Source organism: Mycobacterium syngnathidarum (genome assembly GCF_001942625.1).
In the GTDB taxonomy this organism is placed as follows: domain Bacteria; phylum Actinomycetota; class Actinomycetes; order Mycobacteriales; family Mycobacteriaceae; genus Mycobacterium; species Mycobacterium syngnathidarum.
In genome coordinates, this window is record NZ_MLCL01000090.1 from 1 (window position 1) to 40,683 (window position 40,683).

41 protein-coding genes and 2 tRNA genes are annotated in these 40,683 nt (G+C 67.2%); 22 read left to right on the top strand and 21 right to left on the bottom strand.

Annotated elements, in window-relative coordinates; all coding sequences use genetic code 11:
• Positions 1 to 139 precede the first annotated feature (139 nt).
• From BKG60_RS28940 to BKG60_RS28970, 7 genes are all read right to left on the bottom strand, one after another.
• A complete protein-coding gene (locus BKG60_RS28940) occupies positions 140 to 1,684 on the bottom strand; it encodes a polyamine aminopropyltransferase (RefSeq protein WP_070188931.1) in 1,545 nt (514 codons plus the stop codon).
• An 89-nt stretch (positions 1,685 to 1,773) separates the two neighbouring features.
• On the bottom strand, positions 1,774 to 2,232 hold the full coding sequence (locus BKG60_RS28945) for a DUF350 domain-containing protein (RefSeq protein WP_070188932.1): 459 nt from the start codon (positions 2,230 to 2,232) through the stop codon (positions 1,774 to 1,776).
• A gap of 36 nt (positions 2,233 to 2,268) precedes the next feature.
• Positions 2,269 to 2,700 carry a DUF4247 domain-containing protein gene (locus BKG60_RS28950; RefSeq protein WP_070188994.1) on the bottom strand — a complete coding sequence of 144 codons (432 nt, stop codon included), beginning with the start codon at positions 2,698 to 2,700 and terminating at the stop codon, positions 2,269 to 2,271.
• Positions 2,697 to 3,197 carry a DUF2617 family protein gene (locus tag BKG60_RS28955; RefSeq protein ID WP_070188933.1) on the bottom strand — a complete coding sequence of 167 codons (501 nt, stop codon included), beginning with the start codon at positions 3,195 to 3,197 and terminating at the stop codon, positions 2,697 to 2,699. Before BKG60_RS28955 ends, BKG60_RS28950 begins: the two co-directional genes overlap by 4 nt.
• 8 nt (positions 3,198 to 3,205) lie before the next feature.
• Positions 3,206 to 3,814, bottom strand: a complete 609-nt coding sequence (locus BKG60_RS28960; RefSeq protein WP_070188934.1) for a DUF4178 domain-containing protein — start codon at positions 3,812 to 3,814, stop codon at positions 3,206 to 3,208.
• Between the two features lie 122 nt (positions 3,815 to 3,936).
• Positions 3,937 to 4,545, bottom strand: a complete 609-nt coding sequence (locus tag BKG60_RS28965; protein WP_070945251.1) for a DUF4178 domain-containing protein — start codon at positions 4,543 to 4,545, stop codon at positions 3,937 to 3,939.
• 84 nt (positions 4,546 to 4,629) lie between these two features.
• Complete coding sequence (locus BKG60_RS28970; RefSeq protein WP_070188995.1) at positions 4,630 to 5,289, bottom strand: ACT domain-containing protein; 660 nt, start codon at positions 5,287 to 5,289, stop codon at positions 4,630 to 4,632.
• Between the two features lie 103 nt (positions 5,290 to 5,392).
• Here BKG60_RS28970 and gatC point away from each other — a divergent pair, with 103 nt between their 5' ends.
• From gatC to gatB, 4 genes are all read left to right on the top strand, one after another.
• Entirely contained in the window at positions 5,393 to 5,692 is a 300-nt protein-coding gene (gene gatC, locus BKG60_RS28975; protein ID WP_036439418.1) for an Asp-tRNA(Asn)/Glu-tRNA(Gln) amidotransferase subunit GatC, read from the top strand.
• A gap of 5 nt (positions 5,693 to 5,697) precedes the next feature.
• Positions 5,698 to 7,179 (top strand): Asp-tRNA(Asn)/Glu-tRNA(Gln) amidotransferase subunit GatA, encoded by a 1,482-nt coding sequence (gene gatA / locus BKG60_RS28980; protein WP_070945291.1) that lies wholly within the window; start codon positions 5,698 to 5,700, stop codon positions 7,177 to 7,179.
• Positions 7,180 to 7,227: 48 nt separating this feature from the next.
• Entirely contained in the window at positions 7,228 to 8,259 is a 1,032-nt protein-coding gene (locus tag BKG60_RS28985; RefSeq protein WP_070188996.1) for an ATP-dependent 6-phosphofructokinase, read from the top strand.
• 103 nt (positions 8,260 to 8,362) lie between these two features.
• Complete coding sequence (gatB, locus tag BKG60_RS28990; RefSeq protein ID WP_070945252.1) at positions 8,363 to 9,874, top strand: Asp-tRNA(Asn)/Glu-tRNA(Gln) amidotransferase subunit GatB; 1,512 nt, start codon at positions 8,363 to 8,365, stop codon at positions 9,872 to 9,874.
• 13 nt (positions 9,875 to 9,887) lie between these two features.
• Here gatB and BKG60_RS28995 read toward each other — a convergent pair whose 3' ends face one another.
• Together BKG60_RS28995 and BKG60_RS29000 are read right to left on the bottom strand one after the other, a co-directional pair.
• Complete coding sequence (locus BKG60_RS28995) at positions 9,888 to 10,541, bottom strand: TetR/AcrR family transcriptional regulator (RefSeq protein ID WP_070188939.1); 654 nt, start codon at positions 10,539 to 10,541, stop codon at positions 9,888 to 9,890.
• Positions 10,542 to 10,642: 101 nt separating this feature from the next.
• A complete protein-coding gene (locus tag BKG60_RS29000; RefSeq protein ID WP_165688728.1) occupies positions 10,643 to 11,764 on the bottom strand; it encodes a PQQ-dependent sugar dehydrogenase in 1,122 nt (373 codons plus the stop codon).
• Between the two features lie 135 nt (positions 11,765 to 11,899).
• Here BKG60_RS29000 and BKG60_RS29005 point away from each other — a divergent pair, with 135 nt between their 5' ends.
• Complete coding sequence (locus tag BKG60_RS29005) at positions 11,900 to 12,742, top strand: DoxX family protein (protein WP_070188940.1); 843 nt, start codon at positions 11,900 to 11,902, stop codon at positions 12,740 to 12,742.
• Positions 12,743 to 12,767: 25 nt separating this feature from the next.
• Here BKG60_RS29005 and BKG60_RS29010 read toward each other — a convergent pair whose 3' ends face one another.
• Entirely contained in the window at positions 12,768 to 13,109 is a 342-nt protein-coding gene (locus BKG60_RS29010; RefSeq protein WP_070945253.1) for a PH domain-containing protein, read from the bottom strand.
• A 369-nt stretch (positions 13,110 to 13,478) separates the two neighbouring features.
• Here BKG60_RS29010 and BKG60_RS29015 point away from each other — a divergent pair, with 369 nt between their 5' ends.
• The 3 genes from BKG60_RS29015 to ilvC all read left to right on the top strand — a co-directional run bounded on the left by BKG60_RS29015 (position 13,479) and on the right by ilvC (position 16,922).
• The gene (locus BKG60_RS29015) at positions 13,479 to 15,341 is read left to right on the top strand and encodes an acetolactate synthase large subunit (RefSeq protein ID WP_070945254.1); all 1,863 of its coding nucleotides are present in this window, start codon (positions 13,479 to 13,481) and stop codon (positions 15,339 to 15,341) included.
• Positions 15,341 to 15,853 (top strand): acetolactate synthase small subunit, encoded by a 513-nt coding sequence (ilvN, locus tag BKG60_RS29020; RefSeq protein WP_019343133.1) that lies wholly within the window; start codon positions 15,341 to 15,343, stop codon positions 15,851 to 15,853. The genes BKG60_RS29015 and ilvN overlap by 1 nt, the downstream gene beginning before the upstream one ends.
• Positions 15,854 to 15,920: 67 nt before the next feature.
• Complete coding sequence (gene ilvC, locus BKG60_RS29025; protein WP_207549575.1) at positions 15,921 to 16,922, top strand: ketol-acid reductoisomerase; 1,002 nt, start codon at positions 15,921 to 15,923, stop codon at positions 16,920 to 16,922.
• Between the two features lie 90 nt (positions 16,923 to 17,012).
• Here ilvC and BKG60_RS29030 read toward each other — a convergent pair whose 3' ends face one another.
• From BKG60_RS29030 to BKG60_RS29040, 3 genes are all read right to left on the bottom strand, one after another.
• On the bottom strand, positions 17,013 to 17,258 hold the full coding sequence (locus tag BKG60_RS29030; protein WP_131823173.1) for a hypothetical protein: 246 nt from the start codon (positions 17,256 to 17,258) through the stop codon (positions 17,013 to 17,015).
• A gap of 125 nt (positions 17,259 to 17,383) precedes the next feature.
• On the bottom strand, positions 17,384 to 17,989 hold the full coding sequence (wrbA, locus tag BKG60_RS29035; protein ID WP_070945256.1) for an NAD(P)H:quinone oxidoreductase: 606 nt from the start codon (positions 17,987 to 17,989) through the stop codon (positions 17,384 to 17,386).
• Positions 17,986 to 19,416 (bottom strand): phytoene desaturase family protein, encoded by a 1,431-nt coding sequence (locus BKG60_RS29040; RefSeq protein WP_120765068.1) that lies wholly within the window; start codon positions 19,414 to 19,416, stop codon positions 17,986 to 17,988. Before BKG60_RS29040 ends, wrbA begins: the two co-directional genes overlap by 4 nt.
• Before the next feature lie 60 nt (positions 19,417 to 19,476).
• Between BKG60_RS29040 and serA the strand changes: the two genes are divergently transcribed.
• The 3 genes from serA (at position 19,477) to BKG60_RS29055 (ending at position 22,811) form a co-directional block, all read left to right on the top strand.
• Positions 19,477 to 21,063 carry a phosphoglycerate dehydrogenase gene (serA, locus tag BKG60_RS29045; RefSeq protein ID WP_070945258.1) on the top strand — a complete coding sequence of 529 codons (1,587 nt, stop codon included), beginning with the start codon at positions 19,477 to 19,479 and terminating at the stop codon, positions 21,061 to 21,063.
• On the top strand, positions 21,060 to 22,070 hold the full coding sequence (locus BKG60_RS29050) for a 3-isopropylmalate dehydrogenase (RefSeq protein ID WP_070188948.1): 1,011 nt from the start codon (positions 21,060 to 21,062) through the stop codon (positions 22,068 to 22,070). The genes serA and BKG60_RS29050 overlap by 4 nt, the downstream gene beginning before the upstream one ends.
• Before the next feature lie 120 nt (positions 22,071 to 22,190).
• Positions 22,191 to 22,811, top strand: a complete 621-nt coding sequence (locus BKG60_RS29055) for a dihydrofolate reductase family protein (RefSeq protein WP_070945259.1) — start codon at positions 22,191 to 22,193, stop codon at positions 22,809 to 22,811.
• Positions 22,812 to 22,822: 11 nt separating this feature from the next.
• Here BKG60_RS29055 and BKG60_RS29060 read toward each other — a convergent pair whose 3' ends face one another.
• Positions 22,823 to 24,001 (bottom strand): MFS transporter, encoded by a 1,179-nt coding sequence (locus BKG60_RS29060; protein WP_070945260.1) that lies wholly within the window; start codon positions 23,999 to 24,001, stop codon positions 22,823 to 22,825.
• Between the two features lie 118 nt (positions 24,002 to 24,119).
• Between BKG60_RS29060 and BKG60_RS29065 the strand changes: the two genes are divergently transcribed.
• The 5 genes from BKG60_RS29065 (at position 24,120) to BKG60_RS29085 (ending at position 27,934) form a co-directional block, all read left to right on the top strand.
• On the top strand, positions 24,120 to 25,265 hold the full coding sequence (locus BKG60_RS29065; protein WP_070945293.1) for an alpha/beta hydrolase family protein: 1,146 nt from the start codon (positions 24,120 to 24,122) through the stop codon (positions 25,263 to 25,265).
• Positions 25,266 to 25,322: 57 nt separating this feature from the next.
• The gene (locus tag BKG60_RS29070; RefSeq protein WP_070945261.1) at positions 25,323 to 26,099 is read left to right on the top strand and encodes a fumarylacetoacetate hydrolase family protein; all 777 of its coding nucleotides are present in this window, start codon (positions 25,323 to 25,325) and stop codon (positions 26,097 to 26,099) included.
• 9 nt (positions 26,100 to 26,108) lie between these two features.
• Positions 26,109 to 27,575: a glutamate--tRNA ligase gene (gene gltX, locus BKG60_RS29075; protein WP_075910314.1), complete on the top strand. Its 1,467-nt coding sequence runs from the start codon at positions 26,109 to 26,111 to the stop codon at positions 27,573 to 27,575.
• A gap of 143 nt (positions 27,576 to 27,718) precedes the next feature.
• Positions 27,719 to 27,793 (top strand) — tRNA-Gln (locus BKG60_RS29080).
• A 68-nt stretch (positions 27,794 to 27,861) separates the two neighbouring features.
• Positions 27,862 to 27,934 (top strand) — tRNA-Glu (locus BKG60_RS29085).
• A 317-nt stretch (positions 27,935 to 28,251) separates the two neighbouring features.
• On the opposite strand, the gene BKG60_RS29090 is transcribed toward BKG60_RS29085, so the two are convergent.
• Positions 28,252 to 28,953, bottom strand: coding sequence for an IclR family transcriptional regulator (locus tag BKG60_RS29090; protein ID WP_070945263.1), 702 nt, complete (start codon positions 28,951 to 28,953; stop codon positions 28,252 to 28,254).
• Between the two features lie 118 nt (positions 28,954 to 29,071).
• On the opposite strand from BKG60_RS29090, the gene leuC reads away from it, so the two are divergent.
• From leuC to BKG60_RS29105, 3 genes are all read left to right on the top strand, one after another.
• Positions 29,072 to 30,526, top strand: coding sequence for a 3-isopropylmalate dehydratase large subunit (leuC, locus tag BKG60_RS29095; protein ID WP_070945264.1), 1,455 nt, complete (start codon positions 29,072 to 29,074; stop codon positions 30,524 to 30,526).
• A 22-nt stretch (positions 30,527 to 30,548) separates the two neighbouring features.
• Positions 30,549 to 31,142, top strand: coding sequence for a 3-isopropylmalate dehydratase small subunit (gene leuD, locus BKG60_RS29100; RefSeq protein WP_019343116.1), 594 nt, complete (start codon positions 30,549 to 30,551; stop codon positions 31,140 to 31,142).
• Between the two features lie 215 nt (positions 31,143 to 31,357).
• On the top strand, positions 31,358 to 32,011 hold the full coding sequence (locus BKG60_RS29105) for an HU family DNA-binding protein (RefSeq protein WP_075910315.1): 654 nt from the start codon (positions 31,358 to 31,360) through the stop codon (positions 32,009 to 32,011).
• A 62-nt stretch (positions 32,012 to 32,073) separates the two neighbouring features.
• Here BKG60_RS29105 and mutT1 read toward each other — a convergent pair whose 3' ends face one another.
• Genes mutT1 through cofC form a run of 3 tightly spaced genes read right to left on the bottom strand, consistent with a single transcriptional unit; the run spans position 32,074 to position 35,943 of the window.
• The gene (gene mutT1 / locus BKG60_RS29110) at positions 32,074 to 33,006 is read right to left on the bottom strand and encodes an 8-oxo-(d)GTP phosphatase MutT1 (protein ID WP_075910316.1); all 933 of its coding nucleotides are present in this window, start codon (positions 33,004 to 33,006) and stop codon (positions 32,074 to 32,076) included.
• Positions 33,007 to 33,048: 42 nt separating this feature from the next.
• On the bottom strand, positions 33,049 to 35,256 hold the full coding sequence (locus BKG60_RS29115; protein ID WP_075910317.1) for an RNA degradosome polyphosphate kinase: 2,208 nt from the start codon (positions 35,254 to 35,256) through the stop codon (positions 33,049 to 33,051).
• 21 nt (positions 35,257 to 35,277) lie between these two features.
• Entirely contained in the window at positions 35,278 to 35,943 is a 666-nt protein-coding gene (gene cofC / locus BKG60_RS29120; RefSeq protein ID WP_070188962.1) for a 2-phospho-L-lactate guanylyltransferase, read from the bottom strand.
• Between the two features lie 82 nt (positions 35,944 to 36,025).
• Between cofC and BKG60_RS29125 the strand changes: the two genes are divergently transcribed.
• From BKG60_RS29125 to BKG60_RS29135, 3 genes are all read left to right on the top strand, one after another.
• Positions 36,026 to 37,006: an NAD(P)H-dependent glycerol-3-phosphate dehydrogenase gene (locus tag BKG60_RS29125; protein WP_070188999.1), complete on the top strand. Its 981-nt coding sequence runs from the start codon at positions 36,026 to 36,028 to the stop codon at positions 37,004 to 37,006.
• A gap of 28 nt (positions 37,007 to 37,034) precedes the next feature.
• Entirely contained in the window at positions 37,035 to 38,141 is a 1,107-nt protein-coding gene (locus BKG60_RS29130) for a cystathionine gamma-lyase (protein ID WP_070945268.1), read from the top strand.
• A 61-nt stretch (positions 38,142 to 38,202) separates the two neighbouring features.
• A complete protein-coding gene (locus BKG60_RS29135) occupies positions 38,203 to 39,336 on the top strand; it encodes a D-alanine--D-alanine ligase family protein (protein WP_070945269.1) in 1,134 nt (377 codons plus the stop codon).
• Positions 39,337 to 39,368: 32 nt separating this feature from the next.
• On the opposite strand, the gene BKG60_RS29140 is transcribed toward BKG60_RS29135, so the two are convergent.
• From BKG60_RS29140 to BKG60_RS29150, 3 genes are all read right to left on the bottom strand, one after another.
• A complete protein-coding gene (locus tag BKG60_RS29140; RefSeq protein ID WP_070945270.1) occupies positions 39,369 to 39,932 on the bottom strand; it encodes a DUF3515 domain-containing protein in 564 nt (187 codons plus the stop codon).
• 10 nt (positions 39,933 to 39,942) lie between these two features.
• A complete protein-coding gene (locus tag BKG60_RS29145) occupies positions 39,943 to 40,185 on the bottom strand; it encodes an Lrp/AsnC ligand binding domain-containing protein (RefSeq protein WP_070188966.1) in 243 nt (80 codons plus the stop codon).
• A gap of 127 nt (positions 40,186 to 40,312) precedes the next feature.
• Positions 40,313 to 40,683 (bottom strand): transposase (locus tag BKG60_RS29150; protein WP_165688729.1); only part of this gene is annotated, 371 nt, incomplete at its 5' end.

Genomic DNA, 40,683 nt, shown 5'->3' on the forward strand with positions numbered 1-40,683 from the left:
AAACGCCTGTGGAGCCTCGGTAAGTCCTCCCAACACACGGGATGCGCGAGGCGATGAAGCAGGAAGCACCCCAACCGCGGCATAGCCGCACGGGAATCCCCGCCATTCATGGCGGGGAGCACGTCAAGGACCGCAACGGTCACCGGTAACCCGATCGCATGTCTTCGACGATGCGGGGGTTCGCCAGCGTCGACGGCTCCATCGGACGGCGGCCGATGTCGTCGGAAAACACCGTCGCGGCGTCGAGCACCCGTTGGTCGAGGAACCGCAGCTGCGGCGTGTCGGGCGGCATGGCCGGTTTCGGCGGGGTCGAGCCGAGGCGGGCCAGGGCGAAACCCCAGTCGCCGAAGGTCGGCACATGAACGTGGTACGGCGTGACGGCGAAGCCGGCGGACTCGATCGTGGAGATGTTGCGCCAGAACGCATTCAACGTGGAGAACGGGCTTCCCGTCTGAACCGTCAGCAGTGCCTGGGGAGCCATCGCCCGACTGACCAACGCATAGAACTCCGTCGAGTACAAGCGGCCCAACGCCGGGGTGTCCGGGTCGGGCAGATCAACGATGACCGCGTCGAATCCGCCTGCGGGCATCGGCTGCGGATTCCGCAGCCATGTCAACGCATCGTCGACGACGACGTGTACACGGCGGTCCTGCAGGGAGCCCTTGTTGATGTCGCGCAGTGTGGTGCGGGCCAGATCGATCACCGCGGGATCCAGCTCGACCTGAACGATCGTGTCGATTCCGGGTTGCCGCAGCAGTTCTCGTGCGGCGAGACCGTCGCCACCACCGAGGATCAGCACCGAACGGGTGTCGGCGCCGAGCGCGGGGTAGACCAGGCTCTCGGTATAGCGGAACTCGTCGCGAGTGGAGAACTGCAGCGCTCCGTCGAGATACAGCCGGGTGTCGTTGTCCCTGCGGGTCACCACGATCTCTTGGTAGGCCGACCGCTGGAACGCCACGATGGGGTCGGCGTAAAGCGTTTGCCGCGTGGTCGTTTCGATGTCGTCGGCGGAGATCAGCAGGGCGGTGAGGACGCCGAGTGAGGTCGCGAGCACACCCAGGGCGGCGATCAGTTCACCGCGGCTGACCACCCGGCGCAACAGAAACACGCTCACCACGGCGGCCGCGGTCAGGTTGATGATGCCGGTGGCTGCCGCACCGCGGATCATGCCCAGCTGGGGCAGCAGAAGAAACGGCCACAGTAGTCCGCCGATCAACGCCCCCAGGTAGTCAGCCGCATTGAGGTTGGCCAGGACCCGACCGGCGTCGGCGGCACCGGCCTTCCGTCCGCGCTGCAGCAGCGTCATCAGTAGCGGCACCTCGGCCCCTACCAGGGCGCCGATGAGCGCTGTTCCCACCGCAAGTACCCACAGCGAGCCGCCGACGAACGCAAACGCCATATACAGCGCAGCCGCGGACAGCCCGCCGAAGATGCCCAGCAATGTCTCGACGGCGATGAAGGTGATCGCCGCCCGGCCCAGCAGCGGTTTGACCAGCAGCGCACCCGCGCCCAACGCGGCGACGTAGCCGGCGACGATCAATGACGTCGCGACGATGCCACCACCGTGGATGCTGGTCGACAGGGTGATCAGGGCAAGTTCATAGACGATCCCGCACGCTGCGCATGCGGTGACGGCCGCCAACAGCAACGCCCGCCAACGCGGGGTAGACCGCGCCAGGTCCACGTGGCTTCTCCTCTGCTCGTCCCCGTTGTTCGTCGATCCTGGCGGGGGCGCCAGCAATTACCCCGTGCGGGTCGGCGCCGCTTTGACAGTCATGACAAGGCCGCGGCGTTGACCGCTCCCACGGCCAGCAGGGCAACCGCCGTGGCGACGGCTGCGGGGTGCAGATGTTCTTCGGTGATCAGGTCACGGAAGCGCCCGGGCACGGCGATCTCGAGCACGATGAGCGCCACCCCCTGCAGGGCGACACCGACGAAGCCGTATACCGCGGCGTCGACCAGGCCTTGAGCGAGTTCGCTGGAACTCGCCGCGATGGCGGTGGCGACCACCAATGCCAGCGCGGCGTACATGCCACAGGCCACGGCGACAGCGTTGGGCCGCCGCTCGACGAACACCAGAGTGCGCAGGTTGCCCGGCGTCAACAGGTTGACCATCAGGAAGCCGGACAGCAGGACCACGACGCCGACGACGAAGTACAGGATCGCGGCGACCACGTTCTGCAGCAGGCTTTCGCCGCTGACCGTTCCGAATTCGACGATGGCCAAATACATGGAACTCTCCTTAATTGGTTGGCCGTGCTGTGGGCACTACTTCGCCCCACCGGGGCCGCCCGAGCTGCCGCCGGCGCCGCCCGCGGGTGAGCCGGGGGTGAATCCTGGGCCCAGATAGATGAAGCCGCCGTGGCGGTATCGGGCGTTGGTGTCCTCGACTCGGATGCTGCATGGGTGGTTGGCGTCGGGGCCGACGGACACGATGTCGTCGTCGTAGCGCAGGTAGGTGGTGCCGCGATCGGTCGCGCGGGCCTCGGGCGCCTTGAAGGCGGCGAGTTCGTCGGCCACGCGTTGGGGTGAGCCGTCGCACACATAGCGCGAACCGCCCGCGTCGCGCGAGTACTCCTGGTATCTGTCCGCCACATGTGAGCGGATGTTGTTGCCCAACAGTGCGATTCCCCACACCAGGAACACGACACCGGCGATTGCCAGTCCGCCGGCCAACCAGAACCCGTTGCTGCGGCTCATGACCGCCACCGGCTGCTGGTGTAAACGACGCTACCGCCGGTGGCGTCGGGATACAGATGCCAGGTCTGCCAGTGCCAGCCGGCCCCGTCGGGTTCGGCGGCCAGCGCGGTGAGCGCGGCCCGGTCACCGGGAAATGTGCCGCCCAGCCACCCGCGATCGTGGGTACATCGGTGGCGCAAGGTGTGGGCAAGCCGGCGAAAGTCGGCCGCGTCGTGGGCGCGGGTGTGCGAGTCGAGACGGTAGCCGGGCGCGACGGCGCGGCCAGGCAGCTTGGCCTCGGCCTGGGCTGTGCACGAAACCTCTTCGGAGAAATGGCAATTCGCGGTCGTGACGGTGATGATGTGCGATGCGCCGAGCACTCCGAGAATCAGGACGCCGCCGTCGGGGTGCACTACCTCGTGGGTCACCAGCGGCGATGCGGCCGGGCCGTTCAACGCGAGCCGCAATTCCGTTCCCGACACGTCGGCCGGGGGTATGGCGAGTCGATGCAAGGGCAAGGGCTGTCCTAGGCGGTGGCCGGCGGCGCCGGGTAGACGGTGAGTTCGCCGGGCCGCACCGGCCTTCCCACCGATACCTCCCACGGCATCTCCGGCGCCCATCGCTCGAACCCGAGGAAGTTCGTCTCGCCCGCGTCGGCGTAGTCGACGAACTCCATCTCGCCCCCGCCGGGTAACCCGGTGGTGCCTTCGGTCGTGTAGGACGCACGGCCCCGTTCGGTTTCCCCGTAGGCGACGCCGTCGACCGCCAGTTCGCCGCCGGGTTGCTGCGTGAGGTTCTTGCGGCGGGTCCACATCACGAGTTCCAGTCGGCCCTCGTCCTCCTCGACGCTGAACCAGATCGGTTCGGCGCCGCCTTCGAGGAGATGTTCCCACCACACGAACGGGCCCTGGCGCAGGGTGACCGTGCCGCGCACCACGTAGTCGACGCCGCCGTGGCTGACGATGGCTCCCGGTCCGAGCTGGCGTGGGCCGAACTCTGGTGCCGTCGCGGCGAATCTGAGCGGGTCCTGGCGTGCGCTTGGTGCAACAGGCTTTTTCCGCCGGCGCGACATGACGACAACAAGTACTACGGCTACCAATAGAACGATGACGAGCGCGATCAGGAGCGTGTCCACGCGAACCTTCCGTACGGCGATGGGAGCGGTGCGGGTAATCGCACCGTAGCAGTCGGGGGTGTGTCGGCCGGGCGCCGACAAGCGGAGTCGCTGTCCCGCGATACCGCGTCGCCCGGGGCGTCCTATCCGGTCGGGGGCGGGGCGGGGTACACGGTGAGTTCGCCGGGCAACACCGTGCGGCCGACGGAAACCTCCCAGGGCATCGTCGGCGCCCACTGCTCGAATCCCAGGAATCTGGTTTCGTCGGCGCTGTTGTAGTCGACGTATGTCACATCGCCGGCCGGTGGCAGACCGGTGGTTCCCTCGGTGGTGTAGGAGGCGCGTCCGCGTTCGGATTCGCGGTACCTGACGTTGTCGATGGTGTGGTCCCCTCGGGGGTGCAGTGCCAGGTCCTGGCGCCGGTACCACATGGTCAGGTCCAGCCGTCCGTCGTCCACTGCGACGCCGAACCAGACGGGTTCCGGTCCACCCTCCAAGAGGTGTTCCCACCATACGAAAGGACCGTCACGCAGCGTTACCGAACCACGCACCACGTAGTCGACTCCGCCGTGGCTGACGATTGCGCCCGGCCCGAGCTGGTGGGGGCCGAAGCCTGCGGTCTCGGCGAACCTCACCGGATCGTGTCTGCCGGGCGGCCGGTCGGCCGTACTCGGTTTGTTCCATGCAGCGATGAACACCACCGCCGCCGCGATGAACAGCAGGACGGCAAGGACAATCAGTAGGCTCCCCACCTGACGCCTCCTGTGGTGGATGCGGTTGTGTAGTGAATTCGGCTAGACGCTAACAGCTTCGACGGGTGCGTCTGGTCGGCCGATTCAGCGCAGGATCGTGGCCACGATCCCGGCCAGGTAACCCAGCCGCGCCACCTCCGACGGCCGGAAGCCCGGACCGCCGGGGCGGCCCAGCACGACCGCGGTGTCGTGGTCGCCCAACGGCGCGGCGGCCAGGGTGGTGTCCATGTCGCGCCAGACCTGCGGCACCCAGTCTTGCGTGCCGTCGAGCGGGGCGGCCTGCGCCAGTGGCAACCAGGGCGCCGACTGCGCCTGCGTCTCGGGCGCGCCGTGGCTCGCGGCGATGCGTTCCACGCCCGTTGCGGTGGAGCGGACCACGACGCACCAGCTGACGCGCAGCACCCGGGGTGCTTCTTCGGCGAGGACGCGCAGCCGGTCTGCCTTGGAGCGGGCGGCGGCGACATGGTCGATCAGCTCGAGCTCACGATGTGCCTCAAGCAACCCGGTGTGTGGACGGATGCTGTCGACGTAGACGCCGGACAGGTTCTCGGCAGCGGTGATCAAGGTGTCCGGCATGGAGCCCTGCGGCAGCTCGACGACCAGATCGTCGATGGCATAGTCGGCTCCGCGCTCGACGACGTCGAGCGAAAGGATGTCGGCGCCGACCGAGCCGAGCGCCACGGCGAGCGAGCCGAGGCTGCCTGGTCGGTCCTCGAGCTGGACCCGCAGCAGATACGAAGGCACGCGCAACACCTTTGCACAGCAGGGGTGCCGCGGCATGCCGGTGGCCGGCCCGGACCACCGCCGGGGCGAGCCTGGTTTGGTGCTTTGACTAGGCTGCTTTGTCGTGTCGAAGATCTCCCGAGACGAGGTTGCCCATCTGGCGCGTCTGGCGCGTCTGGCGCTGACCGACGACGAACTGGACAGTTACGCCGGCCAGCTGGACGCCATCCTCGGCCACGTCAGCCAGATTCAGTCCGTCGACGTCACCGGTGTGGAGCCGACGGACAACCCGCTGAAGGACGTCAACGTCAGCCGGCCTGACGTTGTCGAGCCGTGCCTGACGCAGGAGGAAGCGCTGGCTGCCGCGCCGCGTGCCGAAGACGGGCGCTTCGCCGTGCCGCGGATTCTCGGAGAGGGTGAATGACGAGCATGAGTGATTTGACCCGTCGCGATGCGGCGACCCTAGGGGCCCAGATCGCGGCCAAGGAGGTCTCCTCGACCGAGGTGACCCAGGCCCACCTGGACCAGATCGCCGCGACCGACGACCGTTTCAACGCTTTCCTGCACGTGGCAGCCGAATCCGCGCTGGCCGCCGCGGCCCGGATCGACGCGGCCGTGGCCGCCGGTGAGACGCTGCCGTCGCCGCTGGCCGGGGTGCCGCTGGCGCTCAAGGACGTCTTCACCGCCACCGACATGCCCACCACCGCGGGATCCAAGATCCTGGAAGGCTGGCGTGCGCCGTACGACGCGACGGTGACCGCGCGGCTGCGTGCCGCGGGCATTCCGATCCTCGGCAAGACGAACATGGACGAATTCGCCATGGGGTCGTCGACGGAGAACTCGGCTTACGGCCCGACCCGCAACCCGTGGAACACCGAGCGGGTGCCGGGCGGATCGGGCGGCGGTAGCGCCGCGGCGCTCGCGGCCTACCAGGCCCCACTCGCCATCGGCACCGACACCGGCGGGTCGATCCGTCAGCCGGCCGCGCTCACCGCGACCGTCGGTGTCAAGCCCACGTACGGCACCGTCTCGCGGTACGGCCTGATCGCGTGTGCATCCTCGCTGGACCAGGGCGGCCCCTGCGCGCGCACCGTGCTCGACACCGCGCTGCTGCACCAGCTGATCGCCGGCCACGATCCGCGCGACTCCACCTCCGTGGACGCCCCGGTGCCCGACGTGGTCGGTGCGGCCCGGGCCGGTGCGGCCGGTGATCTCAAGGGCGTGCGCGTCGGCGTGGTCAAGCAGCTGCGTGGTGAGGGATACCAGCCCGGCGTGCTGGACTCGTTCAATGCCGCAGTCGCCCAGCTGACCGCACTCGGCGCCGAAGTCAGTGAGGTCGACTGCCCGCACTTCGACCACGCGATGGACGCCTACTACCTGATCCTGCCGTCGGAGGTGTCCAGCAACCTGGCCCGATTCGACGCGATGCGGTTCGGGCTGCGTGTCGGCGACGACGGCACCCACAGCGCCGAGGAGGTCATGGCGTTGACCAGGGCCGCCGGATTCGGGCCGGAGGTCAAGCGCCGGATCATGATCGGCACATATGCGTTGTCGGCGGGCTACTACGACGCCTACTACAACCAGGCGCAGAAGGTGCGCACCCTGATCGCCCGTGACCTGGAGCAGGCCTACCAAAGCGTGGACGTCCTGGTGTCCCCGGCGACACCGACGACGGCGTTCCGGCTGGGGGAGAAGGTCGACGATCCGCTTGCCATGTACCTGTTCGACCTGTGCACGCTGCCGCTGAACCTGGCCGGGCACTGCGGCATGTCGGTTCCGTCGGGCCTGTCGCCCGACGACGGCCTGCCCGTCGGTCTGCAGATCATGGCGCCGGCCCTGGCCGACGACCGGCTGTACCGCGTCGGCGCGGCGTACGAGGCGGCCCGCGGTCCGTTGCCCAGCGCGCTGTAACCGTTTTATGCCCGGCACGGTCGTGCCGGGCGGGGCAAGATGGTGCCCATGCGCATCGGAGTTCTCACCGGCGGCGGTGACTGTCCTGGCCTGAACGCGGTGATCCGGGCGGTGGTGCGGACCTGCGATCAGCGTTACGGGTCGTCGGTGGTCGGGTTCCTCGACGGCTGGCGCGGTCTGCTGGAGGATCGCCGTATCCAACTGGCCAACGACGACCGCAACGACCGGTTGCTGGCCAAGGGTGGCACCATGCTGGGCACCGCGCGGGTCAATCCGGACAAGCTGCGGGCGGGCCTGGAGCAGATCAAGCAGACACTCGAGGACAACGGGATCGACGTGCTGATCCCGATCGGTGGTGAAGGCACGCTGACCGCCGCCCACTGGCTGTCCGAGGAGAATGTCCCGGTGGTCGGGGTACCCAAGACCATCGACAACGACATCGACTGCACGGACGTGACTTTCGGACACGACACGGCGCTGCAGGTGGCGACCGAGGCGATCGATCGATTGCACAGCACGGCCGAATCGCATCAGCGGGTCATGCTGGTCGAGGTGATGGGCCGGCACTCGGGCTGGATCGCACTGAACGCCGGCATCGCCTCGGGCGCGCACATGACGCTGATCCCCGAGCAGCCGTTCGATGTCGAGGAGGTCTGCCGGCTGGTCAAGAAGCGGTTCCAGCACGGGTCGTCACACTTCATCTGCGTGGTGGCCGAAGGGGCGAAGCCGGCCGAAGGCACCATGCAACTGCGCCAGGGTGGGATGGATGAGTTCGGGCACGAGAAATTCACCGGTGTGGCACAGCAATTGGCGCTCGAGGTGGAAAAGCGCATCAAGAAAGATGTGCGCGTCACGGTGCTGGGCCACGTGCAGCGCGGCGGCACCCCGACCGCGTACGACCGCGTGCTGGCCACCCGGTTCGGCGTGAACGCGGCCGATGCCGCACATGCCGGCGAATTCGGGATGATGGTGTCGTTGCAAGGCCAGGACATCGGCCGGGTATCGCTGGCCGATGCGACCCGCCAGCTGAAACTGGTACCGCAGTCCCGTTATGACGACGCCGCGGAGTTCTTCGGCTGATTTCTTCCCTGCCAGCAGACGCAAATGCACCGTTTCACCAGCGAGAACGGGTACATATGCGTCTGCTCGCCGAGGAGAATTGCGCCCAACTAGGATCGACACCATGTCTGTCGCTACCGCTGAACTCGTCGACTACGACGACGTCATCGCCGCCTACGAGCCGGTCATGGGCATGGAGGTGCACGTCGAGCTGTCCACGGCCACCAAGATGTTCTGCGGCTGCGCCAACCGGTTCGGTGCCGAGCCCAACACGCTGGTCTGCCCGGTATGCCTCGGGCTGCCCGGGTCTTTGCCAGTGCTCAACGAGGCGGCGGTCGAGGCGGCGATCCGCATCGGCCTGGCGCTCAACTGCGACATCGCGCCCTGGGGCCGGTTCGCCCGGAAGAATTACTTCTACCCGGACCAGCCGAAGAACTACCAGATCTCCCAGTACGACGAGCCGATCGCCGTCAACGGATACCTCGACGTGCCGCTCGACGACGGCACCACGTTCCGTGTCGAGATCGAGCGTGCCCACATGGAGGAGGACACCGGCAAGCTGACCCACCTGGGCAGCGACACCGGCCGCATCGCGGGCGCCACCACCTCGCTGGCCGACTTCAACCGGGCCGGCGTTCCGCTGATCGAGATCGTCACCAAGCCCATCGAGGGAACCGGCGCGCGCGCACCGGAAATCGCTCGGGCCTACGTCACGGCCCTGCGAGATCTACTGCGCGGCTTGGGTGTTTCGGATGTGCGGATGGACCAGGGGTCGATGCGGTGCGATTCGAACCTGTCCCTCAAGTCCGTCGGCGCCGCCGAGTTCGGCACCCGCACCGAGACCAAGAACGTGAACTCGCTCAAGAGCGTCGAGGTGGCCGTCCGGTACGAGATGCGCCGCCAGGCCGCGGTGCTCAACTCCGGCGGCACGGTCACCCAGGAGACCCGGCACTTCCATGAAGACGGGTACACCTCTCCGGGGCGCAGCAAGGAAACCGCGCAGGACTACCGCTACTTTCCCGAGCCCGACCTCGAGCCGGTCGCTCCCGACGCCGAATTGGTCGAACGGCTGCGTGAGACCATCCCGGAGCTGCCGTGGTTGGCGCGCAAGCGGATTCAGCAGGACTGGGGCGTCTCCGACGAGGTGATGCGCGATCTCGTCAACGCCGGTGTGGTCGAGTTGGTGGCCGCCACCGTCTCCCACGGCGCCTCCAGCGAGGCCGCGCGCGCCTGGTGGGGCAACTTCTTGGTGCAGAAGGCCAATGAAACCGACGTGGCCGCGTCCGACCTTCCGATCACCCCGGCCCAGGTGGCCGCCGTCGTCAAACTCGTCGACGAGGGCACACTGTCCAACAAGCTGGCCCGCCAGGTCGTCGAGGGCGTGTTGGCCGGCGAGGGCGAGCCCGAGCAGGTAATGGCCGACCGGGGCCTGGCCCTCGTGCGTGACGACTCGGTGATCCAGGCGGCCATTGATAAAGCGCTCGAGGCTCAGCCCGATGTGGTGGAGAAGATTCGCGGCGGAAAGGTCCAGGCCGCCGGGGCGATCGTCGGCGCGGTGATGAAGGCCACCAAGGGCTCGGCCGACGCCGCCCGGGTCCGTGAGTTGGTCTTGTCCGCGTGCGGGCAGGCCGGATAACCGGCCCGTCAGCTCACCGGCCGGCGATCATCGTCATCGCCGCGGCGGCATATTGCTCGAGCCGCTCGCGCGGGTAGTTGTCCGGATCGTGTACGGCCAGCCGGCCGAGCATCTCGGCGAACGAGAGCAACGTGTGGCCGAGCAGCTCCGGATCGAGCGCAGCAAGCCGGGGATCGACCGCTATGCCGGCTTTCGCCATTTGCTCGACCTGCGCGAGGATCTGGTTGCGTGCGTTGCGGACCGCCGCCCGATAGTCCCGCGGGGCACTGTCGGGCACGGTGAGGATGAGCCGCCAGCGCGTCGGATTCTCCAACACGCAACGGAGGAACCCGGTGACGGTCGCGGTGTAGGCGTCGGTGGGGCCGGAGGCAGACAGATTCTTGGGCAGGGCGGTCAGCACCTGGCTCAGCCCGTTCTGGTGCTCGCGGATGAGTAAGGCGGTCACCAGTTCGGTGCGCGTCCGGAACGCGGTGTAGAGCACGGGTTTGCCGACTCCGCCGGCCTCGGCGACCGCCTCCATCCTCAGCTCGTGCAAGGGGCAGTCGTGGAGCACGGTCATCGCCGCATCCAGAAGTTGCTCGCGCCGTTCTTCACGCGGGAGCCGCGGTGCATATCTGCGGCGCTGGCGGTCAGGCACCCGGACAATGGTACGTGATAGCCCAACCATTTCTAAGACCCGGTTGTGAGCCCGGTATGTGTATTCCGCCGGTGTTGTGGCAGTCGCCGGTCAGGCCCGGAGAGTCACCTCACGTCGAAATGTGTTGTGCGTCAGGTGTTGTCAGCGTTGCTGCGCGGGAAGCCGCCACCCTGCGGGAAGAGCGGGAAGACGACGTCGTCGAAACTCTCGGCATCTCCGGTCGTTCGATTCACCGTCGCGCCCCACACATTGCCGTCGGGGGAGAGCTGCAATGCCCACGCGTGCCCGCGCACGTTCTCCCGCACCACCTCGGGGTCACCGGTCACGGCGCCGGTGTCGGGCGCCAGGCGCACCGCAACGGTCTTCTTCGAGTCGACCAGGTTGACCAACACCGTGCCCTCCAGGGCCGCGCACCCGGCAACGCCCGGTCGGTCCGGCCACGTCCACACCGTGGACACCTTGGAATCCTTGGTGATCCGCTGCAGCCGATCGGCACTCGGAGTGCGGTCGGTGACGTAGAGCGAGCCGTCGGCCGAATCCACACACATGGACCCGGCCGCGCCGAGGCCGCTCAGCGCCGTGGTGATCGGCGCCTGGTTGACCGTGGTGGGCTGCTCGATGCGCAGCACCTTGCCGGCCAGTGAATTGGGATCGGCCGCCAGTGCCGGATCGCCGGCATCACCGGTCTGAACCAGCAGTGTGGTTTTGCTCGTGAAGGTCAGCGATCCCATGTTTCCGGTGGCCCCCTTGGGGATGCCGGTGAGAATCGGCTTCGGCACGTCGCCCTCGGCGATGCGGATCACCCGGTTGTCGGTCGGCGTGCTGACGTAGGCGTACATCAGCCCGTCCTGCCCGTACGTCGGCGACAACACGATGTCCATCAGGCCGCCGTCACCAGACGGATCGACCGGGATCGTCACCTTGACCTTCGGCTCGGCCTTCACCGAAACCTGCTTGACCGCGCCGGTGAGCCGCTCGGCGACCAGGGCGGACTGGCTGTCGGGCAGCATGACCAAACCGCTGGTGCTGTCCAGGCAGCCCTGCATGACGCCAGTCGCCTTGCATTCCTTCGGGAACGGCTTGGCCGGCAGTGGAGGTGGAGGCGGCGGGGTCGTGGTGGGCCCCGGCTCCATCTTCGGTTCCGTGGTGAACGGCTCGGACTGGGCCGCGTCGAATCGGGCGCAGCCCGAACCGACCAGCATCGCGGCACACAGAACGGCGGCCACCCCCGTCATCCGCCGGCGCGATTTCATGCCGCCAGATTACGGATGACCCGGCAGTGCGCGCCACGTCGGGACCGTGCGCCGCGTCCCCAGCGGCCCGATACCAGGCAGAAGCGCCGGGGTAAATGCTCGGATCGAACCGAACTTGCACTTACCCTGGCAGCTGTGACCAGTCACTCGCAGGACCCACAAGCCTGGCAACGACCGGGTTACTCGGACGATGCCGCCAGGCCGGCCGGAGCCAGCCTGGTCGACCCAGAAGATGACCTGCCGTCGGCGACGTACGGCGGGGACTTCGAAACCACCGCGATTCCGCGCTACGACTCCAAAACGGGTGATCAGTCGGCGTTCAGCCTGGTCGCCGACCCCGAGCCGCTGCCCTATGCACAGCCCGGCGGCCCCGCCCCGATGGCGCCCTTCTCGGCCGAGCCGGCCGAGATCGAACGCGACGAGTTCGTCGACGATCGCGTCAAGGCCGCCGGCCGCAGAGGCACCCAGGACCTGGGTCTGCTGATCCTGCGGGTGGCCCTGGGCGGGCTGATGATCATCCACGGCCTGCAGAAGGCGTTCGGATGGTGGGGCGGCCCGGGTCTGGACGGGTTCAACACCTCGCTGGGCGAGATGGGCTTCAAGAACGCCGACATCCTGACCTATGCGGCCACCGGCGGCCAGATCGCCGCCGGTGTGTTGCTGGTGCTGGGGCTGTTCACGCCGATCGCTGCGGCCGGCGCCCTGGCCTACCTGATCAACGGGGTGCTCGCCGCGGCGATGGCGGCCCATGAGCAGGCCCGGCTCTCGGAAGTGATCACCGACGGAACCGAATACCGGCTGATCGTTGCAGCCGCCGCGGCCGCGATCATCCTGACCGGCCCGGGTCGTTACGGATTCGACGCCGGTCGAGGCTGGGCCCGGCGGCCCTTCGTCGGATCATTCGTCGCCCTGTTGCTGGGCGTGGCCGGCGGCATCGCCATCTGGGTGCTGCTCAACGGCGGCAACCCACTCGGATGACACAGCGCTGAACGGCGCTGAACGGTCAGGCGTACGGATTCGGCACCCGGCCGCCGCTCACCTCGGTCAGCAACGGCAGTGTTGCGAACGTCACGGCCGGCAGGCGCAGGTCGGTTCCGTCTTTGAGGTCGGCAATCGCCCAGGACGCCCGGTCGAACCGCAGTCCTTTGATCTCGTCCCAGGACACCGTGCGGCTGCGCGTCAGAGCACGTGCGGTCACCGAGTCTGCATCGGCGGTGGTGCGGTACCGGATGATGGCCGCCGACAAGGCAACCGGGATCACCAGCAGCACCGAGAACACGGTCGGATTGCTCAGCACCAGGGTCAACAGGCCCAGCGTCAGGAAGCCGACTGCCAGGTGGGCCATGGGCGATATCCGGATGACGACGGGGGCGGTTGCCGAACGTGCGCTCACAGGCTCATCCTCGCATCAGCCGGCCGGCCGGCCCGCAGGCGCGGCCCGGATTGCCGAGAGCCAGGGCGGGCAATTTGACCTTTAACCTGTACGGCAGCTACCGTCAAGTGCTATGCAGACCCCCGGATTGCTCGTAGTAATTGGTTGGCGCGTTGATGCCGCGCTGGCCCTCTGCCGGGCATAGCCAACCGCATCGACGCGCCACCCTCGTACAGCTGCCGGCTGACGGGGGTTTTTTATTTGCCCAACAAGCGCGCCGGAACCATTGAAAAATTGAAGTTTCCGCCAAGAGGAATGTGACGCAACCGTGAAGAGGACATCGTGAGCGCACCGACAACACGACCGCCAGCCCGGTCGGGAACAGCGCCTGCCAACGGCGCAGCCAAGACCAAATCAGATTCGGGACAGCCCAATCGGGTTGCACCGCAGCAGCTCACCGGCGCCCAGGCGGTCGTCCGGTCGCTCGAAGAGCTCGGCGTCGACGTCGTCTTCGGCATCCCGGGCGGCGCCGTGTTGCCGGTCTACGATCCGCTGTTCGACTCCCAGAAGCTGCGCCACGTGCTCGTCCGTCACGAGCAGGGCGCCGGCCACGCGGCCAGCGGTTACGCCCACGCCACCGGCAAGGTCGGCGTGATGATGGCCACCTCGGGCCCCGGCGCCACCAACCTGATCACCCCGCTGGCCGACGCCCAGATGGACTCCATCCCCGTGGTGGCCATCACCGGGCAGGTGGGCCGCAGCCTGATCGGCACCGACGCCTTCCAGGAAGCCGACATCACCGGCATGACCATGCCGATCACCAAGCACAACTTCCTGGTGCGCAACGGTGACGACATCGCCCAGGTGATGGCCGAGGCCTTCCACATCGCCCGCTCGGGCCGACCGGGCGCGGTGCTCGTCGACGTCCCCAAGGACATCCTGCAGGGCCAGTGCACCTTCTCCTGGCCGCCGCAGCTGGATCTGCCCGGCTACAAGCCGAACACCAAACCGCACAGCCGTCAGGTGCGCGAGGCCGCGAAGCTGATCGCCGCGGCACGCAAGCCGGTGCTCTACGTCGGTGGCGGTGTCATCCGTGGTGAGGCCAGCGCCGAACTGCTCGAGCTGGCCGAGCTGACCGGCATCCCCGTCGTCACCACCCTGATGGCGCGCGGTGCGTTCCCGGACAGCCACCCCCAGCACCTCGGGATGCCAGGCATGCACGGCACCGTGGCCGCGGTGGGCGCCCTGCAGAAGAGCGACCTGCTGATCGCCCTTGGCACCCGGTTCGATGACCGTGTCACGGGCCAGCTGTCCTCGTTCGCCCCCGAGGCGAAGGTGATCCACGCCGACATCGACCCGGCAGAGATCGGCAAGAATCGCCACGCCGACGTGCCGATCGTCGGTGACGTCAAGGCCGTCGTCACCGACCTGATCGAGGTGCTGCGCCGCGACGGGACCACAAGCGCCGCACTGCAACTCGACGGCTGGTGGGGGTACCTGTCCGGCCTCAAGTCGACGTACCCGCTGAGCTACGGCCCGCAGAGCGACGGCAGCCTGAGCCCCGAGTACGTCATCGAGAAGCTGGGTCAGATCGCCGGACCCGAGGCGGTCTATGTCGCCGGGGTGGGCCAGCACCAGATGTGGGCCGCGCAGTTCGTCAAGTACGAGAACCCGAAGACGTGGCTGAACTCCGGTGGCCTGGGCACCATGGGCTACGCCGTCCCGGCGGCCATGGGCGCCAAGTTCGCCCGCCCCGAGGCCGAGGTGTGGGCCATCGACGGCGACGGCTGCTTCCAGATGACCAACCAGGAACTGGCCACCTGCGCCATCGAGGGCGCGCCGATCAAGGTGGCGTTGATCAACAACGGCAACCTGGGCATGGTGCGGCAATGGCAGACGCTGTTCTACGAGCAGCGCTACAGCCAGACCGACCTGGCCACGCACTCACGCCGGATTCCGGACTTCGTCAAGCTGGCCGAGGCGCTGGGCTGCGCCGGCCTGCGCTGCGAGCGGGCCGAGGACGTCGAGGACGTCATCAACCAGGCCCGGGCCATCAACGACCGCCCGGTGGTCATCGACTTCGTCGTCGGTGCGGATGCGCAGGTGTGGCCGATGGTTGCCGCCGGCACCAGCAATGACGAGATCATGGCAGCCCGGGACATCCGGCCGCTGTTCGACGAAAACGACAACGAGGGGCATGCCTGATGAGCAACACCACCCCCACCCACACCTTGTCGGTGTTGGTCGAGGACAAACCCGGTGTTCTCGCCCGGGTGGCCTCGCTGTTCTCGCGCCGCGGCTACAACATCCAGTCCCTGGCCGTGGGTGCCACCGAGCAGAAGCACATGTCTCGGATGACGATCGTGGTCAGCGTCGAGGAATCGCCGTTGGAGCAGATCACCAAGCAGCTCAACAAGCTGATCAACGTGATCAAGATCGTCGAGCAGGAGGACGACAACTCCGTCTCCCGCGAGCTCGCCCTGATCAAGGTGCGTGCCGATGCGTCCAACCGCGGCCAGGTGATCGAAGCGGTGAACCTGTTCCGCGCCAAGGTCGTTGACGTTTCGACCGAGTCCCTGACCGTCGAGGCGACCGGAACCCCGGAGAAGCTGGAGGCCCTGCTGCGGGTCCTGGAGCCCTACGGTATCCGCGAGATCGCACAGTCCGGCATGGTGTCGGTCTCGCGCGGACCGCGCGGTATCAGCGCAGTGAAGTAAGCACGTCAAGTAGCGTTAGTCGGCTGTAGAGCTAGAAAGAGAAGGAAAATTTCGCATGGCAGTTGAGATGTTTTACGACGCCGACGCGGACCTGTCGATCATCCAGGGTCGCAAGGTCGCCGTCATCGGCTACGGCAGCCAGGGGCACGCGCATTCGCTGTCGCTGCGCGACTCGGGCGTCCAGGTCAAGGTCGGTCTGAAAGAGGGCTCGAAATCCCGCGCCAAGGTCGAAGAGCAGGGCCTCGAGGTCGACACCCCGGCCGAGGTGGCCAAGTGGGCCGACGTGATCATGGTGCTCGCGCCCGACACCGCGCAGGCCGAGATCTTCAAGAATGACATCGAGCCCAACCTGCAGGACGGCAATGCGCTGTTCTTCGGCCACGGCCTCAACATCCACTTCGGCCTGATCAAGGCCCCGGCCAACGTCACCGTCGGCATGGTCGCCCCCAAGGGCCCCGGCCACCTGGTGCGTCGCCAGTTCGTCGACGGCAAGGGCGTGCCCTGCCTGATCGCCGTCGACCAGGACCCCAAGGGTGAGGGCCAGGCCCTGGCGCTGTCCTACGCTGCCGCCATCGGCGGTGCCCGCGCCGGCGTCATCAAGACCACCTTCAAGGAAGAGACCGAGACCGACCTGTTCGGTGAGCAGGCCGTGCTGTGCGGTGGCACCGAAGAGCTGGTCAAGGCCGGCTTCGAGGTGATGGTCGAGGCGGGCTACGCCCCCGAGATGGCCTACTTCGAGGTGCTGCACGAGCTCAAGCTCATCGTCGACCTGATGTACGAGGGCGGCATCGCCCGGATGAACTACTCGGTGTCGGACACCGCGGAGTTCGGTGGGTATTTGTCGGGTCCCCGAGTTATTGATGCCGGTACCAAGCAGCGCATGAAGGACATCCTGACCGATATCCAGGACGGCACCTTCGTCAAGCGCCTGGTCGCCAACGTCGAGGGTGGCAACAAGGAGCTCGAGGCGCTGCGCAAGGCCAACGCCGAGCACCCGATCGAGGTCACCGGAAAGAAGCTGCGCGACCTGATGAGCTGGGTCGACCGGCCGATCACCGAAACGGCCTGACCTGCACGCTGACTGGCCAGTTGTTGCACGCAAGCTAGGAAAATGCGTGCAGTAACTGGCCTTTCGCGTTCCCGGATGCCCAGGCGCGCCTCAGTGCGGGACGGCGACCTGCGGCGGGGTGGTGATCGGCGGGGTGGCCCTCGGGATCTCGGGACTCGTGGGCGGGTGCGACGGAGCTTCGGTGTCACCGGCCGGTGCTTCGGGCTCACCGGTTATCGTCTCGCCGATCGTCATCCGCGGGATGGTGACGTCTTCTTCGATTTCCCGCACAGGTTTTCCCGAGCCGCACGACGCCACCGCCGCCAGCACGATCACGGCTCCGCACGCGGCTGTCACACGGTGCAAGTATCGGTCCGACACCCGGCCACTCCCTTGAGTTGGATTCAAGGCTGACCAGTCGACTGTAGAGCGCCGGGACCCTGCCTTGGCCCCGGTTACGCGAAATGGCCCCGCGTCGGTGGCTAGGAACCAAGCCGTGCAGCCACACTCACCACACGCCGGGCCAGGTGATCGAGTGCGTCGTAGGTGGTGTCGTCGAACTCGTTGATGTTGTCGTGGTTGGCCAGCAGGCTCGCGCCGTACGGATTGCCGTCGGCGAACTTGAGCGGATCGGTGTAGCCCGGTGGCACGATGATCCCTCCCCAGTGCATCAGCGTCACGTAGAGCGTCAGCAACGTGGTCTCCTGACCGCCGTGGGCGGTGTTGGTGGAAGTGAACCCGGCGTACACCTTGTCGGCAAGCTTGCCCTGCGACCACAGGCCACCGAGCGAATCCAAGAATCCACGCAATTGCGAAGCGACCGAACCGAACCGGGTGGGTGAGCCGAAAATCACCGCATCGGCCCAGACGATGTCGTCCCCGGTGGCGTTCGGTTGTTCTTTGGTGGCTTCGTAATTCGCCGTCCAGGCCGGATTGTGGGCGAAGGACGCCGGATCGGCGGTCTCGGCGACAGGCCGCAACCGCACCTCGGCGCCCGCGGCCTCGGCGGTGGCGGTGACGCGCCGGGCCATGGTGGTGCCGTGGCCGGTCGCGGAGTAGTAGATGACGGCTACCTTGGGCTGGGTCATGGCGCCAGCCTAGGCAGGTCAGCGATGCCGAACTCGCGTTTCAGCACGGTGCGCGCGGCGTAGAACCCGGCCATTCCGTGCACACCTCCGCCCGGCGGCGTGGCCGACGAGCACAGGTACGCCTTGGGGATCGGTGTGGTCCACGGGTCGAACCGCGGTGTGGGGCCCAGCAACGCGCTGGCCATGTTGTTGCCGCCCACACCGATGTCGCCGCCGACCAGATTGGCGTTGTGCTCGTCCATCCGTGACGCCGACACGCTGCGTACCCCGACCACCAGATCGCGGAAGCCCGGCGCGAAGCGTTCGATGATCTCGGTCACGGTCTCGGCCAGGTCCAGCGTGGAATTGTTGGGCACGTGGACGTAGGTCCACATCGGACGGCGACCGGCGCCGTCGATACGGGACGAGTCGCCGATATGGGGGAGTGCGGCCAGCACCATGGGCCACTCGGCGTGGCGGCCCGCGGCGACCTCGGACTCGGCCAAGGCCATCTGCGCGCGGCTACCACCCAGATGCAGCGTCGGGGCTTGCGTCAGACGTGGGTCACGCCAAGGGATCTCGCCGCTCAACACGAAATCGACTTTCGCCACGCCAGGCCCGTACGTGTAGCGACTCAACGCCCGGGCATAGCGCGAGGGCAGGGATTTTCCGTAGATCGACAGGAGTGCCGTGGGTGCCGTGTCATAGAGGACCACGCCCGGTGGTGGTTCGGTGACCTCGTGCCCGAGGACCAGCTCACCGCCGTGCGCGGCGAGATCGGCGAGTAGTGCATCGGGGATGGCCTGCGATCCGCCGATCGGGATCGGCCAGCCCACCGCGTGCCCCAACGTAGCCAGCATCAACCCGGCTCCGCCCGACACCAGGGACGGCATGGTCGAGATCGTGTGCGCGGCAACACCACTGAACAGTGCGCGGGCGTCCTCACCTTTGAGGGACCGCCACAGCGGGGTGCCCTGGGCCAGCAGTCGTGGTGCGACGCGTGCCGCCGCGCCCAGTGACGGCGGAATCGAGCGTTTGTCGCCGAGGATGAGGCCCACCACGCCATCGCAATCGGCGGCCAACGGGCCGAGCAGCCGTCGCCAGGAATCTCCCGAATCCAGTTCGGCGCAGGTGCGCTCGATGTCGCGGTAGCCGATCGCCGCCGGGCGGTTCTGCAACGGACTGGCATAGGAGATCTCAGGCGCGGGCAGCTTCACTCCGCGGGCCTGCAGGTCATAGGCGGCGAAGAACGGTGAGGCCAACGCCAGCGGGTGCACCGCAGAACAGATGTCGTGGCTGACGCCGGAGAATTCCGGGTCGGGCAGGGTGCGCGCCCCACCACCGGCTGTCTGCTGCGCTTCGATCACGCGTACCGACAAGCCCGCCCGTGCGCAGATGACAGCGGCGGACAGTCCGTTGGGGCCGCTACCGACGATTGTGACGTCCACGCCCATCAGTACACCGCACGCGGTTCGGCTGTGGTAGGGCGCACACACTAGGCTGTCCGCGTGAGTCTTCCCGTTGTTTTGATTGCCGACAAGCTCGCGGAATCGACCGTCGCCGCCCTTGGTGACCAGGTAGAGGTCAGGTGGGTCGACGGTCCGGACCGCGAGAAGCTGCTCGCTGCCGTGCCCGATGCCGATGCGCTTCTGGTGCGTTCCGCCACCACGGTGGACGCCGAAGTCATTGCCGCGGCCCCCAAGCTCAAGATCGTCGCCCGCGCCGGTGTCGGCCTGGACAACGTCGACGTCGACGCCGCCACCGCCCGTGGGGTGCTCGTGGTCAACGCGCCGACCTCCAACATCCACAGTGCCGCCGAGCACGCGATGGCCCTGCTGCTGGCCACCGCCCGACAGATCCCCGCGGCCGACGCGACGCTGCGCGAACACACGTGGAAGCGTTCGTCGTTCTCGGGCGTCGAGATCTTCGGCAAGACCGTCGGCGTAGTGGGTCTGGGCCGCATCGGGCAGCTGGTCGCCCAGCGCCTGGCCGCCTTCGGCGCGCACATCGTGGCCTACGACCCCTATGTCTCGCAGGCCCGCGCAGCCCAGCTCGGTATCGAACTGCTGCCGCTGGACGAACTGCTCGGCCGCGCCGACTTCATCTCGGTGCACCTTCCCAAGACCAAAGAGACCGCCGGCCTGCTCGGCAAGGAAAACCTGGCCAAGACCAAGCCGGGTGTCATCATCGTCAACGCCGCCCGCGGTGGCCTGATCGATGAGCAGGCCCTGGCCGACGCGATCACCAGCGGCCATGTGCGCGCCGCCGGTCTGGATGTCTTCTCGACCGAGCCCTGCACCGACAGTCCGCTGTTCGAGCTGCCCCAGGTGGTGGTGACGCCGCACCTGGGTGCCTCCACCGCCGAAGCGCAGGACCGGGCCGGCACCGATGTGGCTGCCAGCGTCAAGCTCGCGCTGGCCGGCGAGTTCGTGCCGGACGCGGTCAATGTCGGCGGCGGTGCCGTCGGCGAAGAAGTGGCGCCCTGGCTGGACCTGGTGCGCAAGCTCGGTGTGCTGGTCGGTGCCCTGTCCGATGCGCCACCGGTTTCGTTGTCGGTGCAGGTGCGCGGCGAGCTCGCCTCCGAAGATGTTGAGATTCTGAAACTGTCGGCGCTGCGTGGACTGTTCTCCGCGGTGGTCGACGAGCAGGTGACGTTCGTCAACGCGCCGACGCTGGCCGCCGACCGTGGCGTGGCGGCCGAGATCAGCACCGCCACCGAGAGCCCCAACCACCGCAGCGTGGTCGACGTGCGTGCGGTGCACGCCGACGGCAGCGCGCTGAACGTGGCGGGCACGTTGTCGGGTCCGCAGCTGGTCGAGAAGATCGTCCAGATCAATGGCCGTAACTTCGACCTGCGTGCCGAGGGCTACAACCTCATCGTCCACTACAACGATCAGCCCGGTGCGCTCGGCAAGATCGGCACCCTGCTCGGCGGGGCCGACGTCAACATCCTGGCCGCACAGCTGAGCCAGGACGTCGAGGGCGACAGCGCCATCGTGATGCTGCGGCTGGACACCGATGTGCCCGAGGAGGTGCGTTCGGCGATCGCGTCTGCGGTCGACGCCACCACACTGGAAGTGGTTGACCTGTCATGAAACTCGCTGTTATCGCCGGTGACGGCATCGGCCCCGAGGTCATCGCCGAGGCGCTGAAGGTGCTCGACGCGGTCTTGCCCGGCGTGGACCGCACCGAGTACGACTTGGGTGCCCGCCGCTACCACGCGACCGGGGAAACCCTGCCCGAGGGGTTCGTCGACGAGCTGAAGGGCTATGACGCAATCCTGTTGGGCGCCATCGGCGATCCCTCCGTGCCCAGCGGTGTGCTCGAACGTGGCCTGCTGCTCAACATGCGGTTCGCCTTGGACCACCACGTGAACCTGCGGCCGTCGAAGTTGTTCGCCGGGGTTTCCAGCCCGCTGGCCGGCAACCCGGACATCGACTTCGTGGTGGTGCGTGAAGGCACCGAAGGTCCCTATACCGGCACCGGCGGGGCGATCCGCGTGGACACCCCGCACGAAGTCGCCACCGAGGTGTCCACCAACACCCGGTTCGGGGTGGAGCGCGTGGTGCGTTACGCCTTCGAGAAAGCTCGCGCGCGGCGCAAACACCTCACGCTGGTGCACAAGAACAACGTGCTGGCGTTCGCCGGCTCGCTGTGGAAGCGCACCGTCGACGAGATCGGTGCTGACTACCCGGACGTCGAGACGGCTTACCAGCACATCGATGCCGCAACCATCCACATGGTCACCGATCCCGGCCGGTTCGACGTGATCGTCACCGACAACCTGTTCGGCGACATCATCACCGACCTCGCGGCCGCCGTCTCCGGCGGTATCGGCCTGGCCGCCTCGGGCAACATCGATGCGACGGGCACCAACCCGTCGATGTTCGAGCCGGTGCACGGCAGCGCGCCGGACATCGCCGGGCAGGGGATCGCCGATCCGACCGCCGCGGTGATGAGCGTGGCGCTGCTGCTCACGCACATCGGCGAGACCGACGCGGCGGCGCGCGTCGACAAGGCCGTCAGCGAGCACCTGGCCACCCGCGGTGACGCGAAGCTGTCGACCAGCGAGGTCGGCGAGCGGATTCTGTCGCTGCTGTAGCGGCTGCTCGGCCTCGCCGTTGGCTCTGCGTTGCACCCTGAGCGCGGCGTCGATGGCGTGCTAGTCGACTGCTCAGCCCGGCTTGCGATGAGTTTTCGGGCCGGGCCGGGTCGACCTGGCATGGGACTCGTCGAGATCGAACTGTTCGCAACCCTGGACCTCGTCGGGCAGGCGCCGGGCGGCCCGGACGAGGACCCCGAAGGGTTCTCGTTCGGCGGCTGGCAGGCACCCCTGGTCGACGAGGTTTCGGGTGCACAGGTCGGCGCCGCGTACGAGGGCGCCGATGCGCTTCTGCTCGGCAGGCGCACGTATGACATCTTCGCCGCCTACTGGCCGCACCAGACAGACGAATTCGGTGCGCTGTTCAACAGCATTCCCAAATACGTCGCGTCCCGTGGCAAGCCTGATCTGTCGTGGGCCGGTTCCGAACAGCTGGGCCCAGATCTGGGTGCCGCGGTGCGCGAGGTCCGTGACCGGCATGAACATGTGAAGGTCGTCGGAAGCTTGAACCTGGTCCAGACGCTGATGCGCGAGAAGCTCTTCGATCGCCTCGACCTGTGGGTGCACCCGATCATGCTGGGGACGGGGAAGAAAGTGTTCGACGGGGGCTCGGTGCCCACCAATGTCATACTGCTGCAGCCGCCGGTCGCCAGCCCGAGTGGTGTCGTGTTCCTGCGGTACGGGATCGCCGACGGGGTGCCGGCGACGGGGGACATGAGCGACCCGGACCGCGGCGCTTGATGCTTGTGGGCTTAGCCGTCATCGGCCGGCACGAGCGGCACCGCCACCAACGGCAGCAACGCGCACACCGCGAATGCCGCGGGGTAGCCCGCCATGCCGATCAGCGCGCCGAACAGCGGTGCCGAACTCGCGGTCGCCAAATGCTGGCTGGTGTTCTGCGTGCCCAGCGCGCGCCCGCTCCAGAACGGACCGGCGATTTCGGCGATCGCGGTGAACGCCAAACCGTTGTCCGACACCGTGATCACCGACGCAATCACGATCAGCGCGACACTGATCGGTGAACCCAGCCAGTCGGTGAGGGCAAGCAGCCCCATCGTCGCAGCTGCCGCCAACGCGATGGTCCGGATCGGCCGCAGCCGCTGCCCGACGACATCGGACCACCGGCCCGCGGCGATCCGCCCTGCCGCGCCCAGCAATTGAGCGATGGTCACCAGGGTGCCCGCCGATGCCGCCGACCAACCCCGGTCGCTCATCAACCACACCAGTGTGAACGTCCACACCACACCCTGCGGCACCACCAGCAGTACCGAGACCGCGTGGATGCGCCACAACACATTCGAGCCACGGTACGGGTTGGCCAGGTGCTCGGCCGGGGCCTCATGACGCGGCGGCCGTGGCGGATCCAGCACTCCCACAGCGCAGATCGCCGCCGCCAGTACGCACACAATCGCGGGGAAGAGCAATGCGGTTGCCACGCCGTGAGATTCGGCCAGACGCGGAATCACCAACGCGCCCAGGCCGACTCCCAAAGGGGTTGCCGTCTGCCGGATTCCCATCGCCAGCCCGCGTTGTTCAGGCGGGAACCAGCCGACGACGACCCGCCCGCTCGCCGAATTGCTGCTCGCGGCAGCCATTCCGCCCAGCAACAGGAAGATTCCGACGGTTACCAGGGAGTGCGCCGCGGCCGCACCGAACGCTGCCGCGGCGGTCAGCGCAGAGCCCACCGTCAACACGATCCGCTCGCCGACCCGGTCCACGACGTAACCCCAGGCGATCAGGGTGACCACGAGGCCGAAGCTCGGCATCGAAGACAGCAGGCCGGCCTTGGCCAGATCCAGGCCGCGTTCGGCATGCAGGGTGGGGATGAGGAACGCCGCGCCGTTGATGAAGACGTTGGCACATGTGGTCGCAGTCAGGGCGATCGCCAACATCGACCAACGGCGGAAGGTGCTGATCGACGAAACCGGCATGCGGCCATAATTTCACGGATGTCCCAAAATATTGAACTTTGTTCCCAAAATATGAGACGCGTCCGAGCTGCCATAAGCTGTGGTGGTGAAGCTGTGGTGGACGGCAATCGTTTTGCTGATGTGTGGGCTCCTGACGGCACCGACCGCGGCGGCAGCCGTGCCGAACTGGTCGGGCCTGGATGCGCGTCACTATGACGCGCCGATTCCCGTGGCCGGCAGCCTGATCGAGACGGTGCCGTTGGACCCGGCACTGTCCCTGCCGGGCGCGGCCAGCGCTTACCGCATCCTGTATTCGACCGTCGATCAACATGATTCGCCGGCACTCAGCACTGCCGCAGTGTTCATCCCGCACGGTCAGCCGCCCGAGGGCGGATGGCCCACGATCGCGTGGGCGCACGGCACCGTTGGCCTCGGTGACGACTGCGCACCGTCGGCGCAGCCGCGCAGTCCACGGGATGTGGAATACCTCACGCACTGGCTCGACCAGGGCTACGCCGTCGTCGGCTCCGACTACGCCGGGCTGGGAACCCCCGGTTTGATGAGTTATCTCAACGGCGTGGCCACCGCGCACAGTGTCGTCGACTCCGTCATCGCGATGCACCACATGGACCTGCCGTTGTCGCCGAAATGGGCGATCGTCGGGCAGTCGCAGGGCGGCGGGGCCGCGATCAACAGCGCGCGATGGGCCACCGAGTTCAGCCGCGGGACCGGCCTGGACTACCGCGGCGTGGTGGCCACCGGGACGCCGTTCAACGTCGAGGGCGTGGTCAAACAGGCCGGGCCCGCCATGGCGCTGCCGCCCAACCTGGGGCCGGCCGCCAACAGTTACACCGCCTACATCCTGGCCGGGTTCCGCGAGGCCCGCCCCGACATCGACGTCAACAGTGTCCTCACCCCGGCCGGGCTCGATGCCGTCAACCAGGCCGAGACGCTGTGCAAGCCGCAGCTCGACCAGCAGCTCGCAGCCATGACGCCGAATGGATTCTTCCGTGCGCCGCTGGACACGCTGCCCGGCGTATCGGAAGCCCTCGATGCCTACCTCGGCACCCCGACGAGCGGCTACGACCGGCCGATCTTCCTCGGCGTCGGGCTCCAGGACCGCGATGTCCCACCCAACATGTCGCTGCAACTCGACGAGCAGCTGCGGGTAAACGGGCAGGATGTCACCCTCAAGGTCTATCCCGACCAAGATCACTCGGGCACCGTGCTGGCCTCGGTTCCGGACTCCACGCCGTTCCTCGCCACAGCGTTCGGGCGTGGCTGACCGAAACTGGCAGGCGTCCGCGCTGATCCCGAGAACCTGCGCACTACCCTGATCAAAATGCGCTTAGGTCGAATCGCCAGTCCCGACGGCGTCGCTTTCGTCAGTGTCGAAGGTGACGGTGCCGACGCCGTCTGCAAAGAGATCGCCGAGCATCCATTCGGCAACCCCAACTTCACCGGGCGGAGCTGGCCACTGGCCGACGTCCGCCTGCTGGCACCCATCCTGGCCAGCAAGGTGATCTGCATGGGAAAGAACTACGAGGCGCATGCCGCGGAGATGGGCGGCGCTCCTCCCGAGGATCCGGTGATCTTTCTCAAACCCAACACCGCGATCATCGGGCCCAATGTGCCGATCCAGTTGCCGGCCGATGCGAACCCGGTCCACCACGAGGGAGAGCTGGCGATCGTCATCGGCCGGCCCTGTAAGGACGTACCCGCCGCACGTGCCGCCGAGAACATCCTGGGCTACACCATCGCCAACGACATCTCGGCGCGCGACCAGCAAGCCAAGGACGGCCAATGGATGCGGGCCAAGGGGCACGACACCTTCTGCCCGGTGGGCCCGTGGATCGTCAACGACCTCGACCCCTCGGACCTGGAGATTCGCACCGAGGTGAACGGCGAAGTGCGCCAGCTCAGCCGGACCTCGCTGATGATCCACGACATCGGAGCCATCGTCGAATGGGTTTCGGCGGTGATGACGCTGCTGCCGGGTGACCTCATCCTGACCGGAACCCCCGAGGGGGTCGGCCCCATCGAAGACGGGGACACCGTGAGTGTCTCCGTCGAAGGCATCGGCACCCTCACCAATCCCGTTGTACGCAAGCAGAAGTAGAGGAAAGTGATGACGTCTCCCGCTGGACCGGTCAGGGTGCGGTTCTGCCCGTCGCCGACCGGAACCCCGCACGTCGGTTTGGTGCGCACCGCGCTGTTCAACTGGGCCCACGCCCGCCATACCGGGGGAGCGTTCGTCTTCCGGATCGAGGACACCGACGCCGCGCGCGACAGCGACGAGAGCTACGCAGCCATCCTCGACGCCCTTCGGTGGCTGGGCCTGGACTGGGATGAGGGCCCTGAGGTCGGCGGCCCCTACGAGCCGTACCGGCAGTCGCAGCGCAGTGAGATCTACCGCGACGTGATAGCCCGCCTGCTCGAAGCCGGCGAGGTGTACGAGGCCTATTCCACGCCGGAAGAGGTCGAGGCGCGGCATGTGGCGGCCGGGCGGAATCCCAAACTCGGCTACGACAACTACGACCGCGACCTGACCGACGAGCAGCGTAGGGCCTTTGCCGACGAGGGCCGTAAGCCGGTGCTGCGCTTGCGGATGCCCGATGAGGACCTCGGGTGGACCGACCTGGTGCGCGGCCCGGTGAGCTTTCCTGCGGGCTCGGTACCGGATTTCGCCATCACGCGCGCGAACGGAGATCCGTTGTACACGTTGGTAAATCCCGTCGACGACGCGTTGATGAGGATCACCCACGTGCTGCGCGGCGAGGACATCATGCCCTCGACCCCGCGACAGATCGCGTTGTACCGAGCGCTGATGCGGATCGGTGTGGCCGAGCGGGTGCCTGAATTCGCTCATTTGCCAAGCGTTCTCGGTGAGGGCAACAAGAAGCTGTCCAAGCGGGATCCGCAGTCGAATCTGTTCCTGCACCGCGACCGCGGCTTCCTGCCGGAAGGGCTGCTGAACTACCTCGCCCTGCTGGGCTGGGGCATCGCCGACGACCACGACGTGTTCAGCCTCGACGAGATGGTGGCTGCCTTCGACGTGGCCAACGTCAACTCCAACCCGGCGCGGTTCGACCAGAAGAAGGCCGACGCGATCAACGCCGAGCACATCCGGCTGCTGACGCCCGAGGATTTCACCGCCCGCCTGCGTGCCTATCTCGACGCCCACGGCCATGACACGGGCTTGGACGACACCGCATTCGCCGAAGCCGCGGCACTGATCCAGACCCGCATCGTCGTCCTCGGCGACGCATGGGGGCTGCTGAAGTTCTTCGACGACGGCTCCTACGAGATCGACGAGAAAGCCGCCGCCAAAGAACTGCGGGAAGAGGCCGCGCCGGTCCTGGATGCCGCGCTGAGCGCCCTGGAGGGCATCGGGGAGTGGAACACCGCCGATATCGAGGCGGCGCTCAAGACGGCGCTCCTGGACGGTCTTGAGCTCAAGCCTCGTAAGGCGTTCGGGCCGATCCGCGTCGCCGTCACGGGCGCCACGATCAGCCCGCCCCTGTTCGAGTCGATGGAGCTGTTGGGCGCCGACCGCAGCCTGGCGCGGCTACGGGCGGCCCGCGCCACGCTGTGAACCCTCGCGCGTGCACGGGGCTTGGTAAAGAGGGCCCAAAATCTTTGGTAGTCTGCTCGTCGGCCCGGAAAGCGAAGCGGGGAGGTCCCCGCCGAGCCGATCGGACCAAAAATTGCCTGTGACCTGCGGTGATGGGCAATTAATGGGGTATGGTGTAATTGGCAACACAGCTGATTCTGGTTCAGCCATTCTAGGTTCGAGTCCTGGTACCCCAGCCATCCGGAGCGGTTCAGCCGGATTAGGTGAGCACGACCGCCTAAGCTATGCTGACCAACCGGAAGTTCTAGCCCCCGTCGTCTAGCGGCCTAGGACGCCGCCCTCTCACGGCGGTAGCGTGGGTTCGAATCCCATCGGGGGTACAGAGGTAAAAGCGCCCAGTTCTTACGAACTGGGCGCTTTTGCGTTGGTCGAGGTTCGGGTCCGAGGCAGGGGTTCCTCCCGTGGCTCGCGCCCGTTTTGTCACGCCAGAGTGGCGCCGGGTGTCGAACGTCACGCCAGCGTGACGCCGGAGTGTTCTTCGGCGACGAGCCGGCCGCGACGCTCCCGCTTGGTCACGCCAGAGTGGGGCTGGGGGTCGACGGCCACGCTGGCGTGGCAATCGCCGGGGTGAGACGGCGGGACACCCGCAGACGGGGCACACCACGCCCGGGGCGTCGCGGAATTCCTGAGATTCGCCTCACAATCGGCGGGTGAGCGCGTCGGCGGCCGCGAGTAGGTCGGCGGCCCAGCGGGCACCTGGCCGGCGCCCCATGCGGTCGATCGGCCCGGAGACCGACACCGCCGCGATCACCGCCCCTCGGCTGTCGCGCACCGGCGCAGAGACGCTCGCCACGCCAGGCTCACGTTCAGCGGCGCTCTGTGCCCATCCGCGCTTGCGAACCTCGGCCAGCGTGCGGTCGGTGAACTTGGCCGCCGGCAGCACTGCCTGCTGGGTGGCCGGGTCGGCATACGCCAGTAGCACTTTGGCTCCCGACCCGGCCGTCATCGGCAGGTGGGTGCCCACTGGCACGGTGTCGCGCAACCCGGCAGGAGGTTCCAGTGCCACCACACAGACCCGGGATTGGCCCTCGCGCCGGTACAGCTGCACGCTCTCGCCCGTGATCTCGCGCAGGCGGGGCAGGACTGCGGCGCCGGCCGCCAGGAGCGGATCGTTGACGTGGGAGGCCAATTCGGTCAATGCCGGGCCCAATCGCCAGCGACCGTCACCGTCCCGGGCCAGCAGCCGATGAGTTTCGAGCCCTGCGGCGAGTCGGTGGGCGGTAGCCCGGGGCAGCCCGGTCCGCTCACAGAGTTCGGCCAGCCCGCAAGGTGACTCGGCCACGGTGTGCAGCACACCCACGGCTTTGTCGAGAACGCCGATGCCGCTATCATTTCTCACAGAGAGATACTAGCGTCTCGCATTGTGAGATGACAGGCGAGATGACGACAGTACCGCCCAGCCCTGGCGGACTCTTGATGCAAGCCCGCATTGCCGTTAATCGAATCGAGAAGTAGCGATGGACCAATCGACACAGACATCCGTGAAGCCGCGCACCCTGGCCGAAAAGGTTTGGGACGACCACGTCGTGGCGCGCGGTGAGGGAGAGGGTGCGGCCAGAGAGCCCGACCTGATCTACATCGACCTACATCTCGTGCACGAGGTCACCAGTCCGCAGGCATTCGACGGCCTGCGGTTGGCGGACCGGCCGGTGCGGCGGCCGGACCTGACGATCGCCACCGAGGACCACAACGTGCCCACGGTCGACATCGACAAGCCGATCGCAGACCCGGTTTCGCGTACCCAGGTCGAGACATTGCGGCGCAACTGTGAGGAATTCGGCATCCGACTGCACCCGATGGGCGACGCCGAACAGGGCATTGTGCACATCATCGGGCCGCAGCTGGGATTGACGCAGCCGGGCATGACGGTGGTGTGTGGGGACAGCCACACCTCGACCCACGGTGCGTTCGGCGCCATCGCGATGGGCATCGGCACATCCGAGGTCGAACACGTGATGGCCACGCAGACACTGCCGCTCAAGCCGTTCAAGACCATGGCGGTCAATGTCGACGGGGTACTGCCTGCCGGTGTGAGCGCCAAAGACATCATCTTGGCCGTCATCGCCAAGATCGGGACCGGCGGCGGCCAGGGACACGTCATCGAATACCGGGGCAGTGCGATCGAGGCGCTGTCCATGGAAGGGCGGATGACGATCTGCAACATGAGCATCGAGGCCGGGGCCCGCGCGGGCATGGTCGCGCCCGACGAGACCACTTTCGAATTCCTCAAGGGCCGCCCGCATGCACCCAAGGGCGCTGATTGGGACGCCGCTGTTGCCGCGTGGAGCCAGTTGCGTACTGACGAGGGCGCCGAATTCGACACCGAGGTCTACCTGGACGCCGCTGCGTTGAGCCCGTTCGTGACCTGGGGCACCAACCCGGGGCAGGGCGTCCCGCTGTCGGCGTCGGTCCCCGATCCGGAGTTGATGGGCGACGACGCCGAACAGCAGGCGGCGGAGAAGGCTTTGGCCTACATGGATCTTCGGCCCGGGATGGCCATGCGTGACATCGCCGTGGACACCGTTTTCGTCGGGTCTTGCACCAATGGCCGGATCGAGGACCTGCGGGTGGTCGCCGACGTGCTGCGCGATCGCAAGGTCGCCGACGGCGTGCGGATGCTGGTTGTCCCTGGGTCGATGCGAGTCCGTGCGCAGGCGGAATCGGAAGGTCTCGACCGGATATTCACCGCAGCGGGCGCTGAATGGCGTCAGGCCGGTTGCTCGATGTGCCTGGGTATGAACCCCGACCAACTGTCTCCGGGACAGCGCTGCGCCTCGACGTCCAACCGGAATTTCGAAGGCCGACAGGGCAAGGGCGGGCGCACGCACCTGGTCTCGCCGGCCGTCGCCGCAGCTACCGCGGTGCGCGGAAAGCTGGCGTCCCCGGCCGATCTGCCCGCCGCAACCCACTAAGCAAAGCAAAAGGAGAAGCCCGATGGAGGCTTTTAGCACTCACACCGGCATCGGCGTCCCTCTGCGACGGTCCAATGTCGACACCGACCAGATCATCCCCGCCGTCTATTTGAAGCGGGTTACCCGAACGGGTTTCGAGGATGGATTGTTCGCCGCCTGGCGCTCGGATCCATCGTTCATTCTGAATCTCCCGCCATTCGACAAAGGCTCGGTGTTGGTCGCGGGGCCCGATTTTGGTACCGGATCTTCACGCGAACACGCCGTCTGGGCGCTCATGGACTATGGCTTCCGGGTGGTTATCTCATCCCGTTTCGCCGACATTTTCCGCGGCAACGCCGGCAAGGCCGGGCTATTGGCGGCTGAAGTCGCCCAAGATGATGTCGAGCTCTTGTGGAAGCTGATCGAGCAGAATCCTGGGCTGGAAATCACTGTGAATCTTCAAGATCGAAATATCGTCGCCGGAACGGTTGTGGTGCCGTTCAGGATTGACGACTACACGGCCTGGCGGCTGCTCGAAGGACTCGACGATATAGGCCTTACGCTGCGGAAACTCTCTTCGATCGAGGATTACGAGAAGCGCAGGCCGGCCTGGAAGCCGCGCACTCTGCCAGCCTGATCGGAGGCCTTGTACGGGTGTTTCGGCACCCGAATTAGCCGCCTGCCAAACCGGTTTTGGGCCCTCCCGGCAGGAGTCCAAGTGGGGCAAGCGGATTGCCGGATTGTTCGCTAGCTACGCCTGAAATTGCGCGTGGCTCTTGGAAATCAGTGGTCGCAGGGTTTACCGTGTCCTCTAGTCGGTCCAAGGAGGACCACTGGTTTCGGAGGTTTTGGATGAACAAAGCGGAGCTCATCGACGTACTCACAACCAAACTGGGCACCGATCGTCGGCAGGCTACCGCCGCGGTGGAGAACGTTGTGGACACCATCGTCCGCGCGGTGCACAAGGGCGACAGCGTCACGATCACCGGCTTCGGTGTCTTCGAGCAGCGCCGCCGCGCTGCCCGAGTGGCGCGTAACCCGCGCACCGGCGAGACGGTGAAGGTCAAGCCCACCTCGGTGCCGGCTTTCCGTCCGGGCGCACAGTTCAAGGCGGTTGTCTCTGGCGCGCAGCGTCTCCCGTCTGACGGCCCCGCGGTCAAGCGTGGCGTGACCGCAGGCCCGGCCAAGCGCACGGCCGCCAAGAAGACCGCCGCCAAGAAGGCGCCGGCCAAGAAGGCGGCTGCCAAGAAGGCGCCGGCGAAGAAGGCCGCGACCAAGGCGCCCGCCAAGAAGGCGGCTGTCAAGAAGGCACCGGCCAAGAAGGCGGCTGTCAAGAAGGCACCGGCGAAGAAGGCCGCGACCAAGGCGCCCGCCAAGAAGGCCGCTGTCAAGAAGGCACCGGCCAAGAAGGCCGCGACCAAGGCACCGGCCCGGAAGGCCGCGACCAAGGCGCCCGCCAGGAAGACCGCTGCCAAGAAGGCACCGGCCAAGAAGGGCCGCAAGTAATTACGGTAAAGGCACGTCGTGAGTGGTAAATGAGCTCACGACGTGTCTTTTCTCGTGTGGATCTAGTGTTCCGCGGCCAGCGGACTGCACATGTGATCGGCGGCCACGAGCCGGCCGTCGACCAGCGACAGAACCCAGCTGCTGCCTTTGCGGTTTCCCGTCGTGGCCGGGCGGACGCCGTCGCGTTCGCACCACCAGGAAATCAGCCCCGGGATCACCTTGCCCTGTGAGCAGATCACTGGCGTTCCTGCGCGTGCGGCGACGTCGATCAGTCGGTGGCGGGCGGTCTTGTGGTCATCGACGTAGGCCTCTTCGGTCAGTGCCGGCTCGTTGTGAATGTCGACACCGAGTTCCTGGGCCAGGGGCTCCAGGGTCTGGTGGCAGCGCAACCGATCAGCCGCGTAAAGCGTTGTGGCACCGAATGCCAGTAATTGGGCGACCAAGGCTTCGGCCTGCGCCCGCCCCTTCTTGTCCAGCGGGCGCTTGCGGTCGTCGCCCTTGAAACGGGACCGCCGCCCCGCCGCCCCGTGCCGGACGACCAGTACGGTGTTGGTATCTGGTGGATGTTTCGCGAAGCGGCGCAACACTTTTCGGTCATGCGGGTATACCAGCTGATCTGCTGCCGCAGATACCGGCAGCCAGATGAGCTTGTCCACCTCGTCGTTGGGGGCGAAGTCACCACCTGTCGCGCGGGCCGCCCAGTACCAGACCCGTTTGGTTCCCTGGGGGATGTCGTAGGAGATCGACCCCAGCCGACGGCCGAGTTGTGCGGTGTAGCCCGTCTCCTCGTGGACCTCGCGCACGGCGGCAACAGGTTCGGTCTCGCCGAAGTCGACCTTGCCCTTGGGCAGGGACCAGTCGTCGTAGCGTGGACGGTGGATCACGGCGACCTCGGTGACGGCCGACGGGTCCTCACCGCGGCGCCACAACACGGCGCCGGCCGCGGGCACAAGATTGTTGCCCGGTTCCGCCGCTGGCGTGCTGTCCTTCGACACCTCAACTCCTGCAGGTCATTCACCGGCCCGAGCCGGGTGGGATCAAGGATGCCGGTGACGTTCCATCATCGACACCTGGTGGTCGCGAACCGTCTGTCCCTCCTGGGGCAGCGCCGTCCAGTGACCATCGTGTCGTAGCTCCCAGCATCGGGTGGCCGGATCCATCGCCGATTCGAACACCTCGTTGAGTTGCGTGGTCAGCCTCGGATCCTTGACCTGAGCCATCACTTCGACACGGCGGTCGAGATTACGATGCATCATGTCGGCGCTGCCGATCCAGAACTCGTTGATGGCGCGGAAGTGAATAATCCGCGAGTGTTCGAGGAACCGTCCCAGGATCGAGCGCACCCTGATGTTGTCGGAGTATCCGGGCACGCCCGGGCGTAGGGCGCAGATCCCGCGGACCACGATGTCGACCGGGATCCCGGCCTGCGATGCCCGGTACAGCGCATCGATCACCTGCTCATCGACCAGGGCGTTGGCCTTCAACCTGATTCCGGTCGTCGCACCCTCATGGTGGGCGGCGATCTCCCGGTCGATGCGCTCGATGATGCCCTTGCGTACACCGCGCGGAGCCACCAGCAGATTGCGGTAGGCATCTTTGCGTGAGTAGCCGGTCAGCGAATTGAACAGGTCCGTGAGATCGGCGCCGATGTCGGGATCGGCGGTGAGCAAGCCGACGTCTTCGTACAACCGCGCGGTTTTCGGGTTGTAGTTGCCGGTGCCGATGTGGCAGTAGCGCCGGATCGCCGAGCCCTCGCGGCGGACCACAAGGCAGGTCTTGCAGTGGGTCTTGAGCCCGATCAGCCCGTACACCACGTGCACCCCGGCTTGTTCGAGCGCCCTGGCCCACTTGATGTTCGCCTGTTCGTCGAAGCGGGCCTTGATCTCGACGAGTGCGACCACCTGCTTGCCGGCTTCCGCCGCATCGATCAGTGCGTTGATGATCGGCGAGTCACCGGACGTGCGGTAGAGCGTCTGTTTGATCGCCAGCACGTTGGGGTCGGCGGCGGCCTGCTCGATGAAGCGCTGCACGGTGGTGGAAAAGGAGTCATATGGGTGGTGCACCAGCACATCCCCGTCGCGCAGGGTGGAGAAGATGCTCTTCGGTGTCTCGCGTTCGCCGAAAGCCGGTGGGGTGGCGGGGACGAACGGCCGGTCCTTGAGTGCGGGCCGGTCCACGGCATAGATCTGCCACAGCGCGGACAGGTCCAACAGGCCGGGCACTTCGATGACATCGCCGGGCGCCACATCGAGCTCCCGCAAGAGCAGCTCGAGCATGCTCTCGGTCATGTCGTCGGACACTTCCAGCCGCACGGGTGAGCCGAATCTGCGGCGTGCCAGTTCGCGTTCGAGCGCCTGCAGCAGGTCCTCGTCGCGGTCCTCTTCGACCTCGAAGTCGGCGTTTCGGGTGATCCGGAACGCGTGGTGCTCGACGATCTCCAGGCCGGGGAACAACACGGGCAGGAACGCCGCGATCAGTTCCTCCATCGGCAGGAACCGCACCGCGGCCGAGCCGTCGGCGGGCGGGCTCAGTTCCACGAAGCGGCCGACGTTGTCGGGCACCTTGATCCTGGCGAAGTGTTGCCCGCCGTCCTCGGGATGTTTGACGGTGATCGCCAGGTTCAGGCTCAGCCCGCTGACGAACGGGAACGGATGGGCCGGGTCGACCGCCAGCGGTGTGAGCACCGGGAACACCTGCTCGTGGAAGTAGGTGGAGAGCTTGGCGCGTTCGGCTTCGTCGAGCTGGGCCCAGTTGACGATGACGATGCCCTCTTCGGCCAGCGCCGGGCGCACGGAACTGAGGAACACGTTGGCGTGCCGGTTGGCGATCTGCTGCGTGCGTTCGTTGATGCGGCGTAATTGCTCGCGCGGGGACAGACCGTCGGCCGAGCGCACCGAAAGACCCATCTCGTCGCGACGTTTGAGCCCCGCCACCCGGACCATGTAGAACTCGTCGAGATTGGAGGCGAAGATCGCCAGGAACTTCGCGCGCTCGAGCAAGGGCAGTGACGGGTCGGCGGCCAGGGCAAGCACCCGGGCATTGAAGTCCAGCCAGCTCAGCTCGCGGTTGAGGTATCGATCCTCGGGTAGCGCGTCGTCCACTGCCGGCGAGGTGGCCGCCGGCGGCGCCTCGGGTGTCGCCGACTCGATGGAGGGCCCCGATGCGGTTGAGGTGGTGTCCCGTTGGGAGTTGTTCGATCGGGTCCCCGGCTCGGCTTCGGTGGCTTCGCTCATCTGTCCGATCATTCCCTATCCACGGGTGCGCGGCTACCTACTGGCGTGCCTGCCGAGGGTGCGCGCGGTTGCGGCGCCGACGCCGAGGCGACGCGCCACCTGGAGATCGTCGGGGGTGTCGATGTCGCAGCGCAGACCCGGCCAGGCGCCGGTGAGCTCGATCGCACCGGAGTGTCGATGGCGCGCAGCTGAATCGGATCCGAAGTGCGGGTCCAGCGAAGTGCCGAACGCGAACAACGCCGAGGTTCCCGTCCCATGCCGGTCCCCGACGAAGCTGCGTGGATAGCCGCGGGCCAGGGTCAGGGCCTGCGCCAATTCCTGGGTCTGCAAGGCGGGTAGATCCCCTTGTAGAACAACGATATTCGGTCCGATGGCGCGCAGTTCGGCCTCGGCGGCGGCGATGGCGTTGTTGAGCGGGTCACGATGGCCGGGCGGTGTCGGGTCCAGCAAGACCCCGGCACCGAGTTGCCTGGCGGCCTCGGCCGCGGTGTCGTCGGGCGTCACGACGGTCACCGGCGCGATGGCGGACGCGGCGGTAATGGTGTCGACGAGCATCGCCAGCACCACCGCCTCGCGAGTGGGCGCGGAGAAGATTGGCGCCAGCCGGGTTTTGGCGGCCGACAGCCGTTTCACCGCGATCACCAGACTGACGTCGGCGGCCTGGGTTGCTGCGGCGTTGTCGCTTCGGGAGCCGCTCATGGGTTCATCCTGCCAGCCTGGCCGGCTCCGGCGAGCGACGCGGTCGCCGGGATAGGGTGAGCGGGTGGTAGAGGCTGCGGTGATGGGTGCCGGTGCGTGGGGGACGGCGCTGGCCAAGGTGCTGGCGGATGCGGGTAATCCGGTGACGATGTGGGCCCGGCGCCCCGAGGTTGCCGACGAGATCAACACCGATCACCGCAACAGTCGCTACCTCGGCGACGTCGAGTTGCCTCCGACGATTCGCGCCACCACGGACCCGGCCGAAGCCCTTGACGGCGCCTGCACGGTGTTGTTGGGTGTCCCCGCGCAGCAGCTGCGGGCGAACCTGGAGGGCTGGAAACATCTGATCGGTGACGACGTCACCCTCGTGAGTCTGGCCAAGGGAATCGAACTCGGCACGCTCATGCGGATGAGCCAGGTCATCGTCCAGGTGACCGGAGCCGATCCGTCCCGGGTCGCGGTGGTGACCGGACCGAACCTGGCCAGCGAGATTGCCGACGAGCAGCCTGCGGCCACCGTCGTGGCCTGCAGCGACTCCGGACGCGCGGTCACGCTGCAACGCGCGCTGGCCACCGGGTACTTCCGGCCTTACACCAATGCCGACGTGGTGGGGGCCGAGGTCGGCGGGGCCTGCAAGAACGTCATCGCCCTGGCCTGCGGCATGGCGGTCGGGGTGGGGTTGGGGGAGAACACCGTCGCCGCGATCATCACCCGCGGTCTGGCCGAGGTGATGCGGCTGGGCATCGCACTGGGCGCCACGCCCGCCACGCTGGCCGGGTTGGCCGGCGTCGGTGACCTCGTCGCCACCTGTACTTCCGGGCATTCCCGTAACCGCACCTTCGGCGAACGGCTCGGCAAGGGCGGCACCATGGAATCGGCGCTGATCGCGGGAGCCGGACATGTGGCCGAGGGGGTGGCGTCCTGTGAGTCGGTACTGGCGCTGGCCTCCAGCTACGGCGTCGAGATGCCGCTGGCCGACGCCGTTTATCGGGTGTGCCACAAGGGTTTGTCGGTTCACGAGGCGGTCGCCGGACTGTTGGGTCGCAGCACCAAGCCCGAGTAGCGACCTCGGGCACGAGGAGATGGCACCAATGGACGGCTTGTACGGGGATTCCACCCGAAGCGTCAAAGCCGTTGGCCTGGAATCTGTTCCGGGGCAGCCGGTGGCACCGGGCCCGGTTCCGGCGTCGGCGTACCACCTCTCACCCGACGAAGCCGAGCCACTGGACACCTACGGCCGCGGCTCCAACCCATCCTGGCGGCAACTGGAATCGGCACTCGCCGAACTGGAGGGGGCTGCCGGAGCGCTCACGTTCGGGTCCGGCATGGCCGCCATCACCTCGGCCCTGCGCGTGCTCGCCAAACCCGGAACCACGCTCGTAGTTCCGGCTGACGGCTACTATCAGGTCCGTCGATACGCCGCCGAATATCTTGCTCCGCAAGGGATTACGGTGACAGAGGCGAATGTGGCCGACATCTGTGAGGCCGCTGCTGGAGCCGACGTGGTGCTCGCCGAGACACCGGCCAACCCCGGGCTCGATGTGGTCGACCTCCATCGGTTGGCGATGATCTGCCGCCGCCGTGGGGCGACCCTTGTCGTCGACAACACCACGGCGACACCGCTGGGCCAGCAACCACTTTCACTCGGAGCCGATCTGGTGGTGGCCAGTGCCACCAAATCGTTGTCCGGACACAGCGATCTGGTCGCCGGCTACGTTGCAGGCAGCCAGCCCGAGCTGATGGCCGCGATAGAGCGGGACCGGCTGCTGGCCGGGCCGATCCTGGGCGCGTTCGAGGCCTGGTTGGTGTTGCGCAGCCTCGGCAGTGCCGGACTGCGTTTCGAACGGCAGTGCCAGAACGCCGCGGCGCTGGCGCTGATGCTGCGCACTCATCCGGCGGTGCGTTCGGTGCGTTACCCGGGCCTGCCCGCAGACCCGGCACACGAGCTGGCGGCCACCCAGATGAAGCGGTTCGGGGGACTGGTGTCGATCGAGCTGGCCGATGAGGCCGCCGTGCACGCCCTGGTGGAACGCAGCGCCCTGCTGATCGCCTCGACCAGCTTCGGCGGCATCCACACCTCGGTCGACCGCCGGGCCCGCTGGGGTGACCCGGTGCCTGCGGGGTTCGCCCGCATCTCGGCGGGGATCGAGGACACCGAAGACCTGCTCGTCGATGTCGAGCAAGCGCTTGCCGGCTGAAACCCCAGGTCAGGATGCGCCGACAGGCAGGGGCAGGCCGGGACGGTAGCCTCTCTAGGTTGTGAGTGCCCGCAATCGGACCGGATCCCGCACCCGTGTCGCCGTCGTCTACGGCGGGCGTAGCTCGGAACACGCGATCTCGTGTGTGTCGGCGGGCAGCATCCTGCGCAATCTCGACCCGGAGCGGTTCGAGGTGGTCGCCGTCGGGATCACCCCCGACGGCTCGTGGATGCTGACCGACGGACGCCCCGAGACGCTTGCGATCAGCGACGGCCAGCTGCCCGAGGTCACCGAGACATCCGGTACCGAACTGGCGCTGCCTGCCGCCCCCAACCGCAGCGGCCAGCTGCTGGCGCTGAGCAACGGGCCCGGTGAGCTGTTGGCCGCCGTCGACGTGGTCTTCCCGGTGTTGCACGGTCCTTACGGCGAGGACGGCACCATTCAGGGTCTGCTGGAGCTGGCCGGGATTCCGTATGTGGGCTCCGGCGTACTGTCCAGCGCCGCCGGGATGGACAAGGAGTTCACCAAGAAGCTCCTGGTCGCCGAGGACCTGCCGATCGGCGACTTCGTGGTGCTGCGCCCCAGCCCCGACGGTTCAGATCCCACCCTCGACTTCGAAGACCGGGAACGGCTGGGCCTGCCGGTGTTCGTCAAGCCCGCCCGGGGTGGCTCGTCGATCGGCGTGAGCCGGGTCGCGGCGTGGGACGAACTGCCCGCAGCGATCGAACTTGCGCGCCGCCACGACCCGAAGGTGATCGTCGAGGCCGCCGTCCCGGGCCGTGAACTGGAATGCGGTGTGCTCGAGTTCCCCGACGGCAGCATCGAAGCCAGCACGGTCGGCGAGATCCGGGTGGCCGGAGTGCGCGGACGCGAGGACGGCTTCTACGACTTCGCCACCAAGTACCTTGTCGACGCGGCCGAATTGGATGTGCCTGCGAAAGTCGACGATGACGTGTCCGAGGAGGTCCGTCGCCTGGCCGTGCGCGCCTTCAACGCGATCGACTGCCAGGGACTGGCCCGCGTCGACTTCTTCCTCACCGACGACGGGCCGGTGATCAACGAGATCAACACCATGCCGGGGTTCACCACCATCTCGATGTTCCCCCGGATGTGGGCCGCCAGCGGCGTCGACTACCCGAGCTTGCTGACCGCGATGGTCGAGACCGCCCTGGCGCGCGGCACCGGCTTGCGCTGAACGTTCTCCGCGCGCGAGGAGCGATCCAGACTTCAGCGCACCTGACCCGGCGCCGGCTCCTGGGCGCCCATCGTGCGGGCGATCTGACCCGAGATCTGCTGAATGGGTGTCGGCCCCGAGCCGGCCGGCAGCGTCAATGCGACGTACACCGGGCGGTCCACGGCGTACCACGTGCTGCGGCCCTGATCGTCGGCGGCCGGACCTGCCTCGCCCACCCGGAACCACTGCACTTCGTCGACCACCTGCAGCGGGGTACCCACGACGAAATCGGCGGGGCGTTCCAGCCCGCATCGCAGCACGACGGGTTCGGTGTCGCGCTGGGCGCGCCAAGCCGCGGTGGCGGGAGGTGTCGGGTCCACGGTCGGTGCCCGGCGGAAGTCCCCGAGCTGCTCGGGCAGCGCGTTCAGCAGGTCGTGGCACTGCTGGCTGTCGGCCTGCGGTGCCGGTATCGCCGGAATGGCGACGGGTTGCTGCGTGGGGGATCGCTGCCGGGATGCGGCGATGCCGAGCACGGTGATCAGCACCGAGACCGCGACGACAACCGCCGCGATGAGCAAGGCCCGGGGCGGTCCATCGGCGGCGTGCGAGTCGGTCACACCACCAACTCTATGGGTGACCGGCGTGGGCGATCGGGCAGGTCAGGGTCCGCGTGATCCCCGACACCTGTTGCACGGCGGGAACCACATCGGACTGCAGCGCCGCCAAGGTCTCTGCGCTGATGCGCAACACCACGTCATAGGGCCCGGTCACGTATTCCGCGGACACCACACCCGGCAGCCCGGCGAGCTGTTTGGCGACGACTTCGGCGCGGCCCACCTCCGTCTGGATCAGCACGTAAGCCTCCACCACCGGCTGTCTCCTCCGTATCGCTGCATAAACTGCTGGCCGCAGGCACCAAACGTACCGCAGGTCTGGTTTGGGTTCAGGACGCGGCAGCCGACCGGCAGGAGGCCACATGACACTTCCTGAGTCAACCTCAGGCCGTTTTCGGCAGGAGTCTTTGTGTTCCGCCGTGGAGGTTGGGGTTGTAGGGGCGGTGGTCGTGCCAGCAGCGGTAGATCACCCGGATCCAGGCGCGGGTGAGGATGCGTATGGCATGGGGATGGTCGTGTCCGCGGGCGCGAGCTCGGGTGTAGATGTCTGCGGCCCAGGGGCTTTGGTGGCGGCTGTTGTCGGCGAAGGTGGTCAGTGCTCGGCGGAATCGTTTGTTGCAGGCCCAGCGGAAGTGCACCGCGTGTTGTTTGCCGGACGCTTTGGTCACTGGTGTGGCTCCGGCCAGGGCGGCCACCGCGTCGGGTCCGTCGTAGGCTGCACGGGAGTCGCCCCACTCGGCGAGCACCTGGGCGG

Bases quoted from the DNA above. Each gene is read 5' to 3' on its own strand.
- BKG60_RS28945 (WP_070188932.1), bottom strand. From the start codon at position 2,232: ATGTATTTGGCCATCGTCGAATTCGGAACGGTCAGCGGCGAAAGCCTG.
- BKG60_RS28950 (WP_070188994.1), bottom strand. From the start codon at position 2,700: ATGAGCCGCAGCAACGGGTTCTGGTTGGCCGGCGGACTGGCAATCGCC.
- gatA (WP_070945291.1), top strand. From the start codon at position 5,698: ATGAGTGATTTGACCCGTCGCGATGCGGCGACCCTAGGGGCCCAGATC.
- BKG60_RS28985 (WP_070188996.1), top strand. From the start codon at position 7,228: ATGCGCATCGGAGTTCTCACCGGCGGCGGTGACTGTCCTGGCCTGAAC.
- gatB (WP_070945252.1), top strand. From the start codon at position 8,363: ATGTCTGTCGCTACCGCTGAACTCGTCGACTACGACGACGTCATCGCC.
- BKG60_RS28995 (WP_070188939.1), bottom strand. From the start codon at position 10,541: ATGGTTGGGCTATCACGTACCATTGTCCGGGTGCCTGACCGCCAGCGC.
- BKG60_RS29000 (WP_165688728.1), bottom strand. From the start codon at position 11,764: ATGAAATCGCGCCGGCGGATGACGGGGGTGGCCGCCGTTCTGTGTGCC.
- BKG60_RS29010 (WP_070945253.1), bottom strand. From the start codon at position 13,109: ATGGCCCACCTGGCAGTCGGCTTCCTGACGCTGGGCCTGTTGACCCTG.
- ilvN (WP_019343133.1), top strand. From the start codon at position 15,341: ATGAGCAACACCACCCCCACCCACACCTTGTCGGTGTTGGTCGAGGAC.
- ilvC (WP_207549575.1), top strand. From the start codon at position 15,921: ATGTTTTACGACGCCGACGCGGACCTGTCGATCATCCAGGGTCGCAAG.
- wrbA (WP_070945256.1), bottom strand. From the start codon at position 17,989: ATGACCCAGCCCAAGGTAGCCGTCATCTACTACTCCGCGACCGGCCAC.
- BKG60_RS29050 (WP_070188948.1), top strand. From the start codon at position 21,060: ATGAAACTCGCTGTTATCGCCGGTGACGGCATCGGCCCCGAGGTCATC.
- BKG60_RS29055 (WP_070945259.1), top strand. From the start codon at position 22,191: ATGGGACTCGTCGAGATCGAACTGTTCGCAACCCTGGACCTCGTCGGG.
- BKG60_RS29060 (WP_070945260.1), bottom strand. From the start codon at position 24,001: ATGCCGGTTTCGTCGATCAGCACCTTCCGCCGTTGGTCGATGTTGGCG.
- BKG60_RS29065 (WP_070945293.1), top strand. From the start codon at position 24,120: ATGTGTGGGCTCCTGACGGCACCGACCGCGGCGGCAGCCGTGCCGAAC.
- BKG60_RS29070 (WP_070945261.1), top strand. From the start codon at position 25,323: ATGCGCTTAGGTCGAATCGCCAGTCCCGACGGCGTCGCTTTCGTCAGT.
- gltX (WP_075910314.1), top strand. From the start codon at position 26,109: ATGACGTCTCCCGCTGGACCGGTCAGGGTGCGGTTCTGCCCGTCGCCG.
- leuC (WP_070945264.1), top strand. From the start codon at position 29,072: ATGGACCAATCGACACAGACATCCGTGAAGCCGCGCACCCTGGCCGAA.
- leuD (WP_019343116.1), top strand. From the start codon at position 30,549: ATGGAGGCTTTTAGCACTCACACCGGCATCGGCGTCCCTCTGCGACGG.
- BKG60_RS29105 (WP_075910315.1), top strand. From the start codon at position 31,358: ATGAACAAAGCGGAGCTCATCGACGTACTCACAACCAAACTGGGCACC.
- BKG60_RS29115 (WP_075910317.1), bottom strand. From the start codon at position 35,256: ATGATCGGACAGATGAGCGAAGCCACCGAAGCCGAGCCGGGGACCCGA.
- cofC (WP_070188962.1), bottom strand. From the start codon at position 35,943: ATGAGCGGCTCCCGAAGCGACAACGCCGCAGCAACCCAGGCCGCCGAC.
- BKG60_RS29125 (WP_070188999.1), top strand. From the start codon at position 36,026: ATGGGTGCCGGTGCGTGGGGGACGGCGCTGGCCAAGGTGCTGGCGGAT.
- BKG60_RS29130 (WP_070945268.1), top strand. From the start codon at position 37,035: ATGGACGGCTTGTACGGGGATTCCACCCGAAGCGTCAAAGCCGTTGGC.